The 57,671-nt window shown below is 68.9% G+C and carries 50 protein-coding genes and 6 pseudogenes (1 of these 56 running past the window's edge); 21 read left to right on the top strand and 35 right to left on the bottom strand.

The window, feature by feature from the left end; genetic code table 11:
* Nucleotides 1–171, bottom strand: partial view of a WhiB family transcriptional regulator gene (locus tag ACWGDX_RS30590; protein WP_453630783.1) — the 5' portion only. It extends 504 nt beyond the left edge of the window; the window shows 171 of its 675 coding nt (coding positions 1–171); it begins with the start codon at nt 169–171; its stop codon lies beyond the left edge, outside the window.
* 1,535 nt (nt 172–1,706) lie between these two features.
* Between ACWGDX_RS30590 and ACWGDX_RS30585 the strand changes: the two genes are divergently transcribed.
* From ACWGDX_RS30585 to ACWGDX_RS30575, 3 genes and pseudogenes are all read left to right on the top strand, one after another.
* On the top strand, nt 1,707–2,687 hold the full coding sequence (locus tag ACWGDX_RS30585; RefSeq protein WP_453630782.1) for a LuxR C-terminal-related transcriptional regulator: 981 nt from the start codon (nt 1,707–1,709) through the stop codon (nt 2,685–2,687).
* Between the two features lie 56 nt (nt 2,688–2,743).
* Nucleotides 2,744–3,085: pseudogene (locus ACWGDX_RS30580) on the top strand (hypothetical protein); the annotation flags it as partial.
* Nucleotides 3,082–3,531, top strand: a complete 450-nt coding sequence (locus ACWGDX_RS30575; RefSeq protein WP_453630780.1) for a hypothetical protein — start codon at nt 3,082–3,084, stop codon at nt 3,529–3,531. The pseudogene ACWGDX_RS30580 and the gene ACWGDX_RS30575, both read left to right, overlap by 4 nt.
* A gap of 9 nt (nt 3,532–3,540) precedes the next feature.
* On the opposite strand, the gene ACWGDX_RS30570 is transcribed toward ACWGDX_RS30575, so the two are convergent.
* Nucleotides 3,541–3,807 (bottom strand): helix-turn-helix domain-containing protein, encoded by a 267-nt coding sequence (locus ACWGDX_RS30570; RefSeq protein ID WP_453630778.1) that lies wholly within the window; start codon nt 3,805–3,807, stop codon nt 3,541–3,543.
* Between the two features lie 26 nt (nt 3,808–3,833).
* On the opposite strand from ACWGDX_RS30570, the gene ACWGDX_RS30565 reads away from it, so the two are divergent.
* The 5 genes from ACWGDX_RS30565 to ACWGDX_RS30545 all read left to right on the top strand — a co-directional run bounded on the left by ACWGDX_RS30565 (nt 3,834) and on the right by ACWGDX_RS30545 (nt 7,768).
* Complete coding sequence (locus ACWGDX_RS30565; RefSeq protein ID WP_453630802.1) at nt 3,834–4,238, top strand: ATP dependent DNA ligase; 405 nt, start codon at nt 3,834–3,836, stop codon at nt 4,236–4,238.
* A gap of 508 nt (nt 4,239–4,746) precedes the next feature.
* Nucleotides 4,747–6,201, top strand: coding sequence for an ISAzo13 family transposase (locus ACWGDX_RS30560; RefSeq protein WP_453630776.1), 1,455 nt, complete (start codon nt 4,747–4,749; stop codon nt 6,199–6,201).
* A gap of 95 nt (nt 6,202–6,296) precedes the next feature.
* Nucleotides 6,297–6,638, top strand: coding sequence for an ArsR/SmtB family transcription factor (locus ACWGDX_RS30555; protein WP_365906619.1), 342 nt, complete (start codon nt 6,297–6,299; stop codon nt 6,636–6,638).
* 3 nt (nt 6,639–6,641) lie between these two features.
* Nucleotides 6,642–7,148 carry an SRPBCC family protein gene (locus ACWGDX_RS30550; RefSeq protein ID WP_453630774.1) on the top strand — a complete coding sequence of 169 codons (507 nt, stop codon included), beginning with the start codon at nt 6,642–6,644 and terminating at the stop codon, nt 7,146–7,148.
* On the top strand, nt 7,148–7,768 hold the full coding sequence (locus ACWGDX_RS30545; RefSeq protein ID WP_383034982.1) for a dihydrofolate reductase family protein: 621 nt from the start codon (nt 7,148–7,150) through the stop codon (nt 7,766–7,768). The genes ACWGDX_RS30550 and ACWGDX_RS30545 overlap by 1 nt, the downstream gene beginning before the upstream one ends.
* A gap of 830 nt (nt 7,769–8,598) precedes the next feature.
* On the opposite strand, the gene ACWGDX_RS30540 is transcribed toward ACWGDX_RS30545, so the two are convergent.
* The 27 genes from ACWGDX_RS30540 to ACWGDX_RS30410 form a co-directional block, all read right to left on the bottom strand.
* Nucleotides 8,599–8,847: a hypothetical protein gene (locus ACWGDX_RS30540; protein WP_453630772.1), complete on the bottom strand. Its 249-nt coding sequence runs from the start codon at nt 8,845–8,847 to the stop codon at nt 8,599–8,601.
* 169 nt (nt 8,848–9,016) lie between these two features.
* A complete protein-coding gene (locus tag ACWGDX_RS30535; RefSeq protein WP_453630770.1) occupies nt 9,017–9,250 on the bottom strand; it encodes a hypothetical protein in 234 nt (77 codons plus the stop codon).
* A gap of 320 nt (nt 9,251–9,570) precedes the next feature.
* Nucleotides 9,571–9,960: a DUF6302 family protein gene (locus ACWGDX_RS30530; RefSeq protein WP_453630768.1), complete on the bottom strand. Its 390-nt coding sequence runs from the start codon at nt 9,958–9,960 to the stop codon at nt 9,571–9,573.
* 252 nt (nt 9,961–10,212) lie between these two features.
* Nucleotides 10,213–12,564 (bottom strand): Helicase associated domain protein, encoded by a 2,352-nt coding sequence (locus ACWGDX_RS30525; protein WP_453630800.1) that lies wholly within the window; start codon nt 12,562–12,564, stop codon nt 10,213–10,215.
* A 458-nt stretch (nt 12,565–13,022) separates the two neighbouring features.
* Nucleotides 13,023–15,773, bottom strand: coding sequence for a Helicase associated domain protein (locus ACWGDX_RS30520; protein ID WP_453630766.1), 2,751 nt, complete (start codon nt 15,771–15,773; stop codon nt 13,023–13,025).
* A gap of 340 nt (nt 15,774–16,113) precedes the next feature.
* Nucleotides 16,114–17,694, bottom strand: a complete 1,581-nt coding sequence (locus ACWGDX_RS30515) for a tetratricopeptide repeat protein (protein ID WP_453630765.1) — start codon at nt 17,692–17,694, stop codon at nt 16,114–16,116.
* A 112-nt stretch (nt 17,695–17,806) separates the two neighbouring features.
* On the bottom strand, nt 17,807–19,081 hold the full coding sequence (locus tag ACWGDX_RS30510) for a tetratricopeptide repeat protein (RefSeq protein ID WP_453630763.1): 1,275 nt from the start codon (nt 19,079–19,081) through the stop codon (nt 17,807–17,809).
* Between the two features lie 106 nt (nt 19,082–19,187).
* The gene (locus tag ACWGDX_RS30505) at nt 19,188–19,376 is read right to left on the bottom strand and encodes a hypothetical protein (protein WP_453630761.1); all 189 of its coding nucleotides are present in this window, start codon (nt 19,374–19,376) and stop codon (nt 19,188–19,190) included.
* Complete coding sequence (locus ACWGDX_RS30500) at nt 19,361–20,137, bottom strand: SAM-dependent methyltransferase (protein WP_453630759.1); 777 nt, start codon at nt 20,135–20,137, stop codon at nt 19,361–19,363. Before ACWGDX_RS30500 ends, ACWGDX_RS30505 begins: the two co-directional genes overlap by 16 nt.
* Entirely contained in the window at nt 20,134–22,362 is a 2,229-nt protein-coding gene (locus ACWGDX_RS30495; RefSeq protein WP_453630757.1) for a GntR family transcriptional regulator, read from the bottom strand. The genes ACWGDX_RS30500 and ACWGDX_RS30495 overlap by 4 nt, the downstream gene beginning before the upstream one ends.
* A 128-nt stretch (nt 22,363–22,490) precedes the next feature.
* Nucleotides 22,491–23,468, bottom strand: coding sequence for a phosphotriesterase family protein (locus ACWGDX_RS30490; protein WP_453630755.1), 978 nt, complete (start codon nt 23,466–23,468; stop codon nt 22,491–22,493).
* 134 nt (nt 23,469–23,602) lie between these two features.
* Nucleotides 23,603–24,106 carry a hypothetical protein gene (locus ACWGDX_RS30485; protein ID WP_453630753.1) on the bottom strand — a complete coding sequence of 168 codons (504 nt, stop codon included), beginning with the start codon at nt 24,104–24,106 and terminating at the stop codon, nt 23,603–23,605.
* A gap of 40 nt (nt 24,107–24,146) precedes the next feature.
* On the bottom strand, nt 24,147–24,776 hold the full coding sequence (locus ACWGDX_RS30480; protein WP_453630751.1) for a hypothetical protein: 630 nt from the start codon (nt 24,774–24,776) through the stop codon (nt 24,147–24,149).
* Entirely contained in the window at nt 24,773–25,630 is an 858-nt protein-coding gene (locus ACWGDX_RS30475) for an SAM-dependent methyltransferase (RefSeq protein ID WP_453630750.1), read from the bottom strand. Before ACWGDX_RS30475 ends, ACWGDX_RS30480 begins: the two co-directional genes overlap by 4 nt.
* A gap of 120 nt (nt 25,631–25,750) precedes the next feature.
* Nucleotides 25,751–26,983, bottom strand: a complete 1,233-nt coding sequence (locus ACWGDX_RS30470) for a cytochrome P450 (protein ID WP_453630748.1) — start codon at nt 26,981–26,983, stop codon at nt 25,751–25,753.
* Nucleotides 26,984–27,006: 23 nt separating this feature from the next.
* Complete coding sequence (locus ACWGDX_RS30465) at nt 27,007–28,239, bottom strand: cytochrome P450 family protein (protein ID WP_453630746.1); 1,233 nt, start codon at nt 28,237–28,239, stop codon at nt 27,007–27,009.
* A 1,279-nt stretch (nt 28,240–29,518) separates the two neighbouring features.
* A complete protein-coding gene (locus ACWGDX_RS30460; protein WP_453630744.1) occupies nt 29,519–30,115 on the bottom strand; it encodes a GTP-binding protein in 597 nt (198 codons plus the stop codon).
* A complete protein-coding gene (locus tag ACWGDX_RS30455) occupies nt 30,099–30,500 on the bottom strand; it encodes a DUF742 domain-containing protein (RefSeq protein ID WP_453630742.1) in 402 nt (133 codons plus the stop codon). The genes ACWGDX_RS30460 and ACWGDX_RS30455 overlap by 17 nt, the downstream gene beginning before the upstream one ends.
* Entirely contained in the window at nt 30,497–31,393 is an 897-nt protein-coding gene (locus ACWGDX_RS30450; RefSeq protein WP_453630741.1) for a roadblock/LC7 domain-containing protein, read from the bottom strand. Before ACWGDX_RS30450 ends, ACWGDX_RS30455 begins: the two co-directional genes overlap by 4 nt.
* Complete coding sequence (locus ACWGDX_RS30445) at nt 31,393–32,979, bottom strand: hypothetical protein (RefSeq protein WP_453630739.1); 1,587 nt, start codon at nt 32,977–32,979, stop codon at nt 31,393–31,395. The genes ACWGDX_RS30450 and ACWGDX_RS30445 overlap by 1 nt, the downstream gene beginning before the upstream one ends.
* A gap of 738 nt (nt 32,980–33,717) precedes the next feature.
* Nucleotides 33,718–34,572, bottom strand: a complete 855-nt coding sequence (locus ACWGDX_RS30440) for a DMT family transporter (RefSeq protein WP_453630798.1) — start codon at nt 34,570–34,572, stop codon at nt 33,718–33,720.
* Nucleotides 34,573–34,598: 26 nt separating this feature from the next.
* On the bottom strand, nt 34,599–36,281 hold the full coding sequence (locus tag ACWGDX_RS30435; protein WP_453630737.1) for a helix-turn-helix domain-containing protein: 1,683 nt from the start codon (nt 36,279–36,281) through the stop codon (nt 34,599–34,601).
* A gap of 613 nt (nt 36,282–36,894) precedes the next feature.
* A complete protein-coding gene (locus tag ACWGDX_RS30430) occupies nt 36,895–37,860 on the bottom strand; it encodes a DUF5999 family protein (protein ID WP_453630735.1) in 966 nt (321 codons plus the stop codon).
* The gene (locus tag ACWGDX_RS30425) at nt 37,857–38,102 is read right to left on the bottom strand and encodes a DUF5999 family protein (RefSeq protein WP_453630796.1); all 246 of its coding nucleotides are present in this window, start codon (nt 38,100–38,102) and stop codon (nt 37,857–37,859) included. The genes ACWGDX_RS30430 and ACWGDX_RS30425 overlap by 4 nt, the downstream gene beginning before the upstream one ends.
* 319 nt (nt 38,103–38,421) lie before the next feature.
* Nucleotides 38,422–39,048 carry a class I SAM-dependent methyltransferase gene (locus tag ACWGDX_RS30420; protein ID WP_453630733.1) on the bottom strand — a complete coding sequence of 209 codons (627 nt, stop codon included), beginning with the start codon at nt 39,046–39,048 and terminating at the stop codon, nt 38,422–38,424.
* A 492-nt stretch (nt 39,049–39,540) separates the two neighbouring features.
* Nucleotides 39,541–40,230: a hypothetical protein gene (locus ACWGDX_RS30415; RefSeq protein WP_453630731.1), complete on the bottom strand. Its 690-nt coding sequence runs from the start codon at nt 40,228–40,230 to the stop codon at nt 39,541–39,543.
* 281 nt (nt 40,231–40,511) lie between these two features.
* Nucleotides 40,512–41,009 carry an ATP-binding protein gene (locus ACWGDX_RS30410; RefSeq protein ID WP_453630729.1) on the bottom strand — a complete coding sequence of 166 codons (498 nt, stop codon included), beginning with the start codon at nt 41,007–41,009 and terminating at the stop codon, nt 40,512–40,514.
* A gap of 254 nt (nt 41,010–41,263) precedes the next feature.
* Between ACWGDX_RS30410 and ACWGDX_RS30405 the strand changes: the two genes are divergently transcribed.
* From ACWGDX_RS30405 to ACWGDX_RS30365, 9 genes and pseudogenes are all read left to right on the top strand, one after another.
* Entirely contained in the window at nt 41,264–42,169 is a 906-nt protein-coding gene (locus ACWGDX_RS30405; RefSeq protein ID WP_453630728.1) for a helix-turn-helix domain-containing protein, read from the top strand.
* Nucleotides 42,170–42,182: 13 nt separating this feature from the next.
* Nucleotides 42,183–42,383: a DUF397 domain-containing protein gene (locus tag ACWGDX_RS30400; RefSeq protein ID WP_453630726.1), complete on the top strand. Its 201-nt coding sequence runs from the start codon at nt 42,183–42,185 to the stop codon at nt 42,381–42,383.
* A 171-nt stretch (nt 42,384–42,554) separates the two neighbouring features.
* Nucleotides 42,555–42,776: pseudogene (locus tag ACWGDX_RS30395) on the top strand (helix-turn-helix domain-containing protein); the annotation flags it as partial.
* A gap of 159 nt (nt 42,777–42,935) precedes the next feature.
* Nucleotides 42,936–43,952: an XRE family transcriptional regulator gene (locus ACWGDX_RS30390; protein ID WP_453630803.1), complete on the top strand. Its 1,017-nt coding sequence runs from the start codon at nt 42,936–42,938 to the stop codon at nt 43,950–43,952.
* A complete protein-coding gene (locus ACWGDX_RS30385) occupies nt 43,949–44,839 on the top strand; it encodes a phosphotransferase family protein (protein ID WP_453630724.1) in 891 nt (296 codons plus the stop codon). The genes ACWGDX_RS30390 and ACWGDX_RS30385 overlap by 4 nt, the downstream gene beginning before the upstream one ends.
* Nucleotides 44,840–44,949: 110 nt before the next feature.
* Nucleotides 44,950–45,927, top strand: a pseudogene (locus ACWGDX_RS30380) (lantibiotic dehydratase); the annotation flags it as partial.
* Nucleotides 45,834–46,880 (top strand): thiopeptide-type bacteriocin biosynthesis protein, encoded by a 1,047-nt coding sequence (locus tag ACWGDX_RS30375; protein ID WP_453630795.1) that lies wholly within the window; start codon nt 45,834–45,836, stop codon nt 46,878–46,880. The pseudogene ACWGDX_RS30380 and the gene ACWGDX_RS30375, both read left to right, overlap by 94 nt.
* Nucleotides 46,877–48,106, top strand: coding sequence for a lanthionine synthetase LanC family protein (locus ACWGDX_RS30370; protein WP_453630722.1), 1,230 nt, complete (start codon nt 46,877–46,879; stop codon nt 48,104–48,106). The genes ACWGDX_RS30375 and ACWGDX_RS30370 overlap by 4 nt, the downstream gene beginning before the upstream one ends.
* Before the next feature lie 662 nt (nt 48,107–48,768).
* The gene (locus ACWGDX_RS30365; RefSeq protein WP_453630720.1) at nt 48,769–49,746 is read left to right on the top strand and encodes an AraC-like ligand-binding domain-containing protein; all 978 of its coding nucleotides are present in this window, start codon (nt 48,769–48,771) and stop codon (nt 49,744–49,746) included.
* Nucleotides 49,747–49,841: 95 nt separating this feature from the next.
* Here ACWGDX_RS30365 and ACWGDX_RS30360 read toward each other — a convergent pair whose 3' ends face one another.
* Complete coding sequence (locus tag ACWGDX_RS30360; protein ID WP_453630718.1) at nt 49,842–50,729, bottom strand: hypothetical protein; 888 nt, start codon at nt 50,727–50,729, stop codon at nt 49,842–49,844.
* Between the two features lie 126 nt (nt 50,730–50,855).
* Nucleotides 50,856–51,308 (bottom strand): peptidase inhibitor family I36 protein, encoded by a 453-nt coding sequence (locus ACWGDX_RS30355; RefSeq protein WP_453630716.1) that lies wholly within the window; start codon nt 51,306–51,308, stop codon nt 50,856–50,858.
* Between the two features lie 295 nt (nt 51,309–51,603).
* Here ACWGDX_RS30355 and ACWGDX_RS30350 point away from each other — a divergent pair, with 295 nt between their 5' ends.
* Complete coding sequence (locus tag ACWGDX_RS30350; protein ID WP_453630793.1) at nt 51,604–51,798, top strand: NAD(P)-binding domain-containing protein; 195 nt, start codon at nt 51,604–51,606, stop codon at nt 51,796–51,798.
* A gap of 239 nt (nt 51,799–52,037) precedes the next feature.
* On the opposite strand, the gene ACWGDX_RS30345 is transcribed toward ACWGDX_RS30350, so the two are convergent.
* From ACWGDX_RS30345 to ACWGDX_RS30335, 3 genes and pseudogenes are all read right to left on the bottom strand, one after another.
* Nucleotides 52,038–52,274 (bottom strand): hypothetical protein, encoded by a 237-nt coding sequence (locus tag ACWGDX_RS30345; protein ID WP_453630714.1) that lies wholly within the window; start codon nt 52,272–52,274, stop codon nt 52,038–52,040.
* A gap of 224 nt (nt 52,275–52,498) precedes the next feature.
* The gene (locus ACWGDX_RS30340) at nt 52,499–52,882 is read right to left on the bottom strand and encodes a hypothetical protein (protein WP_453630712.1); all 384 of its coding nucleotides are present in this window, start codon (nt 52,880–52,882) and stop codon (nt 52,499–52,501) included.
* 99 nt (nt 52,883–52,981) lie between these two features.
* A pseudogene (locus ACWGDX_RS30335) lies at nt 52,982–53,215 on the bottom strand (sigma-70 family RNA polymerase sigma factor); the annotation flags it as partial.
* Between the two features lie 495 nt (nt 53,216–53,710).
* Here ACWGDX_RS30335 and ACWGDX_RS30330 point away from each other — a divergent pair.
* A complete protein-coding gene (locus ACWGDX_RS30330) occupies nt 53,711–54,016 on the top strand; it encodes a hypothetical protein (RefSeq protein WP_453630710.1) in 306 nt (101 codons plus the stop codon).
* 207 nt (nt 54,017–54,223) lie between these two features.
* Here the strand turns inward: ACWGDX_RS30330 and ACWGDX_RS30325 are convergent.
* Nucleotides 54,224–54,900, bottom strand: a pseudogene (locus ACWGDX_RS30325) (IS982 family transposase); the annotation flags it as partial.
* A 959-nt stretch (nt 54,901–55,859) separates the two neighbouring features.
* Here ACWGDX_RS30325 and ACWGDX_RS30320 point away from each other — a divergent pair.
* Together ACWGDX_RS30320 and ACWGDX_RS30315 are read left to right on the top strand one after the other, a co-directional pair.
* Complete coding sequence (locus ACWGDX_RS30320) at nt 55,860–56,780, top strand: Rieske 2Fe-2S domain-containing protein (RefSeq protein WP_453630708.1); 921 nt, start codon at nt 55,860–55,862, stop codon at nt 56,778–56,780.
* Between the two features lie 128 nt (nt 56,781–56,908).
* Nucleotides 56,909–57,151, top strand: a pseudogene (locus tag ACWGDX_RS30315) (ornithine decarboxylase); the annotation flags it as partial.
* Between the last annotated feature and the right edge of the window lie 520 nt (nt 57,152–57,671).

The following is a 57,671-nucleotide window of genomic DNA, read 5'->3' as shown; positions in this document are numbered from 1 at the left end:
GCAGATCCGCTTGGCCTGGGCGATAGACTTGTGGGCACGGGGCGCGGGGAAGAACAGCTCGTCGGCAGCCTTGGCGGGCATGCCGTGGCACAGGCCGCGCCGGTGCCAGCTGTGATCGGCGATCCCCCGCAGGGCCGTAGACGGGGTGCTGTTGGTGGTGATGGTGCGCAAGGAGGTTCTCCGGATGCGCCTCGGGGCCGGCGAGCACCCGCCCCCACCCGTGGTCGGGGGTGCGGGCGGGTGCGGCGGCGAGGCGGGGCAGGGGCGCGACAGGGTTCCGCACCGGAGGGAATCGGCGGTTGGCGGCTGGGGTCAGCCGCGCGGGGACCGGCGGCCCGCGCCGGAGAAGCGGACGGGAATGCCCACGCCGGACCGACGGGGGCGTACTGATTGGCCGACCGCAGTGCGCTGCACCGGTCGGCCCCGGTCCGTCCGGCGGGTGTGGACGGATGGGCGGAAGGCCGTCACCGGGCGCTCGGCCAGCGGCGCCGGGCGGGACGCCCCGGGCTTGACCGCGCGTGTCCGTGTCATCAGGCCACGCCCCGGTCCAGCCAGGCGGTACGCAGATCAAAGGTGTGGGGCTCCTGCCATCCCGCGTCCGGATGAGTACGAATCACCGCTCGCGCGGCTATCAATGCCTGCGTGCGCGTAACACGGACCGCGGCGCCTGTCTCGTCGGCAGCTGTCATCTCCATGTGGGGCCAGGCCGTCAGAGGCCCCACATGGAATTTCACGCACACCGTGACGGCCCGCGGCAGCATGGCCGACAGGTGCCGTGCCAGGTCCCTGGCACGCGGCGTGGGCTCCGATGGGCAATCCGTCGATGTCGCCGGGCAGGCCGGGACTTTGGGCCTTTTACCTAGGGCAGCGGACATGCAACACTCTCCCGTGAGGTAGCCGCATCCGGTGGCCGTGGACATGGTGCCGGTGCGGTTGTTGATAGGTGATCTCGCGCCCTGCAGGGGCGCGGATGTCATCAGCCGTCCGGCGTCTGGGAGCGGGAACTCTCAGGCGCCGGTGGTATTTTGGGGCCAGTGGCCCACATCTTCAGGTGAATGCGCGCGGCATAAGCCTCATGGTGACGATCCTGTTTATCCGGGCGGGTGCCCGGCAGGCCGACCAGCAACATAGACGGTCCGCGTTCCCAAGCGCCATACATGACTAAAGAACTCTCTACAAGTCATGTACCCGCACTGAATTCTGTGCTGGTACGGCAGGGGCTGTGGGCCTGCGGTCGGCCGGTCGACCTGCGGGTGACCTCACACCTGGTTCTGGGCGCGGGCCGGGACGGTATCCCAGATCACATCACCTGCGACGGCAACCGTCCTGGCCGAGTCCCAGTTCGTGTCGGCCAGGGACGCACCGGCCCCCCGGGGACCCGAGAGAATTGCTCCTGCCACGGCCAGGAGCAATGCGATTGCAGCTACGGCCGACCGGTTTACCTGACGGACCTTCATGGTTTTCCACCTTCCTCAGACGCTGCCGGCGTCCACCGCCGTCAGCGGATTTCCCTGCCGGACCATTCCATCCGGCCGGGGCTCTCGCCCTTTCGGGGCAGGTCATGATCATCGTGCGGACGGCCGCCATCGGATACACACTGGGAATATCGGTGGGGTCGCTGCGTGTAGGTTCCACGCAGCGACCTAGCGGCATCAAGGAAATTGGGCTTCCTCTGTACGCACTTCTCCAAGACGCAGGGTGCAAAAGTGACAGAAGGTGACGAAAGGGGCGGGCTGCAGGATCCTCTGGCAATCTCCGACCAGATGCTGGACCTGTACGCGCGCATCGCGAAAGGCGAGACGATCCCGGCGGACCAACCCGGGCTGGACGAACTGCTCACACTCGGCTTGGTGGTTGGTCATATCTTTGTCCCCGACCTGTACCTGCTCACCGAGCGGCAGCACACCTGGAAGACGCTCACGGAACGCGAAGGTGCCGCCATCGCACAGAGCGCCGCCCGTCTGCGGGCACTCTCCGGGCTTTTCGAGAGACTGCCCGGCGTCCAGGGGAGCGAAGAAGGGGGTGTCGAATTTCTGCCGACCCCAGTCCATGCCACAGCCGCGGTCAGTGCTGCTATCGCCGACGTACGTCACTACGTCTACACCGCGCATCCCAAGGAGCGCGAGGAACTGGCACTGCGCCAGGCGGTCGACAACGACATCGAGCGGCTGGGCCGGGGCATCGAGCTGCGGACCATCTATCCTGACAGCGCACGGTCCCGGGCCCCCGAGACCAGATGGGCCAGCACGGTCACCGCGCACGGTGCTGAGGTCAGAACCCTCGCCTCACGGTTCCAGCGGATGGTCATCATCGACCAGGCCCTGGCCATCGTCTCCGATCACAAGTCGGTGCCCGCCAACACTCGGAGCGGCTGGAAAGTCACCCAACCTGGCATTATCGGCTTCATCACCGAGTCCTTCGAGCTGCAGTGGGACCGGGCGGAGCCGTGGATGGGGGGACGTACACGGCGGAGGTCAGGGACGGTCACGACCCCCAGAGTCCGGGCCATCCTCCGCGGCCTCAGCGCCGGCCAGTCCCTGCGGACCATCGCCAGCAGCCTGGGTATCAGCTCACGCACCATCAGCACCAGCCTCGCCCCCGTCTACGAAGCACTCGACATCGAGCCCGGAGACTACTTCCGCCTGGCGCTGTGGTGGGCCACCACAGACGAACGAACCCTCGACTGATTCAGGAGACGGGTCTCACGGCCAGGATGACCGGAGCTGCGCGCCGCTGACGGAAGCTGCCACCCGCCGGCGCGGTGAAGTACTACTTCTACACGTGGCGCAATGACGGCACCGACCAGGTCATTCACGACCTGCTGCGCTGGCAGGTCCGCGAGAAGAGGGGCCGATTAGCCGACCCCAGCCTGGTGGTCGAGCGCAACCCGGCCGAGACCGGGTTCGTCCCGCAGCCGATCCGCTGGCGGGTGGAGCAGACGAACGGGATCTTGATGCTGCACCGGCGGCTGGTACGTGACTACGAGTACCGCCCCGCCTCGGCCGAGTCCCGGGTCTACTGGGCGATAAGCGACGTGATGGCCCGTCGGCTGACCGGCAGGGCGACGTCATGGCGCGGCGCGTGACCAGCGGGGACCTGACCCTGGGGGCGGTGCTGGTACGTCTGGAGGAGCGCGAGCGGGAGATCGCCGCGCAGACCGATGAGACCCGTGAGCAGGTCACGCGGCTCACCGCCGTGCTGGACGAGCTCGGCCGGGCCGCCGAGGAAGTGCGGATCACTCGCAAGACGTTGCTGGAACTGCCCGACCCGGCTCCGCCTGCGCCGTCACCGTCCGCCCTGGAGCTGCCGGACGGGACGGCCTACCAGGAAATCATGGTGGTGTTCGCCCAGGCAGACGGTCCGCTGCGGGCGCGGGGCGTGTGCGAGGCGATGGACCTGGACCCGGCTCCGAACAACATCAACAACGTCCGTTTGAAGCTCAAGCGCCTGACCGGGCGCAACATCTTGGCCGAGCCCCAACCGGGCCTGTTCGCCCTGCCACGACCGCAGCCGTCCGGTAAGCAGTCCTGACCAGCGCGCCTACTCGATGTCTGAGCTCGAATCAGCCGATGACTCAAGGCCCGTCTCCTCGGATGGCGTGGCCTTGATGCTCCCAGGAGCCCAGCCGAGGACTTCCTCGAACCTGCAGGCAACGGTCGGAGTGGGCAGGTCCCCACGGTCGCGTTCGAAGGTCCTGATGGTCGCGTGACTCAGCCAGGTACGTCGTGCGAGCTCGCGCTCCGAGATACCTTCGGCTTCACGGAACTCGACGAGGGCTCGCGCCAGCCGTGCCGATTCCTCACTCATGACCGCAGTATGCCGCTGATCCCTAGCTGCGACAGCCTTCTGTCTCGATCCCAGCTCGCGAGGGCAGTGGGAGGCCGCTAACTGCCCTGCCCTGCACGTCAATCCCACGACAGAGAGAAATAGGGCAAATCGTTGCGTACTGCCCTCTCGGGTCGGTTTTCTCCGCCACCGAACGCCGCGAACTCGCCCAATTCCTCACATTCATCCCGCGCGACACCTCCCCCTTCACCAACCCGGTGGACCTGCCCGCGCACTGGGTCGAACCCCGGCTCATCGCCGAGGTCGCCATGTCCAGCTGGACAACGGCAGGACGCCTTCGACACCCGGTCTGGCACCGACTGCGCCCTGACCTGACTCGTGGAGTGAAACAGCCGGGAGCCCATTCCCGCCACGTATGGACGGCGATACCGGTACCGAATCGGACGGGCTGAGGCGCGGGCCGAGTCGAACGAGAGGGCCTGGCGGCTGACAGACGAGCGCCGTCGAAGCCAGCGAGTCCTGGCCCAGCGCCACGACGGCCTGGATGCCGACAGTCCACAGTTGGTGAGCGGACTGGTCGGCACGACCCGACCACGATCGCACGGTGTATTTAGGCGCGGGTGAGTTAGGCGGCGATCGGTTGGCGACTGTGCCGCTCCCCGAGACGGCGGCCGACCTGTTCCTCAACTCGCTCGGCAACCCGAACACGCCCGCAGCTACGGCATCGCTATCGGGAAGACCGCAGTACGTTTCGGTGGGGGTCGTCCGCTCGCGTCGGTGGAGGACGAGGTGGTGGAGCTGCTGTGGGGCCGCGCGGCGGTGAACGCCTGGAACGCCCGCTGCGGCGCCGTGCCGTCTCGGACGGGCTCCGAGCGCGGGGCACGAGGGCCCGGCGCTCCCGGCTTAGGGCGTGCAGATCTTTAACTCGTAGCTTCCCGCTCGGTGGTTCGTTGGTCTGGCATGAGCGGGTTGGAAGTGCAACAAGCCGTGCTGGCAGCCAAGTTCGAGGCGATTCTGCCGCACCTCGACGAGCGGCAGCGTCGCCTGCTGACAGGGGCGGAGGCACAGTCCCTCGGCCGCGGCGGGATCAGAGCGGTCGCCCGTGCCGCCGGTGTCCGCGAGGCCACTGTGTCTGTCGGAATGCGGGAACTCGACTCCGGAGAGGCCCCGTTGGGACGCATCCGCAGGCCCGGCGGTGGCCGCAAACGCGTCGTCGACCTGAACCCATCCGTTCGGGAGGCACTCCTCATGCTGGTCGAACCCGACGTCCGCAGAGATCCCATGTCGCCGCTGCGCTGGACCACCAAATCCACCCGCAAGCTCGCCGGGCAGCTGACCCGGCAGGGCCACAGGATCTGCGCGGACACGGTGGGCGACCTCCTGCGCGAGGAGGGCTTCAGCCTGCAGAGCAACGCCAAAACCCTGGAAGGCAAGCAGCACCCCGACCGGGACGCACAGTTCCACTGCCTCAACGAGCAGGCCCGGACCCACCAGGACAGCGGGGCTCCGGTGATCAGTGTCGACACGAAGAAGAAGGAACTGGTCGGCCCCTTCAAGAACAACGGCCGTGAATGGGAGCCGAGAGGCGAGCCGGTGCGGGTCGACACCCACGACTCCCCCGACCGCGAGCTGGGCAGGGCGGTTCCCTACGGCATCTACGACATCGTCGCAAACACCGGCTGGGTCAACGTGGGCACCGACCACAACACCGCCGCGTTCGCCGTCGAATCCGTCCGCCGCTGGTGGAACGGAGCCGGACGGACCGCCTATCCAACGGCCGGCCAGCTGCTGATCACCGCCGATGCGGGCGGTTCCAACGGGTATCGCACCCGCACCTGGAAGACCGAACTCGCCCGGTTCGCCGCCGAAGCCGGCCTGACGATCACCGTCTGCCACCTGCCTCCCGGAACGTCGAAGTGGAACCGCATCGAGCACCGGCTCTTCTCCCACATCACCATGAACTGGCGCGGAAGGCCCCTGACCAGCCACGAAGTCATCGTCGAGAGCATCGCCGCGACCACCACCAAAACCGGCCTGACCGTGCACGCCGAACCCGACACCAACCCCTACCCCACCGGCATCCAGGTCAGCGACGACGAGACCGCCGCCCTGCCGATCACCCGCCACCGCTTCCACGGCGACTGGAACTACACCCTCCACCCCCAGCTCACCCCAGCCCAGCGGATCCTGGCCACCGTGCTCCACCTGCGCAGACTCGCCACCATGGACCTCCTCGGCCAACTCTTCGGCGTCACCGCCATGACCATCAGCCGCGCGAAACACGAGGTCCGCCCGCTCCTGGAGGCACACGGCTACCACATCAACACCTCAACCGCCCACCTCCGTACACCATCCGACGTCGCAACGTTCCTCGCTTCCGACCCCACTTCAACCAAGGTCAAAAAGACGAGTTAAAAATCTGCACGCCCTTAGGCAAAGCGGCTGGCGGTGCCGGACTCCAGGACCCCGGCTCGGCTTTACATATACCGATATAGGCATATGATGGTCTCATGGCACGAGCAGCAACGACGTCGGATGTCTTCAACGCGATCGCCGAGCCGCAGCGTCGGGAGATCCTGCTGCTGCTGCGGGCCGGCGAGCGGCCGGTGACCGAGTTGGCCCAAGAGCTGGGGATGACCCAGCCGGGGGCGTCCAAACACCTGCGGGTGCTCCGGGAGGTCGGGCTGGTGAGGGACCGCAAGGCAGGCAAGCAGCGCCTGTACGGCCTGGACGCCCGCGGGCTGCGACCGGTCCACGAGTGGACCGGCGGATTCGAGCGATTCTGGAGCGGGAGCTTCGACCGGCTCGACGCATATGTGCAGGAACTGAAACAGGCAAGTCAAGAGGAGTAGTTGATGAGCGTGACAGAACGACGAACGCCGGCGCTGTCGGCGACAGCCGGCCGCGAGATCGTGATCTCCCGGGTCGTCGACGCTCCGCGGGAGCTGGTGTTCGAGGCGTTCACCGAGGTGCGTCACTTGTCGCGGTGGTGGGGGCCGGAGGGGTTCACCACCACCACCCGGGCGTTCGAGTTCCGTGCCGGCGGGGACTGGGACTTCGTGATGCACGGACCGGACGGGACGGACTACCAGGAGTGGATCTCCTGGACCGAGATCGCCCCGCCGGAGCGGATCGAGTTTCTCCACGGCGAGTCCCGCGATGACCCCAACGCCTTCGAGTCGGTCTTGACGTTCGAGCCCGACGGGGCGGCGACCCGGATCGAGATGCGCACGGTGTTCCCCACCAAGGAACTGCGCGACGAGGCGGTCGAGAAGTACCACGCGATCGAGGGCGGCCGGCAGACCCTGGGCAACCTGGCTGCCTACGTCACCGAGATCGTCCGGAAGGGAGCCGAAGCCTGATGGCCGGGAAGGTGTTCTTCAGCGTGTCGATGTCGCTGGACGGTTTCATCGCGCCCGAGTCCCCCGAGGAGCTGATGGGCCGGCAGTGGATGGAACTGCAGCAGTGGATCTTCCCGCTGCGGTTCTTCCGGGAGAATCTGAAGCTCGGCGAGGGCGGCGAGGAAGGGCGCGACAACGACATCGCGCGGGAGACGTTCGAGCGCACCGGCGCGAGTGTGATGGGCAAGCGCATGTTCGACGCCGGTGAGCAGGCATGGCCGGAGGAGCCGCCGTTCCACACGTCGGTCTTCGTCGTGACGCATGAGAAGCGTGACCCCTGGGAGCGGCCGGGCGGCACGACCTTCCACTTCGTCAACGACGGTGTCGAGACCGCGCTCGACCGGGCCCGTGAGGCCGCCGGCGACCGGGATGTCCGCGTCGCGGGCGGCGGCGCGACGATCCTCGAGTACGTGAACGCTGGCCTGATCGACGAGTTCTCGATCGCGCTGTCGCCCGTGCTGTTCGGCTCCGGGATCCGCCTGTTCGAGGGAGTGGACGCGGCCCGCGTGGCCCTGGAGCCGCTCCGCACGGACCCCTCCCCGAGGGTGACGCACCTGACCTACGCCGTCCGGGAGCGGTAGCCAGGAACTGGATGCGAGCCGCACCCCGGCGGCGCCTCAGCCCGCCGGGATCAGCAGGGCGCTCGGCGCGTCCACGCCCTCGGGCGTTGGGGAGGGTGAGTGTCCTGGCCACGATCTCGGCCGCGCGCTGCTCCAGCCCGGCCAGACGTCGCAGCCTGCGGGCCCGGAAGCGTGCGAGGTCGCCGCGCATACGGGAGACGGCCTTGCGGGTACGGACGGAGGGGACGCCGTCCATGTGGTCGATGGCCCGGTGCCAGGTGGCGCACGCCTGCTCGACACTGCCGCGTTTTGAGGTGCATCTCTGCGCCCGCGACCAGGTCCAGGGCGACGATCCGCGCGTAGGTGTCCGCCGGGCGGGCCATGGCGGCGAGCGCGTACTGCTCGGCGGCGGCGCGGTGGTCTCCCAGGGTCTCGTGGACCTTGGCGGTGCGGGAGTAGACCGAGGCCGCCGGTGGGCCCCAGGCCAGCGCCCAGAACGGCACCTCGTAGCCGGAAGCGGAGGTCAGCAGGGTGCGGGCGTGTTCGGCCTCGGCGAGGGCGGCGCGGCGTTTGCAGGTCTTGGCCAGGCTGTGTGCGTGGACCACGCGGAAGAGGGCTTCGGTCTGGGCGTCGACCTGTGCCTTGGCGCGGTTCAGGCCGGTCTCGCCAGGCCCAGGCAGCGCTCTGGGCGGTGGAGTTTGAGGCCCTGCATGGCCATGGTGCGCATCACGAATACGTCGTGGCCGCGTAGTCCGGATTCGGCGGCCAGGGTGTAGGACTGGAGGTAGTAGTGCTGGGCGGGCGCGTGCGCCAGCCCGCAGCTTGGCGGGTGGCGCGTGGTGGTGACCTGTTCAGGCGTCCGAGAGGCGGCGGGTGTCGTGCACGAAGCTGGCGACATGTTGTTCCCTGCGCCACGGGGCCAGTGCCCGGACAATGTTGTGGAGGTAGCTGTGAGCCCATGGGGAGCGCAGGTTCTGGAGGATGGTCAGGGACTCCTGGGCACTGGCCGGGCCTTGGTCGAGGTCGTGGCGCTGGAGGTGGGCGGCTGCCAGGACGGCTTTGCGGATGCCGACGGCGCGCGTGAAGCGGGTGGCGGGCATGGGCGCGGCTTCCTCGCTCCAGCGGAACGCCTCGGCGTGGTGGTGGTCACCCGCCTCATCCTGTCTGGCACGGCGGTCCAGTGGGCGGGTTCGCCGCAATCTCACCTGTTCCCGTAGACGTGTCGGTCCCCAGCCGGACGTCTGGGGGCCGAGCGTGGACTGATCCGGATCAGTGTGAGTCGTTGCCCGGATGGCACGGGCCGCACTTCGCCGCGTCGGCCCACAGGGGAAGGTCGACTTCCCAGCCATCGGCGGCGACGTGCTGGGCGGTCTTCATGACCGAGCCGTCTTCCTTGAAGCCGGCCTCAGGGACGTGGTGGAGGAAATGCCCGGAGTTGAACCTTTCGCGCAGCTCGGCGTACGCCAGGGTGTCGAGAATGACCGTGTGTACGCCGATGTCCACGAGCGCGCTGGGGGCCAGGCCCAGACCTTCGCCCCGGTGCGCCGCCCAGCTTCTTCAGAGCTCTCAAGAAGACAGCGACGCCGCGGGTCCGGTTAGCTCGAACCTTTCGGGACGGCGTTGCGCGCTCAACGACGGTGATGATTTCTGAGACCGTGGCGGACGACAGGTCACCGAACGGCCCCGGAGGCACCGTCGCGGGCGCAGGCTTCTCGCGGCACGCTCCCCGGAGGGGGCGTTCGGGGTGAGGTCTCGGATCGGGCTGGGGGCACGCACGATCCCGTGCGTGTACAGCTACGCCGTGCGATTTGCCGTGGGAGCTCCTACCCGTCCTTCCGTGGTTTGTGCTCGTACCGGGTGATGACCGCGTCGGAGTATCCGTAGAACCGCCACCGGGCCGCGGCGTCGCCGGAGGGAGGGCGTTCGCCCCAGATGACCGTCCGGCTCGGGTCCCGGGCGCCCTTGGCTCGCTGTACGCGTAAGGAAGGAAAGCCTTCGCGGTCCTTCAGGGCCGCCAGCGCGGCGCGTGCCTCCTGATCGCCGTTGACGGCGAGGTAGCCGGCCCTGCGTGCTCCGCCGACCGGTACGGTGAGCCGGTACCTGGGTTTGCCATCTGCCTTGCTTACGGGTACCTCGACGGCCTGGTCCAGGAGGGAGGGATCGGCCAGCCGTTCGAGCATCCACGCGCGGTCCGTTTCCGCTGTGTGCTGCATGAAGTGCCCTGACTGGAGGTGGGGGCGGGGCCGGGGGCTTTCGCGACCCGAAACGGGGCAGGGGGTTTGCTGTCCGGCGGGCCGCGCGTCGGCTCAAGCGGGGTGGTGTCACTGTTGTTGCGGGTGTGTGTGGGGGTGGTGGCAGGCAAGGCGGCGTGCGGACCGTCGGGGGAGAGGTCGGGGGCCGCCGTGGTCGGGCAGAGCGTCGTCGACCACGTGGCTGACGCGCCCGGTGCACAGGCCCTGGCGCGCTCAGCCGTGGTCATCTGCGGCCTTCCGGCGAGGGTGAACTGCCCAGATCATGCCTATCTGCGCCAGGTCGTCCACCTGGCTTATGGTGAGCTTTCCCGCTTTGTAGTGATTCCGTTGCTTGTGGATCCAGTCCCCGAGCTTGAACGCTTCGGCCCCGTCGGTCACGAACGTCGAAGGAACCCTCAGGTCGCCGTACCGATCGAAGTAAGCCTCCGCAAATTGGAAACCTCGCCTCCACTTGTATGCACGGGCCTCCCACACCATGCCGAGGCCATCGAGATCCCGTATCCGTTGAGGTGTAAGGGTGCTGAGACCCTGCTTCTTCCAAGTACGGCAGTTGCTCAGCCACGCTCCGAGGCGCAGCGGTGGATCGTCATCGGTGACATACGAGGCGGGGGCGAGCAGGTCGCCGTGTCGGCGGTGATAGGCCGTGGCGGCGGCGAACATCGTGTTCCAGTGGGCCTGCGGGACGGTCTCCCAGACGATGCCGAGCTGGTCCAGCTCAGCTTTCTGGTCGGCGGTGAGCTTCTGCCCCAGGCGGCGAACACGCAGAAGGAAGCTGCCCAGTTTGACGGGGTCCTCGCCGTCAGTGACGTAGTTGGAAGGGACGCGAAGGTTGCCGTGCTCCCGGTGGTAGGCCCGGGCGGCGCTCAGATGCCGCTGCAAGAGGGCCTCGCGCCGGTCGAAGACCGCGCCGATTGCCTCCAGACGCTGGCGGCGCTCGGGACGGAGCCGTCCCTTGCCGTACATCCTTCCCTGTTCGGCGAACCAGATTCCCAGGCGCAGCCCCGACGAGGTGACGTGCGAGACCGGGATCAGCAGATCGCCGTGCTCCTTCCGGTAGGCATGGGCCGCGCCGTAGTACTCCTCCCACGTCTCGGTCAGTACCGTGACCGCGTGCACAGTGATCGCGGAGACGAACGCCGGCGGCACTGAGATCCCGCTCACGTGCAGCCAGCCGGGGACGCCGGAGAGCCTGGCGCTCTTGGTTCCGGTTTGCCCGATCGAGGCACGGGCGGTATCCAGAGCGGCGGCGAAGGTCTCGTCCTGCGCGCGCAGCGCCTGAGCCACTTTCCACACAGGGGCGTACGTGGAGTCTTCCAGCGCGGAGACCGCGTCCTGGCCCGGCTTCAGGATCACCGGCACGATGATGTAGGCGGTCTTGTCGGGTTGTCCGCCCAGCCGCAGGGCCCTGCCGATGGCCTGCACGGTGTCAACCGGGCTGTCACGCGAGTCGATGAACGCCACGCCGTTCAGCTCGGGAATGTCGACGCCCTCGCTCAGTACACGTGAGTTGGAGATGATCACCCGGCCTGCTGTCTTGTCGCGCAGACGTGACAGCACTTCCCAGCGCTCGGCACGGGGCTGCTCGCCGTAGACGCAGCCGGTCACCAGATCCGGTCCTGCGCCGTCCGTGCCCTGAAGGAGCGCGTCGGCGGCCGGCAGCGTCTTGGAGAACCACTGTGCATCACGCACCAGGCGGTGATAGGTGAGGATGCGGTCGATCTCGAACTCGCGCGCCGCGCGCAGTACCGCGATCTGCCGGGCCAGCATCGGCGCGGCCATGGCGGCGGGGCCCACACTCAGGAACTGCTGGGTCTCTTCGCCGGCGGTGGCCAGTTGCCGCATCTCCTCGTCAGTGATCACGGCCACCACGAGGCGGTAGTCGGCCAGCAGCTCCAGTTCGCGGCCGCGGGCGAACGACAGACGGTACGCGATCCGGCCGTAGGTTTTCTCGTCGTCCATGCTGAAGACCTCGTCGCCGCCATGGCTGCCCCGGGGCACGACAAGCCGCGGTGTCGCCGTCATGTACAGGCGCCTGGCCGCGGGGATGAGAGCGTCGTCGTGGACGATCGACCAGTCGCGGCTCCGGGCGCCCGCCGAACGGTGGGCCTCATCGATGACGAGCAGTTTCCACGGGGCGACCGCGTGATCACGGTGTGCGGCAGCGATCAGCGGCAGACTCTGGTAGGTCACCGCCACCGTGCAACGGCTGTCACCCCGCCCCCTGAGCAGCGTGGCGAGCCGGCCCGGATCGGTAGTGACCTGCGCCTGGAGAGAACCCAGATCATCCGCGGCCTCGCGGTCCATGATCTCGTCGTCCGAACACACGGCGATGACCGTGCCCACCGCGTCACGTCCGGACGTCCGCAGCCACGACCTGAGGGTCTGGGCGGTCAGGTCCAAGGTGGGGAGAACGATAAGAACAGGGCCGTCCGGCGTGACAGCGTCGGCTGTCTCGCTGCCCACGCGGGTCTTACCGGTCCCGCATGCCATCACCAAGGTCGTGCGCGCGGCCTCGGCGAGCTCCGACAGCACGGCGGAGACGGCATCACGCTGGTGGGGCCACATCGGTACCGCAGTTAAGGGTGCCACTTCTTTCTCTCCGACTCGATCGAACATGGTCAGCGTTACGGTCAGGCGGCCAGGGCCAGGGTGCGGTGGAGCGCGACTTCGGCCACGACCGGCAGATGATCCGCGAGGGCACGGGCCAGCTCGGTGTCGACGGTCCCGTACGACAGCTGCGTGGCCCGCGACGACGGGGTGTGTTCGTGTTCGCCGCCGCCGGGCTCCGTAGACCACGTTGGTGCGGCGGTGGACGCGGCCGGTGCACCGGCCCCGCCTCAGGCTCGTGCATTGAGCACCGCCGACAGATGATCGGATGCTTTGCGGGCCCGAGGGGTGTCGTAGGTGTAGTACGACCGCACGGTGTCCAGGCCGTTCACGAGGATGTAGTTCAGGGACCAGGGGACGGGCCTTTTCTGGGATTCGTCTTTAGCTCGGTGAAGCGGCGGGGTCCGGGAGGCTCGCTACGGCCATCGCATGCCGATCTTTGTGAGGTCCTTGATGCGCTTCGCGGGAATCTTTTCCTTTTTGAATTCGGTTCGCTGGCGAGCGATCCAGGCGCCGAGACGCAATTCCTCCGGCGGCGCGGTGATATATTTGACCGGGATCCTCAAGTGGCGATTGGCCCTATAGAACGCCTTGGCTGCGGCGAAATGCTCAAGCCACGTGGCTTCGTTTGCATCCCAGATCATCCCGAGCTTTTCCAGCTCTGAGATTTGGGCGGCCTTCAGCTTTCCGCGAATCCGGCGATCCCGTGTTTTTGATATCCATTGCCCGAGCTTGAATTTCTCGCCGTCGGAGCCGGTGATTGTGTGTCGTGCCGGCATGTTGAGGTTGCCGAATTCGTTGTGGTATAGGCGTGCGAAGGTGAGGGCATGCTGCCAGGCGCGTTCATGGGATCCTGTGAGGATCACGCCCAGGCGTTCGAGTGCCGCAGTGCGTTCGGCGCTGAGTGTTCCGGCTTCCATTTCGGTGCGCTGCCGATACAGCCATTTTCCAAGGTCGACCTCGCCGTCGGGTAGTTGCTCGATGTGCCGCCTCGGCATATCGAGGTTGCCGTGGCGGGTGTGGAATTCCTGCGCTGCTTCGAAATTACGGCGCCACTTGTCCTCCTGCGCCTTCCAGATCATTCCCAATGCATCGAGTTCGGCGATCCTCTCCGGAGTCATTCTCCTGCGCTGTCCACGCTTGCCTGCCAGCCACAGTCCCAGGGGGAAGTCCTGTGACCTGTCCGCGGCGTCTTCGACATGGTCGCGGGGGACACGGAGGTGACCGTGGCGTTGCTGGTATGCGCGGGCAGCTTCGATGCCTTGCTTCCAGTCCTCCGTGAACGTGGCCCACACCATGCCCAGCTCGTTCAGCGACTCACGCTGCTGAGAAGACAGCTTCTCTCGCCGCGCTCGGACGCCGTTTATCCACGCGCCGAGACGAACGGGGTCGGGCCCAGGGGTGACGTGGCTGCGTGGGACACGCAAGTCGCCGTGCTCGGCGCGGTATGTGGCAGCGGCCTTGAGCCACTGCGCGAAGTTCTTGTCGAGGACGTCCCAGACCATGCCGATCTCTTCGAGCTGGGCATGCCGGGCCGGCGACAGGTTGCCGCTGCTGTGGAGCTGGCGGGCCCGCTGGATCCACAGCCCCAGGGCCAGCCCGGATTCGGTGACGAAGCTGGTACTGACCAGCAGGTCGCCGTGTTCGTCGGCGTAGGCGGCGGCGGCCCCGAGGTGCTCTTCCCACGATGTGGTGGTGGAGCGGACTGCCTGCACTGTGATCGCCTCAGCGAACCGGTGGGGCACCGGTATGCCCTTGAGCTGGAGCCACTTCGGTAGCTCCGTGAGGGTCTCCTTTGAGGGGCGGTGGCTTCTGCCCAGCTCGCGGCGCCGGGCCTCCAGTTCCGCCCCGAGAGTTTCGTCATGAGCGGCCAGTGCGCTCACCACCTGCCAGACAGGGGCGTATGCGGAGCCCTGGAGGGCGCTTACGGGGTCCTGGCCGGGTTCCATCAGGACTGGGACGACGATGTACGCGATCTTGTCCTTCTTGCCGCCCAGGCGCAGGGCTCGGCCTACCGCCTGAACGGTGTCGATCGTGGACTTCCGAGCATCGATGAAGGCGACGCCGCCGACCGCTGGTGCGTCGTAGCCTTCCGACAGGACTCGCGCGTTGGAGATGACCACCCGGTCGAGGCTGTCGTCCGCCAGTTTCTGGAGTTCCTCGCGCCGCTGCGCCCGCCGTTGAGAACCGTGGACGAAGCCCGTTGCCAACGGGTCCGTCTGTCCGAGCAACGCGTCCGCTTCGGGCAGTGTCTGGGAGAACCAGCGCGCATCCCGGACCCGCTGGTGGTAGGTGAGCATGCGCTGGACATTGAAGTCGCGGGCTGCCCGCAGGACTGCGACCTGGCGTGCCAGCATGGGTGCGGACACTGCGGATGGTCCGAGCTGAAGGAAAGTGCGGCTGTCGTATTCGGTGGCAAGCCGGTGCATCTCCTCGTCCGTGACCACGGAGACGATGACGCGGTAGTCGGCCAGGAGCTTGCGCTCCCGGGCCTTCGCGAAGCTCAGCCGGTGCGCGATACGGCCGAACACCTTTTCGTTGTCCATGCTGACAACCTCGGACAGGTCACCTTCACGGACACGGACCAGGCGCGGTGTCGCCGTCATGTAGAGGCGCTTGGACGCGGGCACCAGGACGTCGTCGTGGATCACTGACCACTGCCGGTCCTTGACTCCGGCCGAGCGATGGGCCTCGTCGACCACGACCAGCTTCCACGGCTGGACCCCCCTGATCCGGTGGGCTGCGACAAGCTTTGGCAGGCTCTGGTAAGTGATGGCCACGGTGCTGCGCCCCCGCCGCGCTCGCAGCAGCTCTGCCAGTTGGCCAGGGTCGGAGGTGACTTCGACCTGAAGGTTTCTCAGGTCGTCGGCCGTGTCGCGGTCCATGACCTCTCTGTCGCCGCACACCGCGATGATCTGGCCCAGCGACTCACCTCCCAGCGCCTCCAGCCAGGCAGAGAGTGTCTGGGTGACCAGATCGAGTGTGGGCACCACGATGAGTACGGGCTCGGACGGCGACACCAGCCGTGCTACTTCGGCTCCGACCCGGGTCTTCCCTGTGCCGCAGGCCATGACATTCGTGACGCGCCCCGCCGAGGCGAGTTCAGCCTGGAGATCTTTCAACGCCTCTCGCTGGTGGTTCCACAAAGGTGATGCTGGCAAGGCCACGTTCGCTTTCTCTGCTCTCGGTGTTGTCAGGATGGCGCCTTGCCGGCGCCGTCCGTTGTGTGGGTTGGATTCTGCGCGTAAGCGGTGAGGTTCCCCCGGAACGGAGGACTGTCAGCCTGTCGATTACCTCTACGAAAGGGGTGTTTGCCGTGACTTCACGCAGAGGCGCGGCGATCTCCTCTTCACCGGGGCCGGGCCCCGGCGGCACACCGGGCAGGCGGCTGAACCGCGGTACCGGGTGGGAGAGGCCCGTGGCCGCAGGGTCGGCTGCCGCAGGGCGTGCCGGTGGAAAGGATGGTCGGCGGTAGTCCGGCGGCAGGGCGTGTGACCGGCACGCGGGTCAGATCTGCCCGTCGAGGGCGAGCAGGTGCTGGTCGATCCGGGCGATATCGCTGGTGCTGTGGACGTGCTCGTACATCTCGCGTGCGGCGGTGAGGTGTTCGCGTGCTTCAGCGGTCCGGCCCTCGTCGTGGGCGGCGGTGCCGGTCCATTCGCGGGCGCGGGCCTGCCAGTGGTGCGACCCGGCCGCGGCGAACTCATGCTCAGCCTGGCGTAGTTGCGCCACACCTGCGGCGTAGTGGCCGCTGCGCGCGTACACGCGGCCCAGGACGGACAGCGCGCGGGCGGCGTCGTAGGGGTCGGGCACGGCGAGGAGATCGTCGCGGGCCCGCACGAGATACTTCAGCGCCTCGTGCCACTCTTCGTTGTCGGCGGCGATCTCGCCGAGCCGGAGCCGGGTGAGCGCGGCTCCCCTGGTGTAGCCGATCTCCTCGCGGATGGCGAGTGCCTGGGTCAGCGGAGCGACCGCCAGGCCGATCCGGCCGGCCTGGCGGTGCACTTCACCGATACCGTCCAGTGCCTGGGCCTCGTCCAGCCGGTCGCCGTCCCGGCGCGCGCCGGCCAGAGCCTGGTCATACCGTTCGAGGGCCTCGTCGTACCGGCCGAGACTGCGCAGCCCGCCGCCCAGCGTGGTGAGTGCCCTGCGCACCATACGGATGTCCCCGACCCGCTCGGCCGCGGGAAGGACCCTCTCATGGACGGCCACGAGGTCCTCGTTGTGACGGCGGCGCAGGAACAGGGGCCACATCGCGTCCGCAAGCTGCGCGGACAACTCGTCCCAGCCAGCGGCGCAGGCCACGTCCACCGCAGCAAGCAGGTCGGTGCGGTGACGGTCCAGCCACTCCACCACCGTCTGCTCACTGACCTCGTCGAAGAGATGCAGGTCGGCGGCGATGTAGCGGTAGCTCCGCGGCATGGTGCGGTGGCTCGGCGTCAGCCGCGCCTCGGCCTCGGTCGCGGCGCGCAGATTCCACTCCACCCACCGGCGGAGCACCTCGTCCCGCACCTCCTGCGGCTCCTCGCCCGCCCGCTCCCGGGCGAGGTCGCCGATCATGTCGTGGAAGGCGCACGTCAGCGGCCCGTCGCGTTTGTCGTCGGCCCGCACGTCCTGGACGAGGCCGGCCGACAGGAGGATCTCCAGCAGCCGCGTCGCCTCCTCCCGGTCCACCGCGCATACCGCGGCCACCACGTCCGGGCCGAACGTTCCGCTGGGCAGGAGACCGAGGCGGCGGACGGCCGCCGCCGCCTCGGGGGGAAGAGCGTCGTACGCCTGGTTGATGCTGGTCACAACAACTGCTCCTTGGAGGTGGTCGAGTTCGCGGGGGCCGGATGGGGTGGTGGGCGGCGAGGTCAGGGAGGCCGCGATCTGGGACAGTGTCGTGCCGGGCTGTGTCACCAGCCGGGCGGCGGCCTCGCGGTCGACCCACACGCGGGGCGTCGCCGGAAGCTGACGGGGGACAGGCGGCGCCTGCCGGTGATGGAGGTGCACGCCCCCGTCGATACGCCCGGCCTGGAGCACCGGGCCGGAGAAGACGCCCCCGCCGACCGTGTTGCCGAAGTGCTGCTGTGCGCCTGCGGTCATGACCACCTCTTCGGCGACTCCGCGCCGTCCCCGGCCCCGCACAGGAGGAACGTCTTGTCGCACCCTCCCGCAGACCCCGACAAGCAGGCCGCCAGTCCGGCCGACACCCGCGTCACAGCGCCTCCAGCTCGCTGCGCACCCGCGCCGCTTCGCCCGCGTCGAAAGCGTCGAAGTGGCGTGCGGCAGCGTCGAAGTGCCGCCGGGCCGCCGCGAGATCACCGTGGACCCGGGCGGTTTGGCCGAGCATGTCGCATGCGCGGGCAGACCAGCGCCCCGCTCCGGCGGCGGTGAACACCCCGAGGGCCTCTTCGAGCTCCGCTCGCCCCGCCTCGTACTCCCCGGCCAGGGCCCGGGCATGGCCGCGAAAGGCGAGGGCCCGCGCGGCGTCGAACGGGTCGCCGACATCCAGCAGTTTGGTGCGGGCCAGGGTGAACAGCTCGACGGCACGCGACCTGTCTCCGCGATCGCCGGCCATCTCACCGAGAAGAGTCCACGCCAGCGCCACGCCGCGCGGGTATCCGCAGGACGTCCAGCACCCGATAGCCTGCCCCAGACAGGCTTCGGCCTGCTGAGACTGGCCGAGGCCGCGATGGCAGGCCGCAAGGCCCAGCAGCGCCTGGCCCTCGTCACGGACGTCTCCGTCAGACCGCGCGGCGCTCCGCGAACCGGTGTACCAGCTGACGGCCTCCTCGTACCGGCCGGCGTTGCTCAGGCCGATCGCCCCCGAGTTGAGCATTTGCCGTACCAGGGCCGCATCGCGGGTATCCCGCGCGGAAGCCAGCCCGATCTCGTGCGCCTCGATCCACAGCTCGTAGGGGTGCAGATAGTGGAACAGCGGCCAGTGGGCGTCGACCAGCTGCCCGGTGGTCTGATGCCATCCGGCGTCCGCCGCTGCTTTCAGCACGCCCAGGAGGTTCGGCTGATGTCCCTCCAGCCAGGCCAGAGCTCCGGCCCGGTCGGTGAACGGGACCGGTACGGCCGGCGGGTAGGCGTAGGCACGCGGCAAAGTTGCCTGGAACGGAGTGAGAAGGTGCTGGGCGGCCGTGGCGGTCGCCAGCACCCAGTCACACAATCGACGGACCGCCGTGGCGTGGACGGCCTGCTCCTCCTGCCGGTCGGCCAGGCGACGGGCATGCTCCTGGACGCCGACACCGAACCGGTAGCGCACCTTCCGGCCCGGAGCGGGGGCGAGCTCGTCGAGCACGGCGGCGTCGGCCAGGCCCCCCAGACGCTGTCCGGCGTATTCCAGCGGCATGCAGGCAGCTGCCGCGGCCATGTGAGGGTCGAAGTCGACGGTGGGCAACACCCCCAGGCGCCGGTACAGGATCTGCTCGGCCCGGGTCAGACCGTGATACCTCTCGTCCAGGACGGTGTTCGTGGTGTTCAAAGCCTGTTCTCCCAGGTGGAATTGGCCCGGCGGAGCGGGTGCGTCTTTCGATCCGGTGGAGCCGGGGGATTTCGTCGGCCGCTGCAGAACTGCTACGGCGAACGAATCACTGCGGCAGCTTCGCGGTGCAGACGGCGGTTTCCTCTGCGGTCTCAAGCGCCGGATCCCTGAAATCAGCGACGACGATCCGGCCGTCGCGGAGCTGGGGGATGCCGGCGCATCCGGTCCGCGAGGTGCCTCCCGAAATGCTGCTCTGCGTCGTGAACAGAGCCAGCGGCGTCATTGAGATCGCCACGCTTCCGGTTTGACGGCGGTGCCGGCGAGGGAGACGACCGTCCCATGGCCGGGCTCGGCCGGCGGGGTGGGGGTGATTCCGGGGGGCTGGAGTTTCCAGCCGCGGAAAAACTGTGCGAAGTGGCGTCGTGAGCGGCTGGTGGCGGGGAGGCCGGCCCGGTTGAGCAGTGCCATGGCGTGGCGCATCCGCCGGCGGTGGAAATGGCTGGTCCAGTGGGTGACCACTATGGCGCTGCCCGGTACCACGGCCGTCTTGTACTGCTCCAGGACGGTGTGGAGCGGTCGGCGCCGGGCCGGCTGTACGAACGGAAGGACGCAGGTGAGGATCAGGGCCACGGGCTCGGACAGGTCGATCGTCTGTCTCAGTCCGGCCGACGTGAGTACGGCGTGCAGATAGCCGATCTCCGTGCGCGGCGGCTGCGGGCGCCTCAGCTCCCGCTGGTGGGCGCGGATCACCTCGGGGTCGGCGTCGCAATACAGCACGCGCGTGCCGGGGCGGGCTGCGGCGGCGGGGTCGTGGAGGGCCGGCCGGGTGGGCAGTCCGCACCCGAGATCGATGAACTGGCCGATACCGCGGTCGGCGAGCAGCCTCATCTGTTCCAGGGTGTAGGCGCGCTGGGCCTTCGCGTCGTCGGCGAGAAAGGGGGCGCGGGCCAGGAGCGAGGAGGCGGTCCGCCGGTCGACGCTCTCCGGTTCGGCGCTGCCGCGCAGGGCGGCCAGGATCCCGGCGCCGCTCGCAAGACAGAAGAAGTCGTTGGTCACAAGTTCTTCTCCAGCACAGGACCGGACACCGACCGCCGGGTGTAGGACGACGGCACGCTGTCCGGGGAAGGACGGTGGTGCGGGGGCGGCGGGTCTATCGGCCGGCTCTGCGCGGCGGAGGCTGCGCGCTGCTTGTCGTGTGCGGAGACGACGTAGTACTTCCTGGCACGGGGGGCGGTGAGCGGCGATGCGGGCTGCGGAGGGCGGGCCAGGACTATGGCTCCGATGCCTCGCCGGACTCGGACGTGCCCTTCCTGTGCCAGGATCTTCAGTCCCTCGCTGACTGCCGGCGCGCCGGCGCCCCATCGGTTTTTGCTGGTGGCTGGGGGGAGCAGGGTGCCCGGGGGCCAGGTGCCGTCCGCGATATACGACCGGGCCAGCGCGGCGACACGCTGGGGCGCGGTCATCTCCGCGTCGGGCCCGGCCTCCAGATGACCTTCGGCGGCCAGCGTCTCCAGAGCAAGATCAATGTCCTCGCGCGGCATCCGCAGCTGGCGGCGCACCGAGTGGGGGTGCAGTCTGTCGCCGGGCTTCCAGGTACCGGAGCGGATGTCCCGAAGGATTCTGGTGCGTACGTGTTCCTGGCCGACGGCCGGCTCGTGGCCGCCGAAGGCACGCACGAACACCCCGAGGGGGTAGACGACGGTCACCAGCTCACGGCCGACCAGGTGAGCGACGGCGGCTCGTGCCACATGCAGGCCGACGCCGTGAATCCGCTGGATTTCCGACTGGGTCGGTATCTTCGTGCCGGGCGGGTAGGTGCCGTCCGTGATCTGTCCGGCGATCCGGTCGGCAACGGGGACTGCCCGGTCTGTGTCGGTGACCGCGGTGCTGTGCCCGGCGGGGAGCCACGAGAGCCGGCTGACCCGGACGGCACGCCTGGGATGGCCCCCGGCAGAGCGCATGCCGACCCCCGACATCAGGAGAAGCTCGCGGACGAACTGGTAGGACAGGCCTGCCGCGTCGGCGATGTGCTGGAGCGAGTCACGCTTTCCGTAGGCGGCCATGGCATACCGGGCGAGCCTGCCCTGCTGCTCCAGGGTCGGACGTGTCCCCTTGGGGAACCGCACGGGAGTGCTGTCCTGCGGTCCCGGCGGCGGCAGGTACGCGAGCAGGGCGGCCGAGTGGAAGACCCCTCTGATGGGGCGGCGGGTGTGCGGGTGTGCGGGCCGGATGCCGGGGTGCTGGCCGAAGAGGACGCGGAGGGCGTGTGCGGCGACGGTCTCGGCGAGATGATCGCCCGCGGACCACCGTGTGGCGAGGGGGTCGGTGCCCGGGCGTGTGCCGCGGAGGGCGGCGGTGGCCAGGAGGGCCGTTCCGGCCGGGATCGTCCCGCCTTCGGTACTGAGGTCTTCGGTGGTGAACAGCAGCGGCAGATAGGCGCTGGGTGACCAGCGCAGTCCGCGCGCGGCGACGGCATTCCAGCTGTGCTCTTCGGCGAGCGTTCCGCGCACTCCGGCGGGACTGGTGAGGAGCGTGTGCGCGCAGCTGGTGATGAGGTGGACCATCGTTTCGAGACACGTTCCGAAGACCTGGCGCAGCATCAACGGCAGGGTCTGGCCATCAGCCGGACCAGCGAGCAGGTCGGTAGTCAGATCGTCGCCGGGGTGTGTCTGCTTGAGTGTGACCAGGTCCTTCATGACGGACTCGATCCGGGAGAGGATCCCGGCGGCCTCACCTGCCGATACAGAAACGTCCAGGAGACGTGTGACCGGTGATTCCAGCCGGCGTCTGAGGTGGTCCGGGACACCGAGCAGGTGGCAGATCACGTCCATCCCGTGAGGACGGGCGTAGTGGGCACGCAGATCGACGGGCCGGTCGCCGGCGGTGTTTGCGGCGGTGCGGAGCAGGTGCCTGCTGAGGACCGGCACATGGTGCTCGATTTTCAGGAACCGGGCGGCGAGATGGGGGGAGACCACGGTCCGCAGCCGGGAGTGGTCACCGTTCCCGGCCGCGGACAGGCTGGTCACCCCCGTCCACCCCAGGACCCATGCCCACTCGGGCCGCGTAGCCGCCTGGGGCCACAGAGACCAGTAGCGCCGGGCGTCCGCGCTCAGGCCCGGACCACGCAGCATCGTGCGCAGCAGTCCCTCCCGGGTGAGAGCGATCGCCGGGACACCGCCAGGAAGGCTGACCGGCACGAGAGGACCCGCCGCGCCGAGGCGGGCCATCTCCGTGGTGGTGCAGCGCCCCGTGGGGCCGAGAGTGAGAGGTAATGGGTTCATGTCTCGCTTGGTGTCTCGGGTGGTCGAGGGGATGGGAGGCCGGTGCCCTGCGGTGTCGTGTGCTTCACTGCGGCGCTGTCACCCCGACGTCGACGGGGGAGTTCGCCGGGGCGTTGGCCTGGTGTCCTTCAGGCCGTGGGGGTGAGGTGCCGCCGGGGGTTGCTGATGAGCATCTGATCGATCTGCGCGGGGGTGACACCGGCGTCGGCGAGGGCGGGCAGGATGTGCTCGGAGATGTGGGTGTGGTGCCAGTTCGGCAGGACGGCCTCACGCACGCCGGGCTTTCCCAGCCAGTTGATGTGGCAGCAGGCATCGTGGCTGAGGACCATTGATCCGGCCAGTCCTTCACGGGCGAGCCGGGCGACCGTGTCCACGCGCTCGGCGTCGCTCAGCTTCGCCTCGAGCCCGAACCGGTCCATTCCAAGGAGTGAGCCCGCCTCCGCGAGCGTGCGGAGGTAGTCCAGGTCGGTGGTGTCACCGCTGTGTCCGATCACCACCGAGGTGAGATCGACACCCTCACGGCGCAGGATCCGCTGGGCGTCCAGGCCTGTGCGGTGCTGGGCGCTGGTGTGCACGGTGATCGGAGCGCCGGTGGCATGGTGCGCCGCGGCGACCGCGACCATCACCCGCTCGACGTCGGGTGTCAGTTCTTCCTCGATGGCGCACTTCAGGACGCCGGCCTTGATGCCGGTGTCCGCGATGCCTTCCGTCAGTTCTCTGATGAACAGAGTTATCAGAGGGTCCTCGCCGCCGAGGAGCTTGCCGGGACCGTGGTAGTCGTAGAAGTAGTCCAGGCCTTTGAGCGGGTAGTAGCCCGTCGCGACGATGATGTTGATGTCGACCTGGTCGTTCACGCGACGGGCCCGGCCGACGTCCCGGCCCAGGCCGAGGACCGTCAGGTCCACGATGGTCGAGATACCGCATTCGGCCACCGCGCGCAGTCTTTTCACCGCGTCCGCGTCACGCGCCGCCTCATCCCCCACCAGCTCAGGGATGTTGAGATTCATCTCCGGCGAGCCGACACCGATGTGCTCGTGCATCAGCACCTGTCCCAGACTCTCCGCGGCGACCGGGCCACGGACCGTTTCCACGAGTGCTGTCGACATCAAATCCTCCGTCTCTCGACTAAAACCGCTGCTATCTGCTGCAAAAGCTCTCTTGGAGGTATAACGGGATTTTCTGTGGACAGCGGATCCCGCTCAGGCCGCGGTGCGGCGGTGGACCGGTCCACGGGGGTTCGCTACGTCTCGTGCGCGGTCCGAAGGGCCGCCGGATCCTCCTGGGCGATGGGCGCGCGCCCGGACGGGCCGTCGAACAGCCGGTAGCGGTGGCCGAGTTGGATCAGGTGCCAGTCGTTGCGTGCCCCTGTCCGTTCCCTCAGGGCCCGGATACGGGTGCGGGTGGTCTGGCTGGACATGAGGAGGACGGCGCCGGCCTCCCGGTTGGTGGCCGTGGTGGTGACCGCCGTCCGCAGGCGCCGGTCCTCCTCGGTGATCCCGGCGGGGGCCTCGGTCTCGTCCGGAAGGGGCAGTTCCCTGGCCAGGCAGGCGGTGTGCAGTACCGCCCGGCCGTGGGCCTGCAGCTTGGCGACGGACCTGCGGCGGCGTTCCCGTGCCGTCTCCAGGCTGATCTTGAGGGCGTCGGCGGCCTCAGACAGGCTGTCGCCTTCGGCGAGCCGGACCAGGACACGCCGTTCCGCGGGAATGAGAGGTGTGATGAGAGGCTGGCCGGGGCCGGGTGGCATCGGAGGTGTGTCCTTCCTGCGAGCAGCAACGCGGGGGTGGTCAGGCGAAGATGAGGGGTCCGGCGGGGCCGGTGAGGAGGGCGCCGAGGCCGGGGAGCTGTCTGGGCCGCCGGTGCAGCAGACGGGGGGCGCCCGAGTCCCGGCCGGTGTCGCGCAGCGGTGTCCATCCGCTGGTGTCCTGGAGGTGCTGGGCGAGGCGGCTGTCGCGTACCGAGCACCGGATGGACGTGATGGCGGGGTGCAGGCGGGCGGCGTGGTCGCCGGCCCAGTAGGTCATGAGCAGGGCCAGGCGGTCGCTGCGGTAGCGGCGGTGGGGATCGGTGCAGACCTGCGTCAGGTACCACGCCGGGGCGGCCGTGTCCGCCTCGGACCAGCCGTCGTCCGCCGGAGGAGTGGGGGAGAGGACCATGAACGCGAGGACGGTGCCCTCGTCGGTCAGGGCCATCACTGCCGGTCCGGGCCGGCCGTAGGAGAGCAGGGCGAGGACGCCGCGCGGCACCGCTTCACGCGGCCGTCGCCTGCGCCGTTCCCACTCCAGGCGCCGGTTCAGGATGTCCTCGAACCGCTGCCGGTCCCGCTCACCGGCCGCCCGTATCCGCAGCGGCGCCGTCTGCGGTGCCCGCGGCGGCCGGGCCGCCAGGGCGGCGGGGCGGGGTGCGGCCGCGGTCATGAGGCGGCCTTGAGGCCGATACCGCCGTAGCAGGCGATGTCCGCGGGCGGCTTGTCCCACTCGGCAGGGTCGGGCTGCTGCCAGCGGTGGACCGGGACCAGACCTGCGGGCCCGGCGAGCGCCGGCTGTCCGGGGGCGGCGCCTGGACTCAGGAGGGCCAGGCCGTCGAAGTACGCGCCGATCTGCGTGTGGCTGCGGATCTGGACGCTTTTTCCGGCGTCCTGGTAGACGGCTTCGGCCTTGCGCATGGTGCCGGGTGAGAAGTCGTCGGTGACATGGCTCAGGACCAGGCAGCTGCCGGCCGGGAGCGCGGCGAGGAGGTCCGTGAGGATGTGCTCGGGGCGGTCCGAGTCCTCGAGGAAGTGGAGGACGGCCACCAGCAGCAGCCCGACCGGCTGGCTGAGGTCGATGACGCCCCTGTCCCGGACGGTGTCGAGGATGGCGGCCGGGTTCCGCAGATCGGCCTGCAGATAGTCGGTGGTGCCCCGCGGCCCGCTGGTCAGCAGCGCCTCGGCGTGGGCCAGGACGATGGGGTCGTTGTCGGCGTAGACGACACGGGACTCCGGGATGATCCCCTGGGCGATCTCGTGGACGTTCGGGGTGACCGGGAGCCCGACGCCGATGTCGAGGAACTGGCTGATGCCCCGCATGGCCAGGTGGCGTACGGCGCGGTGCAGGAAGTCCCGGTTGGCGCGGGCGATGTCACGTCCGTGCGGCAGCAGAGCGAGCAGACGCTCGGCCGCTTCCTGGTCGGCGGGGTAGTGGTCCTTGCCGCCCAGGAGGTAGTTGTAGACCCGCGCGGGATGGGCTCTGGACGTGTCGAAGTCGGGCATCAGGCCGTGTGCGTCGTTCATGGGAGTCTTCCGGTCGTCCGGCCCGGCAGGCTGAGGGAGCCGGGTGCGGAGGGGGTTACGGAGGCGTGCCGGTCCACGGCAGCGCCGATGCGGCCGGGGGCGTGAAGGGGTGGGGCGGCGTCAGGCCGCGGCTGGTGTGCCGCCGGGGCGGAGCCGCAGGGACAGCCGGGCGGGAGTGCGGGATGCGGAGGGGTGGGCGAGGGTGACGTCGGGGAACCGGGTGAACAGGTCGGCGGTCGCGGTCAGGGCCTGCACGCGGGCGAGGTCGGCCCCGGGGCACAGGCGGGGGCCGGCTCCGAACGAGACGTGGTCCGTGTGGCCGCGGTGGCTGCGGCTGATGTCGTAGATGTCGGGGTGTTCGCGGTGTGCGGCGGGGTCGCGGCCGGCGGCGGTGTGATGGATGACGACGGGCTCGTGTGCGCGGATGAGGGTCCGGGTCCCGGGGTCGAGGATGTCGGTGGTGGGGGAGCCGATGAGGGTGTGGGGGTGGGGCGGCTGCCACCGCAGGGTTTCCTCCACGGCGTCCGCCCACGTGGCGCGGGTGGAGCGGATCTGGGCGAGCTGCGCGGGGTGTTCCAGGAGCGCGCCGACCGTGTGGTGGATCAGGTTCACTGCTGGTGTGTGGCTGGTGACGACCGGGAGGAGGATGTCGGCCAGGGCTTCGGCCGCCATGGCGGTGGTGTGGTCGCAGGCGGTGAGGTCGCTGGTGACGTCGTCGCCGGGGCTGGCACGCTTCATCTCGACGAGCCGGGTGAGGGTGTGGCGCAGATGCTGGAGGCTGCCGGCGCGCTGCTGGTCGGTGAGTCCGTTCGCGGACAGGACGCGGGCCTGGTGGTGGAGCGCCGGGCGCATGCTGGGCGGCACCCCGAGCGTGAGGTCACTTACGTGGAGGGCCAGCGGCTGCGCCACATGGGCGCGGAAGTCGGCGGTTCCGCGGGGGCGGGCGGCGGTGTTCAGGCCGTCGAGGAGACGGTGCACCGTCTCCTGGATGCTCGTGCTGAGGGTCAGGGCCCGCAGAGCGAGGATATCGGCCAGGACACGGCGCCCTCGCTCGCGCTCCCCGCTGTCCTCGCCGGCGGCGTGATCCGGTCCGGTTGCCGGATGGTGCGGCGGCCGGTGGAAGGCGGCGGGGACGGGGCTGTGGGCGGCGGACGGCGGGCGGGGGATTAGGGGATGGGCCAGGAGACGCCCGGCCAGGTCCTGGTCGAGGACGGCCCAGGCGCGCAGCCCGCCGGGGAACACGGCAGGTGCGGCCGGTCCCGAGCCGCGCAGCTGCTTGGTCTCCTCGTCGGTGTCGGCCCCGGCCGCGTCGAGACGGAAGGGGCAGAGGCGGAACGAGTCCAGGGGGTCCATGGCGGTTCTCCAGTGCCGGGATGTCAGGCGAGGTGGACGGTGGGCGCGTCGTATCCGTGGCTGATGAAGGAGGCGTAGGGCGTGAGGTCCTGACCGGGGGTCAGCGCCAGGGCGGGGAAGCGGCGCAGCAGTGCGGGCACGGCGGTGAGCGCTTCCGCGCGGGCCAGGGGCGCGCCGAGACAGTGGTGGACTCCGTGGCCGAAGGCCAGGTGCGGCGAGGGCGCGCGGCGGATGTCGAACTGGTCGGCGGTGGGGCCGTGTTCCCGCGGGTCCCAGCCGACCGCGCCGAACGCGGCCAGGACAGGCTCGCCCTGCTCGATGGTGATGCCGGCGGCGGTGACGGGCTCGGTGGCGAAGCGCAGGGGCAGGTAGGTGACCGGCCCGGCCCAGCGCAGCACTTCTTCGACGACCTGGGTCCAGGGGACCTGGCCGGTCAGGGCGAGGGCAAGCTGGTCGGGGTGGCTCAGGAGAGCGACGACGGTGTTGCCGATGAGGTGGACGGTGGTCTCGTAGCCCGCGATGAGCACGAGCAGGAGTGTGTCGACGAGTTCGGCCTCCGAGAGACGGTCGTTGTCGTCGCGGGCGGCGATCAGATGGCTGGTGAGATCGTCGGCCGGGCGGGCGCGTTTGCGTGTGACGAGCGCGGTGAGCAGGGCCCGGGTGTCGGCGATGGCCGTGGCGGCCATGTCGGCGGGTGTCGCCGTCGACACGATCAGGGTGGCGTTGCGGGACAGTTCGAGCCGCTCGTCGGGCAGGAGGCCGAACAGTTCACTGATCACGCCCATGGGCAGGGGATGGGCGAAGTCGGCCCGCAGATCGACGGCATCGCCCGCCGGCCGTTCGGCCAGCGTGTCGAGCAGCCCGCTTGTGACACGGTCGACGAGGGGCTGGAGCGCCTCGGTACGGCGGCCGGTGAACGACGGGGCGACCAGCCGGCGCAGCCGGCGGTGGTCGGAGTTGTAGGCGGTGAACATGTTCTGGACACCGACCCAGTTCAGGATCCACTGAGCGTCGGGGCGCTGGTCGAGCCAGCCGTTGCTGAACTGGGGCCAGTGTTCGCGGGCGTTCTTGCTCAGCCGGCGGTCGGCGACCAGTTCCTTCAGGAGCTGGTGGCGGGTGGGGACCCAGGCCCGGATAGTGCCGGGGAGTTCGACGGCAACCAGGTCTCCCAGCCCTCGAAGTTCTGCTGCCTCCGCCTGGAGGTTCCGTCCGAGCGGGTCGAGGGTGCGGACGTCGTGAAGGGATTGAAGTCCCACGGGGTCTCTCCTTCGATCGTGAGGGTGACGGGATCGAAACGGGCCGGAAGCGCGGCCAGGGCGTGCTGGAACGGTCCGGGACGCAACCGCAGTTCGTCCGCCGCAACGGCGAGTTCAAGGTCGGGCAGGCGCTGGATGAGCTGGGTGAGAGCGGTGACGGCCAGAGTGATCGCGGTGTCGGAGACCGGGCAGGCGTGCGGGCCCTGGGACCAGGCCATGTGCCGCACCGGCCCCCCGTCCGCGGTCCCGGCCGTGCCCGAGTAGGGGCAGCCCGGAACGGACTGCTGGGCCGCGGACTGCTCGGTGGGCTGCTGGAGTGTGAGGCCGATGGCCTCATAGCTGATGAGGACCGGAGTGTGCGCGGGGATGCGCTGCCCGCAGAGCGTGGTGTCCTCGAGGGCGTAGTGGGCGCCGTAGTTCGCCATGGGGGGACGTTTCGCCAGGGCCTGTTCGATGGCCGGCATCACGTTGATGGAGCCGTTGACGACCCGGCTGTAGAGGGCGTCGTCGGTGAGCAGCTCGTGCTCCGCGCTCGCCAGGAGGTTGGTGGTGGGTTCCTGGCCGGCCGCGACCAGCAGCACCAGGTGATGCAGCACTTCCAGCGCATCGAGCTGCGCGGGGTGCTGGATGATCCAGGAGGTGATGTCCGGACCGGGCCGCTCACGCTTGGAGGCGATCAGCTTGGTCATGTACTGCTCGAAAGCCGCGTTCGCCGCGGCCGCCCCCGGACCGGAGTCCATGAGCCCTTCCAGGGCCTCCACCAGCTGCGCGGCGTGGGAATCGTCCTGGCCGAACAGCCGGTTGAGGACATAGGAGGGGAAGGGGCGCGCGAAATCACGCACGAGATCCACGCCGCCGGTCTCGGCCATCCGCCTGATCATCCGGTCGATGAGATCGTCGGCGACCTGACGGGCGACGTCGCGCAGGAAGTGCGGCTCGACCCAGGAGAACACGTCGGTGACCACCTGCCGGTAGCGGCGGTGCTCGGGGCCGTCGGAGAAAAGCGGGTTGGGGCGGTAGCCGAGCATGCCCAGGACCGGCGAGTCCTGCGGCAGCCGGGACGTCCACACGGTGGGATTCCGCGTCCAGGTGACGGTGTCGTGCACCACCTCCCGGGCGGCCTTCTCCGAAACCACCAGGTATCCGACGTGCCCGGGAGAGATCTCCACGGGCGCCACATCACCGTAGTGCTCGCGCATACTCGCGTAGTACTCCTGGCGGCGCCGCGCGAAGTCCTCGGTGTGCAGGGGGTAGAGGACCGGCCTGCTGGCAGGTGTTGTCATCGGAGCGCGTCCTCAAGGGCATGTTGGGTCAGCGTGATCAGCACGTCGATGCACGAGCGCGGATCCAGGGCGTTGCACCGGATCAGCGGAGTGGCCGCGTGGAGGTCGAGGCTCGTGCGTATCTCCTCGTCCCCGATGTTCGGGGTGTCCGCCCAGGTGTTGACCGCGACGATGTACGGGATGAGGGCCGCCTCGACGCCGCTGAGGGCCTCGTACGATTCCTCGGGGCGGCGCAGGTCCAGCAGGACCACCGCGCCCCGGGCTCCGAGGGCCGCGTCCTGCCATGCCTCGGAGAACCGGTCCTGGCCGGGACTGCCGAACAGGTAGAGGATCACGCTCTCGTCGAGGGTGAGGCGTCCGTAGTCGATACCGACCGTCGTAGCGGTCTTCCCCGGGGTATAGGTGAGGCTGTCGACGGTGTTTCCGGCGGCGGTCAGTGTTTCCTCGGTGTGCAGGGTGCGTACCTCGGACACGGTCCTGACCAGCGTGCTCTTGCCCACACCGAGTCCCCCGGCGATCAGGATCTTGACCATGCTGACGGGCCCCGCGGGCAGGTAGAAGGGACCTGCGGCGCTCTCAGGAGGCAGCGGCACGGGAGGCACCGTCACTGCTGTCGGTGGGGACGAGCATGAGGTTTCGCGTGTTGTGGAGGCCACGGAGCACTCGTTTCAGCAGTTCGGCGGGGGGAACCTCAGCAGGTGCGACGGCGCCGATGAGGGATTTGTCGATCAGTGCGCTCACCACGGCGCGCATGGCCGGCAGGGGCAGGGACAGGTGGCTGGCGGCGTCGACCAGGGTGAGCCGCCGCCCCTTCTCAAGGAGCAGCAGCAGGCGCTCTTCCGGCGGCTGCATCCCTCCGGGAGGCGGAGCGAAGTCGGTCCGGGCCAGAACGGCCAGGTCAGGGAGCCTGGCCTGTGCCGCGCTCCCCGTCGCCGCCAGGAAGGGGTGATGGAGCCGGGAGGGCTCCCGCCGGCTCACCGTGTCCCGCCCGGCCGCTCCGGCGTCCCCTCGGACCTCGGTGCGACATCCAGCGTCAGCTGCCGCATCCTGACCATCTCGCGCAGAACCGAGCTGAACGTCGCGTCGGACGGGTAGTAAGCGGCCATCCGCAGGCGCTCACCTACCGCCATCACCACCAGATTCGACGGCTCGGAGGAGACGATGATGTGGTCCGGGAGAGCCGTGTCCGGGTCGTGTGCCGACAGCGCGGTCGACGCGGAGGTGTAGAGCGGACTGATCCTGGCCGCCGCCCGCTCCGCGTGCGCACCGTCGAGATCGTCCGTCCAGGCCACCGGCAGCCCGTCACCCGACAGGAACAGCACGGTATGAATCTCCGGGCACCGCTCGCTCAGCTGATGCGCGCGGTTCCGGAAGGCCGGATCGTTCGCCAGTGGTCCGCTCCGGCCCGCGGTCTCCTTCCTCCCGGCGGGGCGTCGCACCGCGAACGCCCCGAACCGCTGCGCGCTTTCGGCTCCGGCGAGGTTCTCCCGGGTCACAGCCATCTCGTGCATGACCGTGGCGAGATCGGCGTCCGGACGGAAGTACGCGCCGAGCTTGAGGCGCTCCCCGACCGCCATCGTCGCCAGGCTGTAGGGCCGGGAGGCGACGATGACGTGATCGGGCCGGCGCGGCCGCGTCCCCTCGCCGAGTGACAGCGCCGTCATCGCGGCGCCGTCCACGGAGTTGATGAGCGCCGAAGCGCCCTCGACGCTCTCCCGCGTCGCGTTGCTGCCGGCCACCGCGAGCCCGTCGACCGACAGCACAACCGTCGTCTCGATACCCGGGCACCTCCCGCGCAGCGAGTCCGCGGCCCGCCGGAATTCGTCATTGCCGATGGAGGACTCCTGCGCCCCCGCTGACCCTGCCAGCATCACTGCGATCCTTCTTCCAAGTGGTGAGCGTTCGTGCCGTCGACGGGCCTGTCGGTGTTCCGGGCCCGCAGCACGTCGTTGTAACCGGCGTATCGCTGCCGCGCCGCCTCAGGCGTAACCGGGCGGGCGGCCTGCACCGCGGGAGCCGCGGTGACCTGCGGCCGCTCCCGCTTCCTGCGCGGCATCTGCCCCGAGCGCGCGCCGCTGTCGCCTCCCGCCGGCAGCTCCGCCACGGAGGAGCTGGCAGACACGGCAGCGGCAGGCCGGGACCGTGCGGGGAGCGGCGCACTCGCGGACGCCGCCGCGCCGACCCCGGTGGTCAGGAGGGTTTCATCGACATGAACGGTGGCCTTGACACCACCGCTGGCAGACAGGCCGAGCTCGACCGAGATTCCCGGAAAACGGTGCGTCAGCCGCCGCACCGTCGCCAGGCCCAACGGCGCCCCCATCCCCAGATCCGTCAACTGCAGCCGCCCCTCGGGCACCAGCATCCGCCGGGCGAACTCCTGCCTCTCGACAGTGTCCAGACCGTGCCCCGAGTCCTCGACGACGACCGAGACGCCCTTACCCGACCGGAAGACAGCGGCCGTTGCCGGCATGTCCCCGCCGGTGTGGAACGCCGCGTTGTCCAAAAGCGCGGTCACGACCATCGCCAGCGGCTCCGCCACCGGGTCAACAACCCCCAGATCCACCCCGGCCGGCAGATGCGACTCCAGCTTCACCCGGTCCGGGTGCGTCACCTGCGCGTGCGTGACCGCCAGCAGATCCGCCAGATGCAGCCGCTCGCGCGCCTGCGCCGGAGACCCCCCGCACACCACCACCGCCTGGTCCGCCGTACGGCGCATCCGCACAGCCGCCCTGTCCAGATCGAAAACCAGGCCGGTCATCACCTCGGGATCACCGAACTGGTCGTTCCTCTGGACCCGTTCCAGCCGCGTCTCCATGTCACTGGCCTGCGAGACCAGACGGGTACCGATCTCCCGCACGATCGTCTGCGCGGCCTCGTCCACACGGACCTCCGTGGCACGCGCCGCACCGGCCAGCGCGTCCAGAATCGCCTGGGACACCCGGTCCGCGTCCGTGCCCGTCAGCTCCGGATGAAGCAACCCCGCCACCGGCCGCCGCTCGTGCACCAGCTGATCGGCGTACGACGGCATCCGCGCCGCGGCCAGATGCTCCATCTCCGCCACAGTCCTCGCCAGCTCGGCCCGCGCCTGCTGCTCGCCCTCGGAGGCCTGCACCCACTGCGTCCGCAGCCCGTGAACCTGGTTCAGTACCGAGTCCAGCACCGAACCGAACTCGGTGGCCGCCAACTCGGAGTGGATCGGTCCGGGCTCGCGCCCGCCGCTCGCGACCAGTGCGGGGATCCGGTACCTGACGAGATGAGTCAGGTCCTCACGCTGCTTGCCGGCGGTCTCGGCCTGACGCTGCTGCGCGTCCGCCCGGGTCGCGTCGAAGGTCGCCTGTTCCTTCTCGCGACGGGCACGGTCTTTCGCGCTTTTGCGGGCTTTCACCTTCAGCCGCAGCACCCACACGGCCAGCGGGACCGACGGGAGCAGCGCAGCGGCGGCTATCTCTTGCGTCATCAGAACCTTCAGACAGGGCGGACAAGGAGGGAGCCGCCGTGGATTTTTCTTGGGCACGGAGGGCCGGGAAGCGGGGACTTGTCATACGAGGACGGTGCAGACGGGTTGTCCTTCGCGTGCTGGTCCCGCGGGCGGTGTCCGGTGGTCAGGACCTCCGGGGACGGGGGCTGCCCCGCGAACCGCACCATCCGTTCACCCGCCTGACAGACCGTGGCGCCGCAGCGTATGGATGGCGAAGCAGGAACCGCCCCACGCAGGTAACGGGTACGTCCGCCGGCCACGTCAGGATCCGTGACCGTCCGGTACCGACGCGGAGGAGTACGCCGAGGCGGCTCCGCGACGTGCTTTTACCGGGCCGACGTGCCTTGCGGCAGTGTGGCCGGCCCTGGTAGGTCACGTGTTTCCCCTGTCACGATGCGAGGCGGGATCTCGGGGACTGGGCAGAATGCGGCCAGTCGGGCAGCGGCACGGAGAACGGTTTTCCGCTGCTGTTTGATTATCTGACGCGGCGATCAACGAGTCCATAACATGGTGAGAGGCTCCGACTTAACAGCCCTCAAGCCTGTGACCTGCGATGATGTGCCGCAAGTGCCGTAAAACTTAACAAGGATCTGCGCCGGAACTTAACAACGCCGACCGGCACACACCTGAGGTGCGGTCACCGGCAGCAGGCACAGGGGAACCAGGCCCGAGCGTCTCTGACTGTTGATAATGCGAACACGGGATTCCCTGGCGTTGTCACAAGGCGCCGCGTGGAAGAGGTTCTTCTCCTTGGCGGCTGGGAGAGTGCGCGGCTACGGCGGAGCCTCCCAGGATCAGGGCCAGGCCGCCGAGCGCGGTCGCCGTCGGAAGGTGCCCCAGGGGAATGTCGTAGAGGAGCGCGAAAGCGGGTGCCAGATAGGCCGGCAGATTCGCCCGTACGGCGCCCACACGGCCGATCAGCACGTAGAAAAGGGCCAGCGAGCCGCCGGTCGCCACCGTCCCGAGCACGATCAGCCAGAGCGCGGTGGCAGGGCTGGGGAACCGGGCGGGAACGGCAGCGAGCGTGGGAAGCAGCAGGAGACAGCTCACACTCAGGGCCGAGGCTGCCACCGTGATCGGGTGGACATCGGCCAGGACACGCTGGATGTAGATCGCTCCGGCCGCATAGCAGGCCGCGGCGGCGACCAGCAGAGCGCCGCTGACCGGAGCGGAAGCCCCGCCCAGATCCTTCCAGAACAGCAGCACCACGCCGGCCAGCCCGACAACGACCCCCACGGCCGCACCAGGACGCACCCGCCGCTCGACGGCCGCAGCCAGAACCGTCGCCCACACCGGCTGGGTACCCAGCAGGACACCGGCCAGCCCGGCGGCCACATGCTGCTGACCGATCGTGAGAAGCACGATTGGCAAAGTCATCTGCAGAACCGAGGCCGTCAACAGCGAGCCGGGGCGACGGCGCCACTCGCGGACGAAGGCACCATCACGAAGCGCGACCGGAACGAGAAGCAGGGCCGACAGACCGGTCCGTACCACCATGACGACAGGCGGCGCCAACTCCTCCAGAACCATCGATCCAAGGGGAAACACCGCCCCCCAGATCGCACCGAGCACAAGGAGGAGGACGGCATCCCGGCGTGTCACACGCTGACGCTACCCGGCGGTGTCAGAAGGTACTCGTCCAGCTCCCGCACAGCCGGAATCATCCGGTGCTCGGCAAGCTGCGCCCGGACGGCGACGACGCGCCGCAGATTGCGGGCGGAACGGGTACTGGCCGCCACGTCGTATGCCTGGCGCGTCCACCGGACAGCCTCCTCGATCTCGCCCTGTGCAATCCGCGCCGCGGCCACCGCAGTGCTCACCTCGGCCGCCCCGCGCACCAGGTCCCCCGACCACCGGGCCGCCGTCCGCTCGAGAGCGGCCTGCGCCCTCACCGTCCACCGGCCCGCTCCGAGTTGCATGAGCGCGTAGCCCGTCCACTTCTCCAGGTGCACCTCGTCGAAATACGCCAGACACGGCGGCGCGGGCTCGCCCTGGGCCACGGCCTTCGCCAACTGGCGCTCAGCCTCGTTGATGTCACTGAGACAAGCCCGCTCGGCCCCGAGGCAGGCATGAACATAGGCACGGGTGACCGCGACCCACGAACCCACCAGCAGGTGGCCGCCGCCCGCCGCGTGCTCTGCCGCCGCGTTCGCGAAACGCAGCGCGTCCCGATGCAGCCCGCAGTCCGCCAGGACCCGGCTCATCCGGCTGATCAGATATGCGTACATACTGTCATCGCCGACGTCGACCGCCGCTTCAGCAGCCTCCCGATAGCACCGGCTGGCCTCCGCGTACTGCTCCAGATCGACGTTCAGCCAGCCCATCAGCGCGCCCGAATCCGCCACCAGCGCCGCCACCTGAGCGCGTTCCGCTGCGGGAGCGGCCCGGTGCCACATCATCAGACGACGATGATGGTCGTACGCCTGCTCGTACACGCTGGCCGCACCAAGAAGGTTGTCCAGTCGGCGAAAACTGTCCGTGATCTGCCCCCGCGCGGCAAACACCTCCGGCGCCGTACTCTGCCCGCCCAGCGGTACCGCGGCGAACAGCTGCGGCGCCAGCACGCCGGCGGCAGAAGCGCCGCCCGCTGTGAGAAGAGTCCGCCGCCGCATGAGGTCGTCCCAATCGTCGAAGACCTCCAGTGTGCGCGATACACGCAGTCGGCCTCCAGAGCGATCCCCGGCCACCGTTCCAGCGGCGTGCACGCCAGAGTTCTCAGCGGAACTCCGCGACAGTGCCGCCCTGCGGTGAGCAGAACCCCTGGAGTACGGCAGCGCAGCGACCCGGCGGTCCCCGCCACCGGGATACGGGCTCGATTCAGCGACTTCCGCCGCTGGCCGACCGGGGACGGCGGGCGATGACGAAGGGGCCAGATAGGCCACCAGTTCGTCCTCGGAGAGCGCCTCACAATCTTGTCGGTCCAGCAGACTGCCCACAGACGTGCCGTAGGCAAGGGCCATCAGGCGCAGATGCTGAAGCGGCGGCTGACGCCCGCCCGCCGGCCACGACTCGTACCAGGACACCTGACTTGCCCACACCGTGCCCTGCTCATCCGGCGGCTCGCCTCCCTCGAACTGGAGGCTGATCCGATGGGCGGCCTCCTCCTGAGTCCACCCGTGAGCATGCCGGTACGCCACCCGCGGTCGCAGCCCGTGAACGCGGAGGAGCTCGCTCGCGATCTGCTCGGCCCCCATACCCAGGGCCCGCATATCCGCACGAGCCGCCAGAATGAGCGCCTTGGACACCCGGGAAACACCATCCTCGTGACCTGCACGCGTCATGCGCCCTTCCACCACTTCACTCCAGCGCCCGGGCCAGGGGCGGCATGAACTCGACACGCACAAGACCAGTCGCAGACAACGCCACCGACCGGATCGACAGAAAACACGGCCACTGTTCAGCCGCCTCTCGGAGACGGCGGCCCGACTTGTCCGACCGTGCGCGGCGCCTGCCCCGGCACCCGCATCCTGCGGACAACCTCGTACAGCTCCCGTGCGTCGGTCAGTTCGGCCCGCTCAGCACGCCGGGGAGAAAGGAACTGCAACTGCCCGTCACACTGGCGCCATATCTGCGGACACCACAAGGATCTCAGGCGTACCGTGATCACACCATCAAGACGGTACGGCCATGATGTAACGGCGATTTTCATGACCCCGTGTGTCCCGCACAGGAGAGCGGGCCCCACACGATGGTGCTCCAGTCTGAGTCCCTGAAGAGCCGTGAGACCCATCTGCACGGGGAGCGCGACCGAGCTCAGCTCTCGGCGGGCTTCTCTTCCGAAGAGCGCGTTCGGGTTCCCGGCCAGGTCGACATTCCATGCTGAGGAAACCTCGGAGGCATCCGAGGTGCCGAGCGGATCGGCAACTGGCGTAAAAGGTAAGGACAAGGCCGTTGTCACCGCGCCTCCTCCATGCCGGCAGCACCCATGAGGTACGGCGAGATGACCGTTTCGTTGGGAAGAACATTTCCCGTGTCATCGAACGGCAGGACGCCGTTGCACCGGCGTCCCCTTCTCTGCACCCGGCTTGGACGCGACTTGCTGTCGGACACCTTGACCGCGATCCCTGCGAAGGCCGCGGAATGTTCTTCCGGGTGGAAGGCGTACTGCCCTTGCTTGTGCCACCGGCCGGTCGCCGTCAGCCCCGGTCCCTGCTGGATGAAGCCGTCGAACAGATCCGCGATCTCTTCGCGGGAGCGGGGCCGGACACTCAGCCCATGCTCTGCGTAGACGGCCACGACGTCGGACATCGTGGCGGGGTGCCAGTGATCGGTGAGGTGGGTGATGGAGAGGATGCTGCCGACCGGCAGCCACTCGCGGAGAATGGCCGCGGCCCGGTGCACGGCCACTGAGTCCGGACACCACGGAAGCACGTCGCCCATGTGCACTGCGACGGGGCTGTTCAGGTCGAATGCGGCGCGCACGGCTTTACAGGTCAGGAGCTGGTCCATGGCGAGCAGGTCGGCATGGATGACGGTTGTCTCAGGGCCCTGGTCCAGCTGGGTTTTCGCGTGCGCGTACACCACAGGATCGTTGTCCACGGAGACGACAGGGCATCCGGCCGCGATCTCGTGCACCCTGTCCTGGCGGGGGGAGCGGGGGTAGCCGCAGCCCAGGTCGAGGAACTGGCGCACCCCCAGGCCGAGAGAGAAACCGGCAAACCGGAGGCTGAAGTCGCGGTTGATCGAGGCGGCCGTCTTGATCCACTTTGCGGTCTTACCGAGGGCGGAGACGGCCTCGCGGTCAGGCTGGTAGTTGTCGACGCCGTCGAGCAGGAGGTCGTAGACGCGCGCCGAGCTCGCCGAGCGGATGTGGGCGACGATGTCATCGTCGACGCCGCCGGTGAGGCTGAGAGAGGTCACGAGGTCACCCCGATCTGGAACGGAACCGGCCGGTGCGGGGCGACGGCCTTCCCGTCTGGCAGCAGCTCGCCGGTGTCCTCGAAGAGGATCACGCCGTTGCAGAGCAGGTTCCAGCCCTGTTCCGGATGGGATTCAGCGAGGCGGGCGGCACCCCGGCCGGCGGAGTAGGCCGTCGGGCAGGCGGGTTGATGCGAACAGCCAGGTGTTGTGACCGCAGGCTGTTGCCGCTTCCGGTAAAGCACCAGTTTCGGTGGTGTGGAAGGCATGACTCCTCAGACAATGACGGATGCAGAAGGGGCGTTACGGTGCAGGTCCGGCGGCAGCGACAGGTGGTTCGGCGCCGTCCGTACGAGAGGCCGGGGGAGTACCGCCCGCCTGCGCAGACGATTCCCGGGCTGAAGGATCAGGGGAGTTCCGGTTCGGCCGCGCGGGGAAGGCCCGGAGAGGCGCTCGTCCCCGTGCGGCTCATCCGGTGCCGGTCCTTCCGCAGGTCCGGTACCAGGTTCCGCCCGTTCGGCTGCGGGACGGATCCGGGCCGGGCGGTAGAACGGGAGCTGCCGGTCACCGGCCGTATCCGCTCAGCAGGATCGCCCGGTAGCTGCCCACGGTGTAGGTCGTGCGGGACGACCATCCCTGTCCGAGGGTGGCGATCTGTTCCTCGGTCAGGCCCCGGTGGTACCAGCGGGAGGGCTCGCCGTCCGGGCGTTCGACCGGCGTCAGCGCGTAGAAGACCCCGTGCGGGGACAGCCACCGGCCGGCATCGACCAGGAAGCGGGCCATGTCGAGGTAGGCCAGAGAGAGGCGGCAGGTCACGAGATCGACGCTGCCCGGCTCGATTCCGGTCGGGATCGAATCCGCGGTGACGTCCCACACCTCGTAGTCGAGGCGTGCGTGACTCATCGTCCTGCGGGCCTGCTCGACCGCGACGGCCGAGCAGTCGTAGCCCGTCACGCGCATCTTCCATCGGACGAGCTGACGCGTCCACTGCCCGTGACCGCACCCGATGTCCACCGCCCGCCAGCCCCGCTTCGGATGGGCCCTGCCGTAGAACTGGGCGGACTCGACGTCGCTCACCTTGTGCGGGATGCCGCTGCGGAACCACTCGTCCCACTCGGCCGACGTCACCGCCACAGGCCGGATGCCCTCCGGCACGGCCACGGTCGGGGAGGGCGAGGAATGGCTGTTCACTCGGGCTCTCTCATTTCTGTACGTACATCACTGTTGATCTCGGGCGTCGGTAGGTCCGGGGCCGGCTGCCCCTCCCCCAAGAGGGGCAGCCGGGACGCCGCCTGTTCACGCCATCGGCTCGGGGGTTGTCCGTGGCGGGCGGCGGCGCCGCTCCCCCCACCCCGATTTGCGGGCCGGCGCTGTGTCACGGTCACAACGAGCCGCAGCCGAACCAGGGGCGAGAGGACCCGTCTCACAACCGGCTCCAGGACCCGGCCCAACAACGAGCCCGGGAGACGGCGGATCTCAGAAGTCAAGGGTCCGGTCATCTGCTCCGACCGCCGGGTGCACGGCCGGAACGGGACCGGCATCTCGGGGTACGGGACAGCACCGGCAAGGGAAGGCGGGCCACCTCGCGGTCGAAGTCGCTCTCCGGAACCTCGCCAACGCCGTAGAACGTCTGGAGAGAGGAGTCCCAGGAGGCGACGACGGCCGGGCCGAGGTGTATCGCGTTCATTCAGCAGCAGCCTTCTCGTTCGAGGCCCTGTGGTGCGGCGCGAAAGCCGTTCCGTCAGGCGGCAGTTCACCGCTGCTCACGGGCTGGGCCGCGATCTTCTCGGCCAGCTGGAATGCCTGTTCCACCGAGAGACCCACTCGCACCCCGTCATCGGCGTGAGCGCAGCCGGGGTCGGCCTCCACGGTGACGCCGCGCCCCACTGCGCCGGTCAGCAACAGGCGCATCCGTGTGGCCAGTTTGTACATGCCGCGCGGCCGGTGGAGCTTCAGACCGTCGGCGATGTCCTCCGCGCCCAGGAGCGCACACAGGGCCACGGCCGACCCCAGGCGTTCGGAATCCCGGAGCTCGACAGTGATGCGGTCCGTGTCCGCGACCGATACATCGGCGGCGAGGTCATGCAGCCCGAGCGCGTCCCACAGCTGCTCGGCCGCTTGTTCGGCACGGATACCCGGCGAGAGCAGTCGCTCGATCAGCTGGTCAACAGCGGCGCGGCCGTGTGGCGTGATCACCAGTTCGCCGGTCTCGTCGATTTCGGCGGCCGCGGCGATGCTGTTGTCCGTCAGCCATTTCCGTGCCGCCTGCGCGTTCCGGGCGAAGGGAAGCCGCGAATCACTGAGCAGACGCAGCGCCGGCGAGGACGAGCCCTCGGGTACCACGACCCGGCCGGTGATGCCCGCAGCGTCCACCGCCTGTGCAAGGACACGCTCCAACGAGTCGGGATGGGATGGGTGGGTGGTCACGGCGGAACCTTTCGGCACGCCTTGGTCCGAGGGGAGAAGGGGCAGGGGTGGATGCATCAAGGACTCGTTTCCACGGTGTGGATGAACTGGTGGCCGCCGGGGCGTGCTTCCCGTTCCGTTGTCACGGGGCGGAACGAACGGTCCGGGGAGCTTGAACACACCCCGGCGGCCGGTCTGGATGCCGCGATGCGGCGCCATCCCGCGCTGCATCGACGAGCGACAGGTGGTCATGTGGCGGTGTCTCCGTGGCAACTTGGCGACACCGCTGGCGGGCGGAGTGTGAACCACACCGTTTTGCCCGGGCTGCCCAGGGGCGCGAGATTGACTCCCCAGGTGTCGCTCAGCGCCTGTACAAGAGGCAGGCCGCGTCCCCTCAGATCGAGCAGCGAGGCGTCCCGAAGGCACGGGGGTGTGGATGAGGCATCGCTTACTTCCACGCGTAGCGTGTGATCGCTCCACTGGACTCTCACCGTGACGGTGTCGGAGGGGTCGTGAGAGCCGTGCTGTACCGCGTTCGCGAAGAGCTCGTCCGTGACCAGCAGGCCGTCGTCGGCCAGCGCGCTCTGGCCGAGCCTCTCCAGCTCCGTTCTGAGCATCTCGCGTACGGCCGAGGCCTGGTGCTCGGTGGCCGCGAATGCCCCGACGGCCAGATGCGCGTTGGCGGAACGGCGGTCGGTATGACGGGTGGGCCACTTGGGGGAGCTGCTGTGCGGGGGCTGGATCATCGCGGTCCCTTGTCGTGGGGCGACACTCACATGGCGATCACTGGGAGCTGCGGGCCAAATGCTCGTGGTAGCGATCGAGTTGGAGTATTGCAGCGGGACCGCTCGCCTTGTATCTCTCACACAGAAAGTGTCCGCATGAGCGTTACACCGTGAGCGTTACCTACAAGCGTTCTGCCGTGTAGCTTCGTTGAGGGAGCCATGCAGCCCGGGGCGACCCTCTGACCGTCCGCATTCGTCGAAGAAGGGGCACCCCAATGACGAAGGACCCGAACGATTCAGATACGGAGCGCGAACCGGTTGAGGGGGTAGGGCCGGAGGCCCGGCGAAGGCTGCTCGGACAGCGACTCCTGGCGCTCCGGTCCGAGAGCAGACTGACGGCAGAGGAAGCCGGCATCCGAGCTGGCGTGTCGAAGGCGACCGTCAGCCGGTACGAACGGGGCAGGGGGAACATCCGCTGGAGCTATGTCGCTCTGCTGTGCCAGGTCTACGGCACCTCCGACGAGGAGCGGGACGCCCTGATCGACCTGGCGAAACACAGCAAGAACACGGACGCCTGGTGGGTTCCCTATGCAGGGAAACTCCCCGACAACATGCGGCTGCTGCTTGCCATGGAGCATGAGTCGTCGCGTATCGACCACCTCAGCGTCGGGGTGGTTCCCGGCCTCTTGCAGACGCTGGACTACGCCAGGGCGATCAGAACGACACCCGACCCCGGCCTGTCACCCGAGGACGTGGGCGAGTACCTGTCCGTACGGATGCAGCGGCAGCAGATCCTCGACCGTCCCTCACCGCCCCGGTACCAGGTGGTCCTCGACGAAGCGGTCCTGCACCGTCTCGTCGGAGGACCCGCTGTAATGGCGGACCAGCTCGGCCACCTCCTGAAACGCAGCCAGGACCCGGGTATCACCGTCCAGGTCCTGCCGTTGGAGGCCGGAGCTTATGTCGCCGCGCTCAATCCCTTCATCCGGTACGGCGGCACCAACCCTGACCTGGACGTCATCTACCTGGAGAACGCGGTCGGCTCCCTCTTCCTTGAAGAGGCAAGCGCCCGCGAGAAATACGCGGACGCCTTCACCTACCTGCGCCAGGAGGCGCTGGACCCCGACTCCTCGGCCGCGTTGATCGCCGAGGTCCTTCATACCCACCGCAACCAGACATAGCGAGGAAGATCCAGTGCCACATCAGCCCCCCAACTGGTTCAAGAGCACCTACAGCGGCGCCCCCAACAACGAGTGCCTGGAGTGCGCTCATATGACACAAACCATCCTGGTCCGCGACTCAAAGAAACATGACGGTCACTTCGTCACATTTTCAGCCCGCGCATGGGCCCGGTTCACCAGAGCCGCCGCCGGTACCGACCTCCCGCAGCGGTAGCCGCGCGGCCCACGGGCCCAGGAAGTACCAGGAGCCGGCGGACACCAGCAGAACCACCGGCCACCCCGCGAAACATCGATCAGACCGCCGAAAGCTCCACCGAAATCCACTTCTGATGCGGACAATTTGAGAACAGAAAATTGTCCGCATCAGCGGCCCGAGGGGGAAGCCATGCCACAGCGACCACGTCCCCTGGACGACACCGAGTCCGTCCGTGCGTGGTTCGGCGTCGAACTGCGCAACTGGCGCAGAGCGCGGCGCCTCTCATCAGCAGCACTCGGTGAAAAAGTGCACCTCAGCGGCACCGCGATCGAGCGAATCGAGAAGTGCGAACGGCCATGTGGGAGAGCCCTCGCGGAGCAGATCGACGCAGCCCTCGACGCCGGGGGAGCCCTGATCAGACTCTGGCGCAGAGTCAAAGAGGAAGCGGACCGGAACGCCGCTGATGCGGACAACTTGAAGCCCAGGGCCCGGCGTCGCCAGTCCCGCACCCGTTCCGCGGGCACACTCACGAAGGATCCTTCACCCGGCACCGATGGGAGCGTGTCACCTGTGGACCGTCGCAACCTCATCGCTCTGGGAGGACTCACCGCCCTCGCGCCCGCCGCCTTCACCGACCTCGTCCCCGACCTCGGACGCAGCCCCCTCCCCGCCCTCATCAGCCCGGAGGACATCAAGCAGGTCCAGGCCGCCTCAACCGTCCTAGGAAAATGGGACAATCTCTACGGCGGCGGGGGAATCGTCCGCGAAGCATCCATCGGCCAGCTCCACTGGGCCAAAGCCCTCCTGAACGTGCAGTGCCCGCCAGAACTGCGGGCGGACCTCTTCACCGCCGTAGGACGCCTGGCCATCGTGATGGGCGCGAGCGCCTTCGACGCATACGAACACAACGACGCAGCTCGGCTCCTCGCCTTCGGCACCAGCTGCGCCGAAGCAGCAGACAACTGGCATCTGCGCACCAACGCCCTCAACTGGCGCTCGCGACACGCGACGTGGTGCGGAATGCCGGACGACGGGCTCACCCACGCCGAAAACGGTCTCCTTCGCTCCGACCGGCTGACCCCGCGCGAACAAGCGATGCTGCACAACGCCCGCGCCAGGGCACTGGCAAAGATGCAGAACCGGCAGCAGGAGACACTCGCCGCCATCGGACGCTCGGACGAGATTTTCGCCCAGGCCAGATCAGGCGAGGACGCACCCTGGATGGCCTACTACGACCACGCTCAGCACCACGGAGATACCGGCCACGCGCTCTTCGATCTCGCCGTTCTGCCAGGCCGGCCGACACACATGGCAGCAGACCGTCTCAGGACCGCCATCGAAGGGCACACAGACGCCTACGTACGCTCACGCGCCCTGTCCGGCACGAAACTCGCCACGCTGATCATGAGGACCGGCGACCCCCAGGAAGCGATCGACATCGCGAACACGGCTCTGGCAGAGGTCGGCCAGCTCCGTTCCAAACGCGCCATCGACGACGTCGGCGACCTGGCACAGGCATCCAGAAAGTACCGGCGCCCTGAGATGGCCGAACTCCGCACGCGGATCGAGGCGGCAGTCCGTCCATGACCACATCCCGCACCGAGGAATCCTTCACCGTCCTCCAGCAGATCACCACAAGCGTCGGCATGTCGGCGGCAGACGCGGAACCCATCCGCCTCGCTGAGAACGATCTCTGGCGCCTTCCCGGTGGCGTAGTAGTACGCATTGCCCGGACCGGCCAGGACGCGGCAGCAGCACGCGAGGTCGCGGTCGCCCGCTGGCTGGCGGAAAACGGCGTCTCCGCAGTCCGGGCCCTCCCCATGGAACAGCCAGTACGGGCGGGAGAAAGAACAGCCACCCTCTGGCACGAACTCCCCCCGCACCGGCCGGGCAACGAAACAGACCTCGCCCCGCTCCTGGCCCAGCTCCACCAACTCCCCGTGCCGGAAAACCTTCAGCTCGGCACGATGGACCCGTTCGTACGGATCCCAGAACGCCTCGCCGCTACACGTTTCCTCAACGACGACGACCGGGCATTCCTCCACGAACACCTCGCCCAGCTCCGCAGCACATGGACGCACCTCCCCGAGGGCCACCCTCTCTGCGTCGTCCACGGCGACGCATGGAAGGGGAACTGCGTAGTGACCGAAAACGGAACCCGCTACCTCATGGACTTCGAACGGACCGCACTCGGCCGGCCAGAATGGGACCTGACCTCCACAGCGATAGCCACCGACACATTCGGCTCGCTGCCTCCACGACAATACGGCCAGTTCAGCGCCGCCTACGGATACGACGTACAGCAGTGGGCCGGATACCCCACCATGCGCAGCACCCGCGAGCTACGCCTGGTCACTTTCGCCCTGCAAATCGCCGACCGCGACTCCCGCGCACTCGAACAGGCGCACCACCGCCTCGCCTGCATAAGAGGTCACCGAGGGCCCCGCCCCTGGCACTGGACCGCCGTCGCCTAACCCACGGGCACGTTCCGAGCGCAGCGGTGACGGTCGCACCGCAGGCTCCGGCGTCCGAACGCCGTCCACGTGTCGTCGGACACGCTTGCTGGGCGGGTTGAACGTGGCGGATCGGTCACCGAAACGGCCCGCTGACCGACTACCACCAGCGCTTTCGCACCGCCTACGGCGCCCACCGGCACGTGCCACTCCTGGAAATCCTCGACCCCGTCACCGGCCTGGGCCCACCCGGCCCGTACGACGCGATCGGCACCGACGAAGACCTCGGCGCGCGCCGCACCGCCGCGCTGGCCGCCCTCCTTGCCGACGCCCTGTCAGCGGGCAAGGACGAAATCGTCGTTACCGAACAGCACATCAGCCAGCTCGCGAACCCCTCGCCCCTGCCACCGCCGCGGACCGCAGAGATCCACATCCAACTGCTGCGCGGCACAAACGGACTGCGCATCGCGGTCAGCCCCGGCACCGGCTCCCAGAACGCCGGAGCCGCAGCAGGCCGCTGGATACACCGGCTTCCGCAACTGGCACCCCGCCAGGACACCGACACCGGCAGCGGACCCATGATCGCGGAAATCGCCTTCCGGCCCCGCACCCCCATAGCCGGCGCACTGGCCACCGAGACCGGCCTCGCCCCCTGGCGCATCCCGCTCGACGTCCCGCACCGCCCCGGCAACCTCCTCCCCGAGGACCTCACCGTGACCACCACCGCAACCCACCTCCAACTCTGGTCCACCCACCACCACAGACCCGTCATCCCCGTCCTCTATAACCGCCTCGCACCCCGCCTCCTCCCCCCTGCCGCATACGCCCTCCACCTCCTCGGCCACGCAGGAACCCGCCCCTGGCACCCCTGGAACTGGGGCCCGCTGGCCATCTGGCCCTACACCCCGCGCGTGCGCTACCGCGACATCCTCCTCACCCCCGCCCGCTGGCGACTGCCCGACACCCTCACCACATCCGCGGCCCACCGTCCCGCCTTCGACACAAACCTCGCCACCTGGCGCACCACGACCCGCCCCACACCACCACCCGTCCTGGTCGCCGAGGAAAACGACCGCCGCCTCCCCCTCGACCTGCGCCACGCCGACCAGCGCGAACTACTTCGCCGCAGCGTCCGCCGCGGCACCCGCACCCTGGCCGAACCCCTCGCCGCCCCCGAAGAACAGGCCGTGGTGGACGGCCCGCACGGAACCCGCCACCTCATCGACCTCGTCGTCCCCCTCACACGACGCCGCCACCCTCCCCACACCTCCCTCGAAGCCAAGCACGCACCGCGCGACCGCGGCTCCGGCACCCATCTGCCCGGCAGCCACTGGCTCTCCGCCACACTCTCCGCACCCGCCCGCCTCCACAACACGGTCCTGACGGAACTCACCCCCTGCTCAACCACCTCCCCCACGACGTCGACCGCTGGTTCTGGCTGCGCTACACCACCCCCGCCCTCGGCCCCCACCTGCGCCTACGCTTCCACGGAACACCCCACACCCTCGCCACCCGCATCCAGCCACAACTGGCCTACCTCGCCGACCAGCTCCACCACCGCCGACTGCTCGGCCCCGCCGCCCTGCGCCTGGAGCCGTACGAGCAGGAGATCGAACGCTACGGCGGACCCCGGGCCATCACCGCCGCCGAACACCTCTTCTGCGCCGACAGCCGCCTCGCCCTGACCGCCCTCACCCACACCGACGACCAGCGCCTCATCACCCCCGCCACCACGACCGCCGAGATCGCCCGCACCCTGGCCCCCGACCAGCCCCGCTCCGCCCTGAACCCCGGCCACCTCACCCGCGACCACCGCCGGCACCGCGACGCCCTCCGCCCCCGCCTCACCGACCACCCCAACACCCCCACCGAACTCGCCCCAGCACGCGCACAACACCACGCCGCGCTGACCGCCTACCGCGACGTCGTCCCCCACCAGTCCGCCGCCCGCTGCGCCAGCCACGTCATCCACATGCACGCCAACCGCGTGCTCACCAGCGACCCAGGACACGAACGGATCATGCGGACCCTGGCCGCCGACCTCCTGCACCACCGCCGATGACCACCACCATCCACGCCCAGGCCGCCGAACGCGTACGGGAGACCGCCCGTGACCTGCGCGACCCCGGGGAAGTCGCCGCTCGCGTATCGAAACGCGCCGCCCACACCCTCTGCTACGGGCTCGCCGGCACCGCCCTCCTCCACGCCTGCCTATCCCCAGCCGAACTCAGCTCAGCCGACACGGCAGCAGCCCACTGGGACGCCGCCGCCCGCCTCCTGGGCACAGCACCCGCAGACGGCATCCACACAGGCCCCGGAGCCCTCGCCGCCTCCCTGATCATCGGCACCGGCTACCTCCCCTCCCACGACCCGCACCAGGCGATGCTGCCCCGCGCCACAGCCTGGCTCTCCGCCCGCGCGACCGCGCTCGCCCGCCACCACCACCAGCGGGCCGCCCGCGCCAAGGCCACCCCATGGGCGGTCTACGACGCCATCAAGGGACTCGCCGGTATCGGCCGCGTCCTCCTCGCCGCCCACGCCCGAGGCCACGGCGCCGACGCCGAACCGGGACTGCGCGCCGCTCTCACCACCCTCACCCACATGATCCTCACTCCCGTCGGAACCCGTCCGGGCTGGTGGCTTCCCGCCGTCCTCCACCCGCCCACGGTCCATATCCCGCCCTCCGGCGCAGCCACCACCGGCCTCGCTCACGGCATCAGCGGCCCTCTCGCACTCCTGGCCACAGCCCACCGCGCCGGACACACCGTCCCCGGCCAAGCCGACGCCATCCACACCGCAGCCCAGTGGCTCCTCACCTGGCAAACCCCCGACCACACGTGGCCACCCCACATCAGCGGAAACACCCTCGACAGCAGCCCAGAACAGACCGCCGCCCCCATCCCAGGACGCACCACCGCCTGGTGCTACGGCACCCCCGGCATCGCCGCCGCCCTCGCCAACGCCGGCCACGCCCTCGGCCTCCCCGCACCCAACCACCGCGCCACCGCCGCCATGAACGCCCTCGCAGCCCGGCCGCTCCAGGACTGGGACACCGACGGCACCGCCCTGTGCCACGGCAGCGCCGGCGTCCTTCAAAGCGCCCACCGCCTGTCCTGCCACCCCCTGGCGCACCGCGCCGCTCACACGACACTGGCCGGACCCACGACCCCGCACCCGCCCGGCTACCTCACCGGCCGGGCCGGCACCGCGCTGGCACTCGCCGACTACAGCGGCCTCCTGCCGGCCCCCGCGGCCGGCACCTGGGACTGCCTCCTGCTGCTGTCCTAGCAGACCGTGACCTTCGACCCGGCCGCCGCCACGTATTTCCCCAACTGGAGCAGGTTAGGCGGTGCGGTGTCAGCAGTCGCTGCCCGGCGTGCTACTGCCAGGCTCGGTGCCCATCGGCCAGGAGACGGCCGGTTGCGTACTGCCATCCCCTAACCCGCCTTCGTAAGCTCCTGGATGGCATCTCTGCCTGGCCGGAACTTCGGGGGCGATTGCGGTGGACAGCGAAGCGGTTATCGCGGCGTCGGCTGTAGTGATCGCCGTCGCTCCGCCCGTCCTCTCAGTGCGCCAGGGGCACACGACACGCCGGCACAACATCCTTCCACCACTACAGCGCGCCCTGGTGCCCGACCACGCGGCAGGGCTCAGACTTACCGGCTCCGGACTCAGCACTGTCGTGACGGCCGACAAAGGGAAGACCGACGCCTGGAGCAGGCCAGTGCGGGCCGGATCCGGCCGCGCGCCCAAAACTGCACTCGTATCGGCCTTGGCCGCCGACTTGCGACCCGTTGCGCCAGCACTCGCACGGGAAACCGCTGGGGTTGCGGCCTTTCCGGACCGATCGACGTGGGAGCGCGGGAGCGCACCGAGATATCCCGATGCAGTGGCCTGGAACGACCGGACCGTATAACGACCACCTCTCGAAACGCCTAAGGGGGCGAACAATGATCAAAACGATTTTCCGGAGTGAGGATCTGCCACCGGACGAGAGGCTGGTCCGCTTCGACGACCTCCTGGTGAAAAGCGTGCACCCGATGCGCGTGAGGAGTGATGATGCGGAAGGCTTCCGGGCCACCGCGCGGGCGCTGGACCTCGCGGCGGTGAATGTCACGGAGCTGACGTGCACGCCGTCCGACGTGCAGCGGACACCGAAACTGATCCGCAAGGCGGACGGCGAGTTGTATTCGGTCGTCTTCGCCCTGCGCGGGCAGCTCGGGGTCTCCCAGGCCGGCCGTACTACGACGCTGGGGACGAACGAATTCGCGGTATACGACAGTTCACGGCCCTTCCACATCCGGATAGCCGCCCGCCACGACACCACCACGCTGGTGCGCGCCTATGTGCCACGGGCACTCCTGGCGCTGCCGGCGGGCGGTGCCGACCGGCTGCTGGCGGTACCTCTGCCCGGGAGCGCGGGGGTGGGGGCGCTGCTCACCCAGTTCCTCACCAGTCTGACCAGTGACAACGGCTCGTACCGGCCGGCAGACCTCACCCGGCTGAGTACCGTCGCCCTCGACCTGCTGACGGCGACACTCGCCCATCATCTCGATGCCGACACCCTCGTACCGGCCGACTCCCACCGCCACGTCCTGCTTCTGAGCATCCAGGCGTTCGTCCAGGAGCACCTGCCCGAACCGCGGCTGACCCCGGGGTTCATCGCAGCCGCACATCACATCTCCGTCAGCTACCTGCACCGCCTCTTCGAAGCGCACGACACCACCGTCTCGGCGTGGATCCGCCGCCAGCGCCTGGAACGCTCTCTCCGCGACCTCACCGACCCGGCCCAACGGACCGTTCCCATCCACCGCATCGCCACCCGCTGGGGATTCAACGACCACACAGCCTTCACCCGTGCCTTCCGCGCTACCTACGGCATCCCACCCAAGGACTACCGGCACCGGGCCCTTGAGCATTCGACGTAAGATCCCCGGCTTCGGCCCCTGCGTTGTGTGATGGGACCTCTGCGAGCGAGCGGGAGGACAGGCAGAAAACGTCCCTGCGGCCGCGGTCTTATCCGTTATCCCGCGAGGGTGTCGCGTACGTTCGCCAGGTGGGCCCGCTTGTTGGCGGCAAGCGCGCGGAACGTCTCCGGGTTCCTGGCGATGATCCGGCGCTGGAGCGCCGCTTCGGCGCGGTGCCAGACGGCTGTCAGCCCGGTGCCGCGCTTGCAGCGGGTGTCCGCCCGCGCGGTCTCGACCTCCTGCCTACCGATCTCCGGTTTCCGCACATCCCAGCGGGAATCGCCGATCGCCTCCTCAGGGGTGCGATAGGTGTAACCGGAGGCGGACATGCAGCTCCTCCATTTCTCCCTGGCGCGGACCACTTCCGCGTTCCGCTCCGTCTGCTGCAGGGTGGCGGCGCTCTGCTGGGTCAGCCAGCCGGTGTCGGCCCGGGGAACGCCTTCGGTAAGGATGGAGTCGGCCTCGTGGTAACAGCCAGGACTGTCGCCCCCGTGGCCCGAACCGTAGATCGTGGCCTCCTCCTCGGCGCCGACCTGACGGCCCCACTCCGTCACCGCTCTGCGCCGTTCCAACTCGTCGTCGGTGACGGGCATGTGGTATCCGAAACGTGATGCGGCGTTCTCGTCCGCCACCCCGTACCGTCTGCTGTTGCCATAGCCTGCCGAAGGCGCCTGGGCACTGGTGTTCACCGGCATGGTGAAGCCGACACCGGAGCTCCTGACGCAGCGCTCCAGCAGTGCGTGCCTCGCCCTCTCCAGCGACCAGTCCTCCTGCGGGCTCCACTTGAACGCGTCGAAGGGCAGCTCCAAGGAGACGGCGGACGCGCGCGCCCAGGTGGGGGCTGGGATCGGACGCCGGGTGGTGTCGTCCGGGGGTGTGCATGCTGCGAGCAGCGCGACCGGCAGTGCGACGGTCAGTGCGAGTCCGGCGATTCTCCGCTGCACGGGAACGTATCCTTCCCGGCCGAGCGGTCCAGCGGTGCCCGTGCAGTTGACCGGCACGGGCACCGCTTACCTCTCGTCCGTATCGAGTGAGGCGCGGGAACGGATGAGGTGGAGGTGACTCTGCCTTCAGCAGGAGAAGTCGGCGGAGCTCGCCGCGTTGTTGCCGACGGCGTTGTCCGCCAGAGAGGCGTCGTCCGCACCGTTCGAAAAGCGGGTGGCGTCGCCGGTGTAGTTCAGGCCCGAGTAGAGGTAGACGAAGCATCCGGCGCGGTTCTTCACCGAGGTGGTGTCGTTGTCCATGTTGATGCTGGTGAGATCTCCGTTTCCGTTACGCCAGTGGTTGTCGAAGTCGTTGTCGTCGTGCACGATGTCGCGCCAGAGATTGGTGCCCGTGGTCGACCCCGCGTTGTAGTTGACGAGGTCGAAGAGGCAGAAGTTCGGGGCGGAGCAGCTTCCCGCCATGATCTGCACGGTGCCCTCGTCCTGCGCGGCGGGCACGGCATAGGCGGCCGCACCCACGGAGAAGGGGAGGAGGACCGCTCCCAGGGCGGTACCCAACAGGAGTGACGTGACTCGCATGATGTGTCCTTTCCGTCGTTATGAAGTGCGCCGAGAGAGACCAGCAGCCCAGGAGACCAGCTGCGGCGGCGCTACGCCTTCGACGGTAGTTCGCCGGCCCTCCCCAGCTTTGACGGTCGGTCCACACTGCTTGACGCTCCGTCCACTCGTCCGCGGGAACGATCAGCAGTCACTTCCCGCCCAGGGCGCGGACCTCGCTGCCCCCTGCCCGAACCGGCTCTGCGGATGATCGACCAGATGTGCGCGAACCTCTTGAGGGTGTGGGACCGCGCATTCGACGCGGTGAACGGAGCCGCTGCGGAGCACCGTCGGCATCATCGGCGCCGGAGCCGTCGGTTTGAGCATCGGCACCGCACTGGCCGCATCCGGGATGCGCGAGCGGCTGCTGATCGCGTCCCGCACCGCGGACCAGGCCGGCGCTCTGGCTGCTGCCCGGCACACGCACCCCGGAACCCCGGAGGAGGCGATTGCTGTCGGCAGCGCGGACTGATCATCCTCGGGTGTGGCACACGCTTCGTCTCGTCAGTGACCAGCTTCTTTCACGGGAGGAGTGGAAGGCGTTGACCGCGAAGAGGAACAGGTGACAGCGGTCTGGCGGTGTGGGCGCCGGCCGCGTACCGGGGCGGCGTCCCCTTGGTGGTCTGGGATGCGGATGGCGCGGGGGCGAGGGCCAAGGTGACGGTCTGGGGGTTGTGTTCCAGATGCCGAGTCCGGCGGTACGGGTCTAGATCACCGCACGCCCACTGCCACACCGGCGGGGTTCCACAGCCATCCCAGAAGACCAAGAACGAACGGCCAGACGAGCACTCCGGCGGCTGTGCCCATCGGTGCGAAGGCGCGGTAGGCCCGCCGGTCGGAGTGCAGCAGCAGCGTGACCGAGGTGATGACCGGCTGACCGCCGAGGGCGCGGATCACGGCCGGGTGCCCGCCGCAGGGCTGCTCACGGGGCCGCGCGGGCAAGTACATCAACCCCTTCGGCCCGGAGCAGCAGCGCCGACGCGCCCGGCAGCTGCGTGAGCGCGCCAGCGACCTGCGCCACGAGGCCCCGGGAACTGCCCAATCACCGGCGGGTTTGAGGCTTATGTCCATCTGATCGACCGATCACGTTTGGGCTGGGACCGCACCGGGATTCCAGGCGGCATCTCGGTCGTGGGGCCGCGCGTTGTTGATCAGCATGTCGTTTTCGGTGACTAGTCGGGCTTTCCGAGGGACCAGCCCGATACGTCCGCGAGCCGCCCCCGGTACAAGGGCATGACTACGGCCCTGCCGGCCCCGGCGGTGGTGGCGTCCCGCAGATGGATCCACTCAGGCATCCGCTGCGCCGTTCGTTGCCCCTGCTTCTCGACGACTGCTTGGTCCACCTGCTCGGGAAGACTCTCCAGGAGTTGTGCGCCGGGGCCGTCGACATCCCGCAGGTTGTGTTCCCAGGCGTTCTTCCATGCCTTGTGGGAGATCAGGTCGCCGTGGAGAAAAACGCCGCCGACGAGGAGCGTGATCGGCAGCACCGCCTGTGCGTCCTGCCCGATCAGCCGTACCAGCATCTGGAGCTGGAGATCCGGCACCGGCTCGGTCACGAACGGTGCGGACGTCTGACGACGTGGATTCTGTTCAGCATTCACGCCAGGTACCCCATTCGGTGCCGTACTGGTGAAATCAGACTGGGCGACAAGGATTCACGAGGGAAGGAGGCCGGAGCGGAGCTTGGTGAGAGTGCGGGTGAGCAGACGAGAGACATGCATCTGGGACAGACTCAGTTCGCGGCCGATTTCCGCCTGGGTCATCTCCCGGCCGAAGCGCATCTTAATGATGGTCTGCTCCCGGTCGTCGAGCTGCCGCAGCAGGGGGCCGAGCACGTACAGGTCTTCGAACAGCTCCAGCGCCGGATCGACATCACCCACGGTGTCCGCTTCGAGAGGGTGCGCGCGTCCCTGGGAGCGACCTTGCCCGCGCGCTCGATCCACGGCAGGTAGCCGTGACCTCCGCTCTTCCCGTGCGGGTAGCAGTCGCTTCGGGAGCCTTGGCGGAGAACGTCACAGTGTCGCCTTTGGTCGAAAAGCCAGATGACCATCGACTGCCCGCCCTGGCCACCTTCATGTCTGCTGGGACCCACCCATCTCGGCAGGATGTTCCGACAGAGAGCATGCAGAACGGGACGGAGTTCCCCGGGATGGCCGAGCGGCCCCCGACGGATGCGGGGAGTGCGGGCCCGGAAGGTTTTTCCTGCCCGAAAGACCCTTCAAGGATGGTTTGCCTATAATTGCGGTGTGCGCCGTACGTGCAACCAGGGCGCGCGAGAGCTCGACAGAAAGGCCCTTCTGATGTCGAAGAAGCGCAGTCACGCTCCGCAGGATGAAGGCCCCAGCCGGTTCCGAGGACGTGATCAGCACGGATGGTCGCCGGACGTGGACGAGAGCTCGCAGCAGGACAATCCCAGCGCGCACCGCTCCTTCCACCCGGACCGGTACGCCCCGGAACCCGACGCGAGCCGCGAGCCCTCACCCGAGGACAAGAAGCGGTCAACGGCGGGCACGCCGGTCGAAAGCCGTACCCGGCGCGGCGAGGAGCAAGCCGGAAAGTCCAAGAGCGAAGGCATGCACGACACCGGCCCCAAGGGACGCACCCGGCGCCCCAGCGGCAGCAAGGACGCTTCCGCCTACACCGGGGTGGACCCCCAGGAGCCGCAGGACCGCAAGAACTCCCAGGACTGACCCTCCGGGAATCCCTCGGGACTCGCCCTCGGCCGCGACCAGGTCGCCCGCCGGTAAGGACAGGAGGGCCGCAGGTAAGACACCATCGGGAACTCGATTGGCCAGCGAGAGGCCCTAGATGCCCAATGTTTGGTTAGTGGCCGTAGGCGATGAGTGGTCGTGTGATGGGCCGGTCCGAGGTGTGCTTGTGCCAGGTCGCGGTGGTCCGCCGGGGCGGGATCTGCGGTTGCGGTAGCTGGGTCGTAACAGGGGCAGGCCGCGTTCGGCCATGAAGGCGTCGAGGTGTCTGGTACACGTATCCCTTGTAGGCGATGATCTGCCCAGGGGTGCGTGGTCGGCAGGTCCGGGTCACCTGTGAGCACGTCGGCCAAGACCTCGCGTTCGTCGGCTTTGGTGCTGGTCAGTGCCCAGGCGACGGGCAGTCCTCCGGGTGCGCAGACCAGGTGGAGCCGCAGGCCCCAGCAGAAGCGGGAATGCGAGGGGCAGTAGCCGTATCCGGCCCAGCCGACCAGGTCGAAGCATTTGGTGGTGGGCCGTGAGGGCGCGCGCTCGATGGGTGTGGAGTCCACGATCCACACGTCGTCGTGCCACAGGTCGGCGTCCCGAGCGAGGGTGCGGATGAACCTGCTGATCAGCGTGTTCACCGCCCGCAGGCGCTTGTTGTAGCCGGACTGCTGGGGCAGGTAGGGGAACTCGGCCGACAGGTGGCAGCGGGCGAACCCCAGCCAGCGGGTCTCGGAGACGAACCCGAGCGGCGCCCGCGTCACCGCCAGCTGCTCGGCATCCGTCAGCCTCGACGGACGGCCCCATCTCCGTGAACCTGCCAGAGAGTTATCGATCTTCACGTACAGTGCAGCTGCGAGGGCTTCGAGGTCTTCCGTCACAAACGGACCAACGAGACCCTCGCTTCATGCAACCAAAAACTTCGGACTTACTCATCTTAAGGTGGCCAAACAGCCCGGTGGCCATCTGATACTGCGCGAGGGACGCGTCGACGGCGACGATCCGGGCGGGCTCCTGATGGGTGGCCAGGTGAGCGTGTGCCGGGCAGCGCCGGCGCCGAGGTCACCGACGACCCGCTCCGACAGGTCGCACAACGCTTCTGTGCTGGAGCTGTGCCCTGGCTCCAGATCCGGTGGAATGTTTCAGGGACTGCGCGTTCGTGCTCGGCGCGCGCCCCCAGCCATAATGGTGCCAGAGGTGTTACCAGGGTGGCACGGGCTGCAGTCGGCGGCGTCCGCCCGGTCTACCACCTGCCGGATTGCTGGCTTCGACTTCGCGCACATGCTCGACTTCACGCTGATGCCCTGTCTGAAGAACATCGGCTCGGCAAGGCTGTACAGGCTGGCAGCCAGGGGACGACCAGCGGCCTCACCTGGGCCCGGTGCTCTCTGAGTGACCATGAAAACCATCGAGGGCTCGCGTGCTCACCGGATCACACCGGTCATCCGGGGGGCCGCATGGGGGATATCTGGTGGTGTGCCGGCTCACTCAACGTCCGAGGGGGAACACCCTGGAGTACGCGGATCAGAGCCGGACTTCCTGGTCCGGATAAGCTTTTCGGACCAGCGGTTCGTCTGCCTTTCTGACGTCCTGCCTGCCGCATGGCAGGCCGTCGACCACGCCGCCCTACTCCCGGGCGGCGCCGTGGCAGTGCTCCGGCCTGGGCCCGTTCGGCCTCGAAAAGTACGGAGACAAAGTCGAGAGGCCGTCCGGGACGTCACTGGTGGCCGCAGTCCTGATTTCGCCGTCAGTGTAGGGGCCTGCGGGACACCTCTCGCTAAAGGCATACAGCCGACCAGAAACCGCAGGTCTGTACCGCTCTCTCGGAAGGCGAGTTGTCATGAAGAACGCGCACGTGGGCTCAGCACCCGCCGGTCTGCTGCCCGGCGCCGCGGGCCCCGGACGCGTCCTCACCGCGATGGGCAGGCTGGAGCACGCCGAGGCGCTGGACCGCGTGGCCGGATCCCTGCGCCGGACCGTGCGGGCTCTCCCCCTCGGCCCGTGCAGGGACGCGCTGCACGGACGGTGGCTGGGCCATCCGCTGCATCCCCTGCTCGTGCAGCTCCCCATCGGCGCCTGGTTGTCGTCGGCGGTCCTGGACCTGGTGCCGGGGGCGCGGCGGCCGGCGGCGCTCCTTGTGGGACTGGGGCTGGCGGGCGCGGGGCCCGCCGCGCTGGCCGGCTGGGCCGACTGGGCCGAACTGGAAAAGGAGCAGGCTCGCGTCGGTCTGGCACACGCCGCGCTCAACACGCTGGCCCTTTCCTGCTACGCCGGCTCGCTGGCGATGCGACTCACCGGCCGGCGGGGCCGGCTGCTCGCGCTGGCCGGTCTCGCCTGCGTTTCCGCCGGCGGCGCCCTGGGCGGGCATCTCGCCTATCGGCAGGCGTCAGGCGCGAACCACGCCGAGGCCGTTCCCCGTCTGGTGCCGCCGGGGTGGCATGCGATCGGCGCGCTGGCGGAACTGCCCGTCGGCCGCCCCGTGCGCCGACTCGTCGACGACATCGCGGTCGTCGTCCTGCGCGAGGCGGACGACGCGCTGCACGTACTGGCGGACCACTGCAGCCATCTGGGCGGCCCGCTGTCCGAAGGAAAGGTCACCGACGGCTGTGTGACGTGTCCCTGGCACGGCAGCGTCTTCCGCCTGACGGACGGATGGAACCTCAAAGGCCCGGCCACAGCTCCCCAGCCTGCCTTCGACACACGTGTCACCGAGGGTCAGGTCCAGGTGCGCGTACGAGTCGGCACGAACCACCACATCTGACCGAACCCCCTGACCCGGCCGCCCTCGCGGCCCATCAGCGAGTGCCGCGGCGACACCCCGATGGCTCGAGCGCGCGGCCGACGCCCCGGCCTGTTCTCCCCGTTCACGGACCGGGAAGCCGCACCACCATGGACCACTCGAAAGCTGCCGTGTTGGAAGCCGTGTCGGCGTACCAGGAGCAGCAACAGCCGCCCTTCACCCCGCCGGGGCACAAGCAGGGGCGCGGCGCCGATCCGCGAATGCGGGCTGTGCTCGGCGATGCCCTCTTCCGGGCCGACCTGCTCGCGGTGGCCGCCAACATGGATGACCGGACCTCTTCTCAGGGCATCCTGGAGCGGGCCGAGGAACTGATGGCCGACGCGGTCGGGGCCGGGCGCCCGCTCGACGGTTTGCGCGACCTCGTCGCCCGCACCGGTCAGCTGCGGTCCGCGCCGCCCGTCGACGTGTCGGACCTGTCCGGCCTCTGACTCAAACAGGCCGTCCTTCCGCCAGGCCGTCCTTCCGCGCGACGCCTTCTTCAGCTAGGGGAGCAGATTCCCGCCGACCAGGCGGTCGGCCGGATCTGCGCCGAGATTCTCACCCTTATCCTCCGCGCGCACCGTGATCCTCCCCGGGAGACGCCTCAACGAGGCCGTGTTGGACTACTTGCGCAGGGGAGTCCGCGCACGCATGGTCGTCCCCCGACGCCGCCGACGTTGGCCTCGACACCATTCGCGTGTCCGTTCACGACGCCCACACGGACTGAACCGTCGCCCCCTGGCGGTTCGGCCGCCGGTCCCCGGCGGTTCGGCGGGGGCATGGAAGGGCGGGCAGGGGGCAGGTGGCCCGGTGATCGCCCCAGCAGTGGCGGCGGAGCACAGGTGCGCAGAGGCTGGAGAAAGGGTTGGTTCA

The sequence above is a fragment of the Streptomyces sp. NPDC055025 genome (assembly GCF_053608565.1).
This window is presented reverse-complemented; position numbering and strand designations above follow the sequence as displayed.

Excerpts from the sequence above, each read along its gene's own strand:
- ACWGDX_RS30490 (WP_453630755.1), bottom strand. The coding sequence starts at position 23,468 with ATGTCGACAGCACTCGTGGAAACGGTCCGTGGCCCGGTCGCCGCGGAG.
- ACWGDX_RS30540 (WP_453630772.1), bottom strand. The coding sequence starts at position 8,847 with ATGCCCGCCACCCGCTTCACGCGCGCCGTCGGCATCCGCAAAGCCGTC.
- ACWGDX_RS30495 (WP_453630757.1), bottom strand. The coding sequence starts at position 22,362 with ATGAACCCATTACCTCTCACTCTCGGCCCCACGGGGCGCTGCACCACC.
- ACWGDX_RS30515 (WP_453630765.1), bottom strand. The coding sequence starts at position 17,694 with ATGACCGCAGGCGCACAGCAGCACTTCGGCAACACGGTCGGCGGGGGC.
- ACWGDX_RS30470 (WP_453630748.1), bottom strand. The coding sequence starts at position 26,983 with ATGGACCCCCTGGACTCGTTCCGCCTCTGCCCCTTCCGTCTCGACGCG.
- ACWGDX_RS30450 (WP_453630741.1), bottom strand. The coding sequence starts at position 31,393 with ATGCTGGCAGGGTCAGCGGGGGCGCAGGAGTCCTCCATCGGCAATGAC.
- ACWGDX_RS30480 (WP_453630751.1), bottom strand. The coding sequence starts at position 24,776 with ATGACCGCGGCCGCACCCCGCCCCGCCGCCCTGGCGGCCCGGCCGCCG.
- ACWGDX_RS30345 (WP_453630714.1), bottom strand. The coding sequence starts at position 52,274 with ATGTACTTGCCCGCGCGGCCCCGTGAGCAGCCCTGCGGCGGGCACCCG.
- ACWGDX_RS30385 (WP_453630724.1), top strand. The coding sequence starts at position 43,949 with ATGACCACATCCCGCACCGAGGAATCCTTCACCGTCCTCCAGCAGATC.
- ACWGDX_RS30355 (WP_453630716.1), bottom strand. The coding sequence starts at position 51,308 with ATGCGAGTCACGTCACTCCTGTTGGGTACCGCCCTGGGAGCGGTCCTC.
- ACWGDX_RS30485 (WP_453630753.1), bottom strand. The coding sequence starts at position 24,106 with ATGCCACCCGGCCCCGGCCAGCCTCTCATCACACCTCTCATTCCCGCG.
- ACWGDX_RS30370 (WP_453630722.1), top strand. The coding sequence starts at position 46,877 with ATGACCACCACCATCCACGCCCAGGCCGCCGAACGCGTACGGGAGACC.
- ACWGDX_RS30545 (WP_383034982.1), top strand. The coding sequence starts at position 7,148 with ATGGCCGGGAAGGTGTTCTTCAGCGTGTCGATGTCGCTGGACGGTTTC.
- ACWGDX_RS30405 (WP_453630728.1), top strand. The coding sequence starts at position 41,264 with ATGACGAAGGACCCGAACGATTCAGATACGGAGCGCGAACCGGTTGAG.
- ACWGDX_RS30560 (WP_453630776.1), top strand. The coding sequence starts at position 4,747 with ATGAGCGGGTTGGAAGTGCAACAAGCCGTGCTGGCAGCCAAGTTCGAG.
- ACWGDX_RS30555 (WP_365906619.1), top strand. The coding sequence starts at position 6,297 with ATGGCACGAGCAGCAACGACGTCGGATGTCTTCAACGCGATCGCCGAG.
- ACWGDX_RS30530 (WP_453630768.1), bottom strand. The coding sequence starts at position 9,960 with ATGCAGCACACAGCGGAAACGGACCGCGCGTGGATGCTCGAACGGCTG.
- ACWGDX_RS30445 (WP_453630739.1), bottom strand. The coding sequence starts at position 32,979 with ATGACGCAAGAGATAGCCGCCGCTGCGCTGCTCCCGTCGGTCCCGCTG.
- ACWGDX_RS30475 (WP_453630750.1), bottom strand. The coding sequence starts at position 25,630 with ATGAACGACGCACACGGCCTGATGCCCGACTTCGACACGTCCAGAGCC.
- ACWGDX_RS30435 (WP_453630737.1), bottom strand. The coding sequence starts at position 36,281 with ATGACGCGTGCAGGTCACGAGGATGGTGTTTCCCGGGTGTCCAAGGCG.
- ACWGDX_RS30320 (WP_453630708.1), top strand. The coding sequence starts at position 55,860 with ATGAAGAACGCGCACGTGGGCTCAGCACCCGCCGGTCTGCTGCCCGGC.
- ACWGDX_RS30365 (WP_453630720.1), top strand. The coding sequence starts at position 48,769 with ATGATCAAAACGATTTTCCGGAGTGAGGATCTGCCACCGGACGAGAGG.
- ACWGDX_RS30525 (WP_453630800.1), bottom strand. The coding sequence starts at position 12,564 with ATGTGGCCCCACCAGCGTGATGCCGTCTCCGCCGTGCTGTCGGAGCTC.
- ACWGDX_RS30570 (WP_453630778.1), bottom strand. The coding sequence starts at position 3,807 with ATGAGTGAGGAATCGGCACGGCTGGCGCGAGCCCTCGTCGAGTTCCGT.
- ACWGDX_RS30550 (WP_453630774.1), top strand. The coding sequence starts at position 6,642 with ATGAGCGTGACAGAACGACGAACGCCGGCGCTGTCGGCGACAGCCGGC.
- ACWGDX_RS30410 (WP_453630729.1), bottom strand. The coding sequence starts at position 41,009 with ATGATCCAGCCCCCGCACAGCAGCTCCCCCAAGTGGCCCACCCGTCAT.